Here is a 57671-nt window from a genome sequence, read left to right on the forward strand (position 1 = left end):
TGAGGGGCATGCTGGACGAACTCGCGCGCATCGGACGAGACCCCGCGACCAACGGCTACGTGAGAGACGCCTGGTCTCCCGCGGACCTGGAGCTTCGCGAGTGGTTCGGGCAGGAGGCCGTCAGGCGCGGCCTCGACCTGCACGACGACCGCAACGGCAACCTGTGGGCGTGGTGGGGTGACCCGGGGCGCGAGCCAGGCGTGGTCACCGGCAGCCACCTCGACTCCGTACGGCAGGGCGGCGCCTTCGACGGCCCCCTGGGCGTCGTGTCCGCCTTCGCCGCCCTCGACCTGCTCAGGGCGCGCGGGTTCCGCCCCGCCAGGCCCATCGGCGTCGCCTGCTTCACCGACGAGGAGGGCGCCAGGTTCGGCGTGCCGTGCATGGGCTCGCGGCTGCTGACGGGGGTGCTCGACCCGGACAGGGCGAGGGGGCTCACCGACGACGCGGGCGACACGCTCGCCGACGTGCTGCGCAGGGCAGGAAGGAAGCCCTCGGCGCTGGGCAGGGACGACGAGACCCTCGCGCGCGTCGGCGTCTTCGTCGAGCTGCACGTCGAGCAGGGGCGCGGCCTCGTCGACCTGGGCGCGCCCGTCGGCGTGGCCAGCGCCATCTGGCCGCACGGCCGGTGGCGCTTCGACTTCCACGGCGAGGCCAACCACGCGGGCACCACGCGCCTGGAGGACAGGGACGACCCGATGCTCGCCTACGCCCGCGCCGTGCTGGAGGCCAGGGAGGCGGCCGGCCGTCACGGAGTCGTGGCGACGTTCGGCAAGGTCCGCGTGTCGCCGAACAACGCCAACGCGGTGCCCGGGCTGGTCTCGGCCTGGCTGGACGCGCGCGGGGCCACCGAGAAGGACGTGCGGGCGCTGGTGGCCGAGCTGTCGCGGGGGCAGCAGGTCAGTGAGGAGTCGTGGACCCCCGTCGTCGACTTCGACGTGCCGCTGCGCGACCGGCTGGCCGCCGTCGTGGGCGGCGGCAGGCCCGCGCCCGTGCTGCCGACCGGCGCCGGACACGACGCGGGCATCCTCGCCTCCGCCGGTGTCCCCTCCGCGATGCTGTTCGTGCGCAACCCCACGGGCGTCTCCCACTCGCCGAAGGAGCACGCCGAGCCCGACGACTGCGCGCGCGGGGTGGAAGCCCTCGCCGCCGTGCTGGAGGAGCTGACCCGATGACCGTCTACTGGTGCGAGCGCGCCCTGCTGCCCGACGGCGTCGCCGACGGCGTCGTCATCCACGTGGAGGGACGGCGGATCGCCGCCGTCGAGCGGGGCGAGCGGCAGGGCGTCGTCCTGGAGGGCCTGACGATCCCCGGCCTCGCCAACGCCCACTCCCACGCCTTCCACCGGGCCCTGCGCGGCACGACACAGGCGGGCAAGGGCGACTTCTGGACCTGGCGCGACCAGATGTACGACGTGGCGGCCGTCCTGGATCCCGACACCTATCTCCGCCTGGCCAGGGCGGTCTACGCCGAGATGGCGATGGCGGGCGTCACCTGCGTGGGCGAGTTCCACTACCTGCATCACGGGCCGGGCGGCGTGCCGTACGACGACCCGAACGAGATGGGGCACGCGCTGATCCAGGCCGCGCGCGAGGCGGGCCTGCGCATCGCGCTGCTCGACACCTGCTACCTGACCGGCGGCATGGGCACCGCGCTCGTCGGCGCGCAGGAGCGCTTCGGCGACGGGACCGCCCTACGGTGGGCGGCCAGGGCGGAGCAGCTCGCCGCCGCCTACAAGGGCCAGGAGGACGTGGAGACCGGCGCTGCCATCCACTCCGTGCGCGCGGTGCCGCCCGAGCAGATGGGCGTGGTCGCCGATTTCTCCCACCGCCATGCCGTCCCGCTGCACGCGCACGTCTCCGAGCAGCGCGCGGAGAACGCCGCCTGCGTCGAGCGCTACGCCGCCACCCCCGTGCAGTTGCTGCACGAGCACGGCGCCCTCGGCCCCCGCTCGACCGCCGTGCACGCCACCCACCTCACCGACGTGGACATCGAGCTGCTCGGCCATTCGCGCACCCACGTGTGCATGTGCCCCACGACCGAGCGCGACCTGGCCGACGGCATCGGCCCCGCCCGCCCGCTGTTCGACAGGGGCTCGCCGATCACGCTCGGCTCCGACAGCCACGCGGTGATCGACCTGTTCGAGGAGGCGCGAGCGGTCGAGCTGAACGAGCGCCTGGCCAGCGAGAAGCGCGGGCACTGGCGCGCGCACGAGCTGCTGTGCGCCGCCACCGGCGCGGGCCACGCCTCGCTCGGCTTCCCCGACGCGGGCCTGCTGGTCCCAGGGGCGTGGGCCGACCTGGTGTCGGTCCGCCTCGACTCGGTCCGTACGGCAGGCGCGACACGGGAGACGGCCGTGGAGTCCGTCGTGTTCGCCGCGACGGCCGCCGACGTGCACAGTGTGATCTCGGGGGGCCGCAGGATCGTCGAGCGGGGCCGCCACGAGCTGGGAGAGGCCGGGCAGATGCTGAACGAGGCGATGGGAGCCATCAGATGAGCGGGCGGAGCATCCTGATCGACGGGATCGGGTCGCTGTTCGACGGGGACACCGAGCACCACGACGCCGCGCTCGTCATGGAGGGCGACACGATCGCCTGGGTGGGCCCCTCCGGCCAGGCGCCCGACGCCGACGAGCGGGTGGACGCGGACGGGCGTGGCGTCATCCCCGGCTTCGTCGACAGCCACGCCCACCTGGTCTTCGCCGGTGACCGTACCTCAGAGTTCAACGCGCGGATGTCGGGACAGAGCTACACCGCGGGCGGCATCCGCACCACGGTCGCCGCGACCAGGGCGGCGGGCGACGCCGAGCTGGCCACGCGGGCCGCCGCGCTGGTGGCCGAGATGGCGGCGCAGGGCACCACCACCGTCGAGATCAAGAGCGGCTACGGGCTGACGATCGAGGACGAGCGGCGCTCGCTGGAGATCGCCACCTCGCTGACCGACGAGACGACCTACCTGGGCGCCCACGTGGTGCCCGCCAGCACCGACCCCGACTCCTACGTCAGGACCGTGACGGGGGAGATGCTGCGGGCCTGCGCGCCGTACGCCAAGTGGGTGGACGTCTTCTGCGAGCGCGGAGCGTTCGACGGGGACCAGACACGCGAGATCCTGCAGGCCGGCATCAAGGCGGGGCTGCTGCCGCGCGTGCACGCCAACCAGCTCACCGAGGGGCCGGGGGTGCGCATCGCGGTCGAGCTCGACGCGGCCTCCGCCGACCACTGCACGCACCTGTCCGACGCGGACGTGGACGCCCTGGCCGCCTCCCGCACGGTGGCCACGCTGCTGCCCGGCGCGGAGTTCTCCACCCGCTCGCCCTATCCCGACGCGCGCAGGCTGATCGACGCGGGCGTCACCGTGGCGATCGCCACCGACTGCAACCCCGGCTCCTCCTTCACCTCGTCGATGCCGTTCTGCGTCGCGCTGGCCGTGCGGGAGATGCGGATGACCCCGGCGGAGGCGATCAGGGCCGCGACCGCCGGCGGGGCGCGGGCGCTGCGCCGCGACGACATCGGCAGACTGGTCCCGGGCGCGCGGGCAGACGTCGTGCTGCTGGACGCGCCCTCGTTCGTGCACCTGGCCTACCGGCCGGGCGTGCCGCTGGTCCATCGGGTGTGGCGCGGCGGCGAGGAGCCGGCCCCGCGTCATCCCTTGGTCGGAGGCGCGTAAGGCCCTTGGGCTGGGCGGAGCCGGGCGAGAGCGCCGGTGCGGCGAGCGCGGGACGGGCCGGGTCTCCTCCCTGAGGAGGAGGCCCAGAACCGTCCTCTGGTCGTAGTTCTTTGGGGAATCTTTGCCTCGGGCCGGACGTTGGCCGGATATAGAACGCAGCTGCGGGAACGAGGTGCCTGGGGATGGCAAGGCCTACGGGGAATCGCACGGCGGAGGTCACTGATCGTGACCTGCTCGGGACCTATCTGGCGGAGATAGGCAGGGTCCCGCTGCTCACTGCGGAAGAGGAAGTGGAGCTCGCCAAGCGGATCGAGGCGGGGCTGTTCGCGGAGCAGTTGCTCGACAGAGGGGGCTCGGAGCCGCGCATCGGGGACGCGGCGGACGAGGAGCTCGAACGCCTGGCCATTTCCGGGCAGCGGGCCAAGGACGAGTTCATCCAGGCCAACCTGCGCCTGGTCGTCGCCGTGGCCAGGAAGTACTCAGGCAGGGGGATGCCGCTGATCGACCTGGTCCAGGAGGGGAACCTGGGCCTGGTGCGCGCGGTGGAGAAGTTCGACTACCGGCGGGGTTACAAGTTCTCGACCTACGCCACCTGGTGGATCCGCCAGTCGGTCGGCCGCGCCATCCACGAGCAGGCCAGGCCGGTGCGCCTGCCCACGCACGCGGGTGAGCAGATGACCAGGCTGATGCGGGTACGTCGCGACATGCTGGCCGAGTTCGACGTCGAGCCCACCGACGACGACCTCGCCAAGGTGCTCGACCTGCCGATCGAGCGGGTGCGCGAGCTGCGCCGCTGGGCCGCCGACCCCGTGTCGCTGCAGCTTGGCGTCGGCGACGAGGACGAGACCGAGCTGGGCGACATGATCGCCGACGAGACCTGGGCCGACCCCGAGCAGCAGGCGATCGAGATCCTCGAGCGCGAGCGCCTCGACGACTGGCTGACCGGGCTCGAGGGGGTCACGAGCGAGATGCTCCGCTGGCGCTACGGGCTGATCGACGGGCGCGAGCACACGCTCACCGAGGTCGGCGAGCGTTACGGCATCGGCCGCGACCGCGCCCGCCGCATCGAGCGCGACGCGCTGGCCCGCCTGAGGAAGATGGCGACCACGGCGGCCTGACCAGGTCTCAGCACCAGGTCTCAGCACCAGGTCTCAGCGGCGAAGAGGGCGGCCCGCGTAACGGATGCCGGTCGCCCTGATGAGCCCCGCGGCGATCGCGGCCCGCTCGGCCGCGCCGCCGTCCTCCTCGGTGAAGAAGTAGGGGCCGCGCTCGAACCGCAGCGGCTCGAACCAGCGGCCCAGCGCCGCCTCCAGCTCCGCCCCCGTGTGCAGGCCCTCACGGGCGGCCCAGTCGCCGACGTAGGCCGCCCAGGGCTCTCCAGAGGCCGTCCAGCCGTCCCTGTGCCGGTGCAGCCAGGTGTCGTCCCCGTCGTCCGGCAGCCGTGAGAAGCACCAGCGGGCCGTGTCCTCGTCGAACAGCTCCCTGGCCCACTCGACCACCACGAACCCGCCGTCCGGCTTCAGCGCGCCCGCGACCTTGCCGAACACCTCGTCCAGGTCGCGCACGTGGTGCAGCGACGTGCACGCCACGACCGCGTCCGCGGGCGCGTCCGGCTCGTACGCCTCGAACTCCATCCGGTGGTACGGCCTGCCTTCGGGCGCGTCGGGGTCGACACCGGCCGCGTCGTACCCGGCGGAGAGCAGGTCGGGGACGAACCCTCCGAGCGGTCCGCAGCCGATCTCGATCACCCGCGCGGGCGCGGGCGGCAGGTGGCCCCGCACGAAGTTCCAGTTCATGGGACTCAGGATCGGTCGCGGCCCGCCATACGCACAACTGCGAGCCGGACAGCCCTGCCATGCGGGCGATGCATATCAGGCCAGGGGCGTGAGGTACTTGGCCAGGTCGTCGAGGATCTTGCCGGCGGCCGTGACGCCGATGCCGAGCATCCACACCTCGTCGTCGACGTTGTGCGCGGTGCCCTTCTTGACCGCGCCCAGGTTCTTCCACAGCGGCCCGCCGGTCACCTCGGCCTGGCTCTGCGCGGCGGCGTCGCCGTACGCGCTGTAGAACAGGGCGTCGCCGTCGGCCTGGGCGATGTTCTCCTGGCTGAGCTTGCCGAACCGCTTGTCCTCCTGACCGGCCAGCCGTTGGACCTCGGGCCTGGCGATGCCGGCGTCGCCGAGCACGATGCCGCTGAAGGACTCGGGGCCGTACATCCTGATCTCGGTCGGCATGAACCGGACGATGCTCACCTCGAGCTTGGCGAACCGGGCGCCGACCTGCTCGGCGCGGCTCTCGTAGGCCGCCAGCAGCTGCTCGGCCTGGGCCTTCTTGCCCAGCGCGTCGGCGTCGAGGAGGAAGTTCTCCTTCCACGTGACGCCCACCTTCTCGGTGAACACCGTCGGCGCGATCTTGCTGAGCTTGTCGTAGAAGGGCGCCTGGCGGAACTTGCTGCCGAGGATGAGATCGGGCTTCAGCGCCGAGATCGCCTCGAGGTTCGGCTGCTGCAGGGTGCCGACCGATTTCGTCGCCGACAGCGTCGAACCGAGGTAGGCGGGCCACTTCTGGTTCTCGGCCGCCTGGGCGGCGCCGGCGGGGGCCAGCCCGAGCGACACCATCGTGTCGAGCTTGTCGGTGTCGAGCACGACGACCTTCTTGGGGGTTTCAGGCACCTTCGTCTCGCCCATCGCGTGCTTGATCAGCCTCGTCGGGCCGGTCGCGTTCTCCCCGGGGGTGGAGGCGCCGCAGGCGGTGAGGGCGAGGGCGGACAGCAGGACGGCGGCCGTGGCTCTGGCCAGGGGGAAGGTCATCTGAGTTCCTTGATCACTAAGGTTAGGCAAACCTAAGTGTAGTACTGGCTTGTCCGAAACAACCGCGAAACACCCGAGTGACGAGTTTCACGCACGTGAAACATGCGCGGTCAAGTCATGAAACGGCGGAAGTCCACGCTGTGGCAACACGTCAGTGCGCAGCCCGGTCGACGGTGCCCTGGAGGCGTCCACTGCGACACGGAAATACCGGCCACAGCCAATCTGAAGGAGGGTCGCATCGATGATCGATAGCGGCACTACCGCCTGGATGCTGGTATGCACCGCCCTGGTGCTGCTGATGACTCCGGGCCTCGCGCTCTTCTACGGGGGTATGACGAGGGCCAAGAGCGTCCTGAACATGATGATGATGTCGTTCGTCAGCATCGTCGTCGTGACGGTCGCATGGGTTCTCTACGGATACTCGCTGGCGTTCGACCCCTCGAGTAACGGCACTCTCAACTTCATCGTCGGCGGCCTGGACAACCTGGGCCTGAGCGGCGTGTTCAACGCGGTCTACGGGGGATTGATCGTCGAGGGGGGCCAGGTCACCGCCGAGGCCGCCGCGGCCGACAACTTCCCGATGATGGTCTTCTCCGCCTTCCAGCTGACCTTCGCCATCATCACCGTCGCCCTGATCAGCGGCGCGATCGCCGACCGCGCCAAGTTCGGCGCCTGGGTGCTGTTCTCGCTGGTGTGGGCGACCGTTGTGTACTTCCCCGTCGCGCACTGGGTCTGGGGTGGCGGCTGGCTCGGCCAGCTCGGCATCGAGGACTTCGCCGGCGGCACGGTGGTCCACATCAACGCCGGAGCCGCGGCGCTGGCGCTGGCGCTGGTGCTCGGCAAGCGCCAGGGCTGGCGCAAGGAGCCGATGCGCCCGCACAACCTGACCCTGGTCCTGCTCGGCACCGGCCTGCTGTGGTTCGGCTGGTTCGGCTTCAACGCCGGCTCCGAGCTCGCCCCCGACCAGACCGCGGGCCTGGCCTTCATGAACACCCAGATCGCCGCCGCCGTCGCGGCGGGCGCCTGGATGGTGGTGGAGAAGCTGCGCGACGGCCACGCCACGACCCTGGGCGTCGCCTCGGGCGCGGTCGCCGGTCTGGTCGCGATCACCCCCGCCTGCGGCTTCGTCGACCCGTGGGCCGCCGTCGTCATCGGCCTGCTGGCCGGTGTGATCTGCGCCTACGCGGTGGGCCTGAAGTACCGCCGCGGCTTCGACGACTCGCTCGACGTGGTCGGCGTGCACCTGGTCGGCGGTGTCATCGGCGCCGTCTCGCTGGGCTTCTTCGCCGCCTACCCCTTCCTCGAGCAGCAGAACGAGGGACTGTTCTACGGCGGCCCGATCAGCCAGCTCGGCCTGCAGGTGCTCGGTCCCGTCGCCGTCGGCGGCTACTCGTTCGTGATCTCGTGGGTCATCGCCAAGGTGATCGACAAGACTATGGGCTTCAGGCTCGACCCCGACAAGGAGGTGGCCGGGATCGACATCACCACGCACGCCGAGACCGGTTACGACCTGGGTAGCGTGCACGCCTCCGGCGTGTCCGCGAAGTCGCCGCTCGCCACATCCCCGAAGAAGGTGGACGCATGAGGCTCATCACCGCGGTCATCAAGCCCTTCAAGCTCGATGACGTGAAGGCCGCGCTGGAGCAGTTCGGTATCAAGGGCATGACGGTCAGCGAGGCCAGCGGCTACGGCCGCCAGCGCGGGCACACCGAGGTGTACCGCGGCGCCGAGTACCAGGTCGACCTGGTGCCCAAGGTGCGCCTCGAGGTCCTGGCCGAGGAGGACGACGCCGAGGAAGTCATCGACGTGATCGTCAAGGCCGCCCAGACCGGGAAGATCGGCGACGGCAAGGTGTGGTCGGTCCCCGTGGACACAGTGATCCGGGTCCGCACCGGGGAGCGCGGTCCAGAGGCCCTCTGATGGATCCGCAGCGCAGCGAGGACGTCCATCAGAGGGAGGCGTCCGAGCGGAGCTCGGCCATGGGCACAGCGCTGGATTCGAGGCGTCGGGGCGGAGCTCGGCCATGGGCACTGGTGATGGATTCGCGGTGCGGTGAGGAGCTCGTCAGGAGGCCCTGTGATGGATCCGCAGCACAGCGAGGACATCCATCGCAGGGAGGCGTCCGAGCGGCGCTCGGCCAGGGGGCATGGTGAGAGCGGATGCCCGTTCGTTCGCCGCGGCCCGCAAGGAGCGGGTCGCGGACACCGACCGATGGCTGAAGGATCTCCTTCGTACGGCGAGCCCCGGTGGCGAGGGCGTGGCCCTCGTCGCCGTCGGCTCCCTCGGCAGGGGAGAGCTGGCTCCGGGCAGCGACCTCGACCTGGTCCTGCTGCACGAGGGCGGGGACGACATCGCCAGGATCGCCGACCGGGTCTGGTACCCGATCTGGGATTCGGGCGTCGGCCTCGACCACTCCGTCCGCACGGTGGACGAGGCCGTGAAGGTGGCCCGCGAGGACCTCAAGGCCGTGCTGAGCCTCATCCAGGCCAGGCACGTCGCGGGCGATCCCGAGCTGACCAGGAAGGCGCGCGAGGCGGTGCTCGCCGAATGGCGCGCCGACTCCCGTCGCAGGCTCGCCGAGCTGCGCGACGCGGCGGACAAGCGCGCCGAGACCACGGGCGAGCTGGCCTTCCTGCTCGAGCCCGATCTCAAGGACGGGCGTGGCGGGCTCCGCGACGTCCAGGCCATGCAGGCGGTGGCCGCCGCCTGGGTGGCCTCCGCCCCCGGACCGCGCGTCCGCGAGGCCCACGAGCTCATCCTGGACGTGCGCCACGCGCTGCACGTCGTCACCGCCCGCGGCGCCGACCGGCTGGTCCTGCAGGAGCAGGACGCGGTGGCGGGCACGCTCGGCCTGCTCGACGCCGAGGCGCTGATGCGCAGGCTCGCCGAGGCGGGCCGGACGATCTCCCACGCCTTCGACGGCACCTGGCGCACCGTGGACCGGCTGCTGTCGGGCCCGGTGCCGCGTGGGCGCCGGCCGCTGGCCGACGGCGTGGTCGAGCACGCCGGCGAGGTCGTCCTCGCCCGCGGTGTCGACCCCCGCACCGACCCCGTGCTCGTGCTGCGCGCCGCCGCCGCGGCCGCCGAGGCGGGGCTGCCGCTGGCCCCCGCCACCGTGTCGATGCTGGCCGCCCAGTCGCCGCCGATGCCGGTCCCGTGGCCCGACGAGGCCCGCGACGCGCTGGTGGCGCTGCTGGGCGCGGGGCGCGCCGCCGTTCCCGTGTGGGAGGAGCTAGACCAGGCGGGCATCCTGGTCAGGCTGCTGCCCGACTGGGAGCGCGTACGGCACCGCCCGCAGCGCAACCCCATCCACCGCTTCACCGTCGACAGACACCTCATCGAGGCCGCGGCCAACGCCGCCTCCTACACGCGCGAGGTCTCCCGTCCCGACCTGCTGCTGATCGGCGCGCTGCTGCACGACGTGGGCAAGGGCTGGCCCGGCGACCACTCGGCGACGGGCGAGGTGGTCGTGCGCGACATCGGCGCCCGCCTCGGCCTGCCGCCGAACGACGTCGAGGTGCTGGCCACGGTGGTCCGCCACCATCTGCTGCTGCCCGAGACCGCGACCAGGCGCGACCTGGACGACCCGGTGACGATCGAGAAGGTCGCCGGGGCGGTCGGCTCGCGCGAGGTGCTGGAGCTGCTCGCCGCGCTGGCCGTCGCCGACGGCCACGCCACCGGGCCCGCCGCGTGGAACACGTGGAAGGCCTCCCTCGTCGCCGATCTCGTGCGCAGGGTGCGCAGGGCGCTGGCGGGCTCCCCGCTGCCCCCGCCGCCCAGTCTCTCGCCCGCCCAGGCGGCCCTCGCGCGGCACGGCGGAGGGGCCGTCCGGGTGAATGGGACGAACGTCACAGTCGTCGCTCCGGACCGCCCGGGACTGCTCTGGCGCGCGGCCGGTGTACTGGCCGCGCACCGCATGCTTGTCAGGTCGGCCTCGGTCGCTTCGGCGAGCGCCACCGCCGTGATCGAATTCTCCGTCGTGCCCGAGTACGGCACGCCTCCCGACCCCGCCACTCTCGAGGCCGACCTGCGGCTCGTCCTGGCCGGACGGCTCGACATCGAACAGCGGCTGGCCCGCCGTACCCGATCTGTGCGACCCGCGCGGGTGCCCGTCGCCCCGCCCAGGGTCACGCTCCTCGAAGAGGAGTCCGCGACGGCCACCGTCGTGGAGGTCCGGGCGCATGATCGTCCGGGTCTTCTGTGGCGGATTGGTAGATCATTTGGTGAATGTGGGCTTGACGTGAAAGCCGCTCGCGTAGAGACTCTCGGCGCGGAGGCGGTTGACGTCTTCTACGTGGTGGACCGCGCCGGACGCCCCCTCAGCGACGACGCGCAGCGGACTCAAGTCCGCGATCACGTACTCGCGGCACTGCGATAACCAACGGCACACGGTCTGCGGTCACATTTGTAACGATTGTGTCCGTTTTGCCTGGTACGCGAGTTACTGCGGATACGTTGTGGGTCGAATTATGGGTCTTTTCTGATTCCTGTTGCGAAATGGGATGCTTGAGGGGTAACGACGGCTGTGACGACGGGGAATACCGAAGGCGGACGTGCCGCCAGGCGGGACCGCGGAAAGCGGTCGCTGCCACGAATGGGGCTGCGTAACTGGCGCGTGAGATCTCGTCTCACCGCGTTGATCCTTGTGCCGACCATCGCCGGCGTCGTTCTCGGCGGCGCCCGTGTGGTGGAGGCGGTCGGCAGCATCGGGGAGTACGAGCGCACGGTGGTCGTCGCCGAGCAGGCGACCCATCTGCGCGATCTCATCCAGTCGCTCGGAATGGAGCGTGACACCGGCGGCTGGTTCTACGCCACGAAGCAGCGCAGGCAGCTCAAGAAGCCTTACGAGGACAGCAAGGACGCCGTCGACAAGCAGGTGAAGGTCGTCTCGGCCGAACTGGCCGCGATGGACGCCGGCTACGGCCCGCGTGTCGAGCAGGCCGCCAAGCTGGCCGCCGCCCAGCTCAAGTCGCTGTCGGGGATCAGGGCGCAGCAGCGCGTGAGGCCCGACTCGACCGCCTACCGCTACCTGGTCGAGCAGCTCGTGCGCGTGCACGAGGAGCTGAGCCTCCTCAACAACGACCCGCAGATCCTCGGTGACTTCCGCGCCCTGACGGTGCTGGTGAAGGCCAAGGAGGAGATCTCCAGGCAGCGGATCATGCTGCTGGAGTCGTACTACGGCACCTCGAAGGTGGACGCGCAGCGGGTCACCGACTTCATCGCCGCGGGCGCCCAGCAGTGGCAGCTGCTCAACAGCTTCGCCGCGGACGCGGGCACGGTCAGGAGCACCCAGCTCATGATCGGGCTGAAGAACAACAGCGACGTGATCAGGGCCGAGCTGTCCAAGGCCCGCGCCATCCGCCTGACCAACGACGGACCCGCCTTCCAGGCCAGGAACCTGCTGGCCGACCCCAACGAGTGGTTCGAGGACAACGCCAAGGCGATCGCGGTCCTGGAGAAGGCGGAGTCGAACACCGAGCCGGGGAAGACCGGGCTGGCGCAGGCCGTGACCACGCGCGCGCAGGACCTCCAGAGCGCCGAACTGCGCACCGCGCTGCTCGTGGGCGCCGCCATCGTCGGCCTGCTCCTGCTGGTGCTGACCTTCACCGTGCTCATCGCCCGCTCGATGGTCTCCCCGCTGCGCCGTCTGCGCAGCGAGGCCCTGGAGATCGCCGGATTCCGGCTGCCCGACGTGGTGCGCAACCTGCGCGTCTCGGGCAACGCCACCGTGCCCGAGATCGAGCCCATCGACGTCGAGGGCAAGGACGAGATCGGTGAAGTGGCGCAGGCCTTCGACGAGGTCCACCGCCAGGCCGTACGGCTCGCGGCCGAGGAATCGGAGCTGCGCAGCAACATCAGCGCGATGTTCGTCAACCTCTCCCGCCGCACCCAGACACTGGTCGAGCGGCAGATCTCGCTGATCGACGGCCTGGAGAAGGGCGAGCAGGACGGCAGCCGTCTCGCCGACCTGTTCAGCCTCGACCACCTGGCCACCCGCATGCGCCGCAACTCGGAGAACCTCCTGGTCCTCGCCGGCCACGAGCCCACTCGCAGGCGCAGCCAGCCCGCCAAGCTCGTCGACGTCGTGCGCGCCGCCCTGTCGGAGGTCGAGGACTACGACCGCGTGCAGGTCAAGGTGCACCGCGCCACCGCGGTGATCGGCAGCGCCGCCAACGACCTGGTCCACCTGGTCGCGGAGCTGGTCGAGAACGCCATCCAGTTCTCGCCGAAGAACAGCAACGTCATCGTCTCCAGCAGCATCATCGAGGGCGGCGGCGCGCTGCTGTCGGTGAGCGACCAGGGCATCAGCATGACCGACGAGGAGCTCGCCGAGGCCAACAGGCGCCTGGCCGAGCCGCCCGTCGTGGACGTGTCGGTGTCGCGGCGCATGGGCCTGTTCGTGGTCGGCCGCCTGGCCCTGCGCCACGGCATCCGCGTGCAGCTGCGCAATGGCGAGGGCAGCGGCCTCATCGCCATGGTGCTCCTCCCGCCGCCGCTGCTGCCCGACGCGAACCAGCCGCCGCCCCCGCAGCGGCCCGCCTTCGGCGGCAGCGGCAGCCCCGCCCCTGCCTTCGGCGCTCCGGCGCAGAACGGCGCGTTCGCCGCGTTCGACTCCTTCGACTCCAGCGGATGGGGCAACCAGCAGCCGCGGCAGGGTCTCGGCGCCTTCACCGCCGACACCGGCGGCGACAGCGGCTTCTTCCGCCAGCCGCCCCAGCAGGGCGGACCGCACCCGTCGTTCCCGAGCATCGACCTCAGCGCGATGCCCAACCTGGACCAGACGGCGCCGCACCCCGGTGGCTCGCACCCCTCGTTCCCGAGCCTGGAGCAGCCCGGACCGCACCCGTCCTTCCCCAGCTCCGACAACGGACTGCCGCGCCGCGGCCCCCGCGCGGGCGACACCGGAGCGTTCGGGACGCGGCCCAGGGCCGACACCACGGGCGCCTTCGGCGCGCCGGCCCGTCCCGACGGCACCGGCGCCTTCGGGACGCCGGCCAGGGGCGAGGGGGTCTTCGGTCCGCCGTCCCGCGGTGGCGACACGGGCGCCTTCCCGACGCCGCCGCCCCGCGCGGGCGACACCGGCGCCTTCCCGACGCCGCCGCCGATGTCGGCGCCGTCCTACCCGTCGGTCGAGCGGTTCCCCTCGTGGGAGACCAGCACGAGCTCGATGCCCGTGGTGGACAGCTCGCCGATGGAGCAGGAGCAGGAGGAGTTCCTGCCGATCTTCGCCGCGGTGGAGTCGGCCTGGTTCCGCAGGCCCGACGAGAGCGTCGAACCCCCCGCCGCCTCGCCTCAGGCCCGCAGGGAGCCGAAGTACCACATGCCCGAGGCGCAGGCGCCCGCGCAGGCCGTACCCTCTGAGAGTGACCTGTGGCGGACCCCCGCCGACGCGGGGTGGCAGGCGGCGGCCGCGGCCAGTGACCCCAGCCTCGGCGGGATCACCGCCGCCGGGCTCCCCAAGCGCACCCCCAAGGCGAACCTGGTCCCCGGCACGGCGGGCCAGGCGCCCCAGCAGATGAGCCCGATGCCGCCGGTCTCGGCGGACCGGATCAGAAACCGGATGTCCAGCTTCCAGCAGGGCGTCCGCAGGGGGCGTGCGGAACTGAATGATGAGTCCGCCCCTAACGGGCTGGATAAGGAGGACAAGGCGTGAGCGAGCGTCGCGAGCGAACAGATAGCCACAGCACGTTCGTCACGCTTCCGACGAAGGAGGAAGTGTGACGACCTTGAGCCATGAGGCCCACAGGTTCGACTGGCTGATCACTGACTTCGTCAGGAACACCCCAGGGGTGGCCCACGCGGTCGTCGTGTCAGCCGACGGTCTGTGCCTGGCCAGCTCCGAGGGCTTCCCGCCGGACCGGGCCGACCAGTTGGCGGCCGTCTCCGCGGGTCTGCTGAGCCTCACCGTGGGCGCCTCGCGCGTCTTCGAGGGCGGGCCCGTGACCCAGACGGTCGTGGAGATGCAGCGCGGTCTGCTCCTGGTGATGGCCATCAGCGACGGGTCCGTGCTGACCGTGCTGGCCTCGCCCGACTGCGATATGGGTCTGGTGGCCTACCAGATGACTCTGCTGGTGGACCGTGCCGGACAGGCGCTGACCCCGGCACTTCGCGCGGAACTCCAGGCTGCCAGGACCCGGTGATGTGATGGTGTACGGGAGTGACGGGACGGGGGACGAGGAGCCCCTGTTCCGTCCGTACGCAGTCACCGGCGGCCGGTCGGAACCCCGCTACCACTTGGCGATGGAGACGCTGATCTCCTCGATGTCGATCCCGGATGACGAGATGGCCCTGCTCACGCCCGAGCAAGAGGCCATCATGACGCTGTGCAGGTCGTTCCGGTCGGTCGCCGAGATCTCCGCGCTGCTGCGGGTCCCGCTCGGCGTGGCCAGGGTCGTCGTGGCCGACATGGCCGACGAAGGACTCGTTCGCCTGCACCAGCCGCGTCTCAACCAGGGACAGCCAGACATGAACATGCTCGAAAGGGTGCTCAGTGGACTTCGCAGGCTCTAGCGGCGGCGGGCTCACCTCGACGAAGATCGTCGTCGCGGGCGGGTTCGGCGTCGGCAAGACGACGTTCGTGGGTGCGGTGTCCGAGATCCTCCCGTTGACCACGGAAGCGGTCATGACCGACGCCTCCGCGGGCATCGACGACCTCGGCCTGACCCCGAACAAGCAGACGACGACCGTGGCCATGGACTTCGGCCGGTTGTCGCTGGACAGGGACCTGATCCTGTACCTGTTCGGCACCCCCGGTCAGCACCGGTTCTGGTTCATGTGGGACGACCTGGTGCGCGGCGCGATCGGCGCCGTCGTGCTGCTCGACACCCGGCGGCTGGCCGACTCCTTCCCCGCGATCGACTACTTCGAAGAGGCCAAGCTGCCCTTCGTGGTGGGCATCAACGGGTGGGACGGGCAGTTCCCGCATGCGGAGAACGAGGTGCGTGAGGCGCTCGCCCTGGCGCCGCACATCCCGATCGTCAGGACCGACGCCCGCAACAGGGAGTCGGTCAAGGCGACGCTGATCTCGCTCGTCGAGCACGTGGTCAGGGTGAGGGCCTCCTACGGCACCCCTGCCTGACCCGCCTCGCAAGAAGGGGGAGGACCTTCGGGTCCCCCCCTTCTTCGCGTCCGGCGACCACGGCGGTTCAGGACGGGGACCGGCTGGGGGTGGGTCAGCGGGTCTCGATCAGCAGCGAGATGCCGTCGAGGAGGCGCTGCAGGCCGAACTCGAAGGTGTGCTCGGGGCTGTGCGCCGAGCCGTACACCTCGGCGGCGGCCTCGCCGACGCGCGACGCGACGGGGAAGCGCGAGGCGTCCGAGATGCGGTGCAGGAAGGGCGCGTGGGCGGCCCACCACTGCTCGTCGGTCATCCCCGTGTGCTTCTCCGCCTCGAGCGCCTCGACCGCACCCCTGGCCGCGCCGTGGACGAAGCCGGTGACCAGCGTGATGACCGAGTCCATCTCGACGTCGGTCAGGCCGATGCCGTCGATGGCGCGCAGCTCGTACTCGTACTTGGCGGTGGTGCGGGGCCCGAGCACCGGACGGCTGGTGGCCACCTGGAGCAGCCAGGGGTGGCGCAGGTACAGGGCCCAGTTCTCGCGGGCGATCTGCTCCAGGCGCCCGCGCCAGCCGCCGGGGACGTCGTCGGGCCTGGCGGTCTCGCCGTAGACGGTGTCGAGCATGACGTCGAGGAGCTCGGGCTTGCCCGGCACGTAGGTGTAGAGCGACATGGTGCCGACGCCGAGCCTCTCGGCGACCCTGCGCATGGACAGGGCGCCGAGACCCTCGGCGTCGGCGACCTCGATCGCGGCGCGGACGATGCGGTCGACGCTCAGCTCCGGCTTGCCCTTGCGGCTGGGCCGCTCGCTGGTGCGCCACAGCAGCGCGAGGCTGCGCGCGGGGTCACCCTTGCCGGTGTACTCGACGGTCACACTTCGTACGGTACACCGTACGGAGCTCGTCGCGCCGAATCATTTGGGCAGCCAGTCCTTCCACACGATCTTGTTCGCCTCGACCCACTTCTTGGCCGCCGCCTGCGCCGACATGCGGCCGTCGGCCATGTCGCTGGCCACCGCGTTCTGGTGCTCGTTGGTCCAGGTGAAGTTGCGGACCAGCTCGTAGGCCTTGCCGCCGGTGTCGGCGAACTTCCTGCTGACGATCTTGTCAAGCAGGTAGGGCGGGTAGTCGCAGGCCACCTTCGCCGGTACGGCGTCGCAGCCGATGGCGTAGGGCGGAAGGTTGATCTTGACCAGCTTGACCTGCGTGAACAACCACTGCGGCTCGTAGAAGTACATCAGCAGCGGCCGCCGGTTCCTGGTGGCGAACTTCGCCGCGCTGATCAGGGCGTTCTCGCTGCCCGCGTAGACGACCTTGTAGTCGAGCTTCAAGTTCTTGACCAGGGCCTCGTCGGAGGTGACGAACGTCGGGTCACCGTCGAGCACCTGCCCCTTGTCACCGGACTTCGCGGTCTTGAACAGCGGCGCGTACTTGTTGAGGTTGCGCCAGTCGGTGATGTCCGGGTACTCCTCGGCCATCCACTGCGGCACGTACCAGCCGATGATGCCCTTGTTGCCGTTCAGCCCCGCCGAGACCGCGACCTTCTTGTCCTGGATGAACTCCTTCTTCTCCTTCTCGCGGCCCCAGTTCTCGACGATGACGTCGACGTCGCCGCTCTCGAAGCCCTTCCAGGACTCGTCCTCCGTCAGCTTCTTCGTCTCCACCCGGTAGCCGAGCTCGCGTTCCAGGAGGTAGGCCAGGACGGCGGCGCTGGCCTCGTAGCCGACCCAGGGGTTGACGGCGAGCCGTACGGTGCCCGTCTCCCTGGCCTGCGGAGGTGCTTCGGCCGTACAGCCGGCGAGGATCAGGACGAGGGCGAGGGCCCCCGCCAGACCCCGGCCGCGGACCGCTACTTGGGAAGCCATGCCTGCCACTTGGCCTGGTTGGCCGCCACCCACTTCTTGGCCGCCTCCTCGGCGGACATGCCGTTGTTCTGGATGTCGTTGGCGACCGCGTTCTGGTCCTCGTTGGTCCAGCTGAAGTTCTTGACCAGCTCGTAGGCCTTGCCGCCGGTGTCGGCGAACTTCTTGCTCACGATCTTGTCGAGGTCGAGCTCGCCGTAGTCGCAGGCGACCTTCTTCGGGTCGGCGTCGCAGCCGGTGGTGTACGGCGGCAGCTTCACCCTGGCCAGCTTGACCTTGTCGAAGAGCCAGTGCGGGGTCCAGAAGTAGAACAGCAGCGGCTTCTGCTGCTCCTGCGCCTGCACCGCGGACTCCAGCAGCGCCGCCTCGCTGCCGCCCGTCACGACCTTGAAGTCCAGCTTCAGGTTCTTGACCAGGGCCTCGTCGTTGGTGACGTAGGAGGGGTCGCCGTCGAGGAGCTGGCCCTTGTCGCCGGACTCAGAGGTCTTGAACAGGTCGGCGTACTTGTTGAGGTTCTTGTAGTCGGTGATGTCGGGGTACTTGTCGGCCATCCACTGCGGGACGTACCAGCCGATGACGCCCTTGTTGCCGGTCGAGCCGGCGGAGAGGGCGACCTTCTTCTCGTCGATGTACTTCTTCTTGAGGTCGTCGTGGCCCCAGTTCTCGACGATGACGTCGACCTCGCCGGTCTCGAAGCCGGCCCAGGCGACCTCCTCCTTGAGCTCCTTCTTCTGCACCGTGTAGCCGAGCTTGTCGGTCAGCAGGTGGGCGATGACGGCGGCGGTGGCCTCGTAGCCGACCCACGGGTTGATGGCGATGTTGACGGTTCCCGCCGCCGGGGCGCTGCCCGAGCCGCTGGGCTGGGCGGCGGCTGTCGCTGTGGCGCCGGTGTCGACTCTGGCGCCACCGCCGCAGCCCGCGACGGCCAGGCCAAGGGCGACGACCCCGGCCATGAGGCGAATCTTCATGCGGTGTTCATCCTCTTACTTTGGGGGGAGGAGCGCCTGTCGGCGCCCTGCGTGATGCGGTCGAGCATGATGCCCAGCAGCACCGTGGCGACTCCTGCGACGAAGCCCATGCCGAAGTCGGAGTGCTGGGAGAAACCGGTGACGACGTCGTAGCCGAGCCCGCCGGCCCCGACCATGCCGCCCACCACGACCATGGCCAGCGTCATCACGATTCCCTGGTTGGCGGCCAGCAGGATGGCGCCGCGGGCCATCGGCAGCTGCACCTTCCACAGCAGCTGCCATCGCGTCGAGCCCGCCGACAGCGCGGCCTCGACGGTGGTCGGGGAGACGCCGCGGATGCCGTCCTCGACCAGGCGGACCACCGGCGGCACCGCGTAGATGACCGAGGCGAAGATGGCGGTGAACCTGGTCGCGCCGAACAGCGCGAGCGCGGGCAGCAGGTAGACGATCGACGGCATCGTCTGCGCGGCGTCCAGCAGCGGCCGCTGGACGGCGGAGAAGCCGCGCGACCGCGCGGCGGTCACCCCGAGCAGCAGGCCGAGCACCAGGGCGACGGAGACGGCGACCAGCACGGTGGTGAGCGTGGCCATGCTGTGCTCCCACAGGCCGAGCAGCGCGAGCGCCAGCAGGCAGGCCAGCGCGGTCAGCGCGGGCCGCGGCCCGCTCGCCCACCAGGCCAGAGCCAGGAGGGCGGCGGCCACCAGCCACCACGGCGTGGAGGTCAGCATCTCCTGCAGCGGGTTCAGCAGGACGGTGGAGGTGACGTCCTTGATGGCCGTGGTGACGTCGTACCAGCTGGACTTGGCCCAGGTCACCGCCTCGTTGACGGGCCGGCCGATACGCAGGACCCACGCCTCGGGGAAGGCGGCGGGCAGGAGCCCGGCGGCCACCAGTCCGGCGACGGCGATCGCGCCCGCGGGGACGTAGCGGCCCCAGGCGGGGGAGGATCCCGCCGCCCTGTCGCGCCGCGCGGCGGCCATGGTGACCCGGTCCAGGACGATCGCCATGATGACGATGGCGATGCCCGCGGGCAGCATGAAGCCCACGTTCGCCCTGGACAGGCCCCTGATGATGTCGGAGCCCAGCCCGGGGGCGGAGATGAGGGCGGCGATCACGACCATCGACAGCGCCATCATGATGGCCTGGTTGATCGCCAGCGCGATGGTCTCGCGGGCCATCGGCAGCTGCACCTTGCGCAGCGTCTGCCAGCGCGTCGCGCCCAGCGAGGACGACGCCTCGATCGCGGTGGGCGAGACCCGCTGGACGGCCAGCGCGGTGATCCTGATCGCCACGGGCATCGCGTAGATGAGGGTGGCGACGGTCGCGGAGGAGGGGCCGATGCCGAAGAAGAGCACCATCGGCGTCAGGTAGGCGAACGTCGGCATGATCTGCATGACGTCGAGCACCGGGGTCAGCGCCCTGCGCAGCCGGGCCGAGCGGCCCGCCCACACCCCCAGCGGCAGCCCGACGGCCAGCGCCACCAGCACCGAGGTGAGCACCAGGGCGAGGGTGCGGACGCTCGCCTCCCACACCCCGAGGACGCCGAGGGTGGTGAACCCGCCGACGCCCAGCAGCGCGATCCGCCAGCCGCCCGCGAGCCAGCCCAGCCCGACGAGCACGCCGACGAGCCCTGGCCAGCCGAGCGCGAACAGGACGGCCTCGAAGGCGGCGTAGAGCTCGCCGAGGTAGACGCGGATGTAGTTGACGCCGTACAGGAACAGGGGGTTGTCGTTCCTGTTGGCGTCGACCCAGTCGCGGGCGTCGTTGACGGCGAGGAAGGGGGCGGCCGCGTCGTCGTGCGGGAGCGAGGCGGTGCCGCGCAGCGTCAGGTAGCCGGTGACGAAGACCAGCCCGACGGCCACCGGCACGACCCATCGGGGCGGACGGCGGAGGGCGGGGGTGTCGACGGTCGCGACGGCCTCGCTCACGACCTGGCCTCTCGCACCCGCGCCGCCTCGGTCGCGCTGTCTTCGGTCGTGCTGCTCTTGGTCGCGATGTCTCCCGCCGCGATGTCTCCCGCCGCGCGGTCTTCGGTCACGCTGTCCTCGGTCGACTTGTCCTTGGGCGTGTCGTCTCCGGCCGGGCCGGCAGCGGTTGCCCGCTGCGCGTCGGCGGTGACGGGAGCGAGCGGGGCCTCCGGGCTGGGGGAGGGCGCGGAGACGTGGTCGGACAGGCGCACCGCGGCCGGCGGCTGCGCCATGGCCGACAGGATGTCCACCCGGTCGACCACTCCGACCAGCCGGTCCCCGTCCACCACGCGGATGGTCCGTCCCGAGCCGGTGACCGCGGGGATGGCGTCCCTGATGACGGTGCCCGCGGGCAGCGCCGGCCCGTCGAGCCGCTCGCCCGGCTCGGGATCCCGGCAGATCCACCGCAGCGACAGCACGTGGCTGCGGGGCACGTCGCGCACGAAGTCGGCCACGTAGTCGTCGGCGGGCGCGCCCACCACCTCCTCGGGCGTCCCGAGCTGCACGATGGCGCCCGCCCGCATGATCGCGATGCGCTCGCCCAGCTTGAGCGCCTCCGACAGGTCGTGGGTGATGAAGACCATGGTCTTGCCCACCTCGCGGTGCATCCTGATGACCTCGGTCTGCATGTCCCTGCGGATCAGCGGGTCGAGCGCGCTGAACGGTTCGTCGAACAGCATCACCTGGGGCTCGACCGCCAGCGCCCTGGCCAGGCCGACGCGTTGCTGCATGCCGCCGGAGAGCTGGTCGGGGTAGGAGTCGGCGTGGCCGTCCAGCCCGACGAGGGAGAGGATCTCGCCGGCCCGCGCGTGGCGGTCCCGGCGGGAGGCACCCTGGATCTCCAGGCCGTAGGCGACGTTGTCGATGACCTTGCGGTGCGGCAGCAGGCCGAAGTGCTGGAAGACCATGCTGACGCGGTGGCGGCGCAGGTCGCGGAGCTTGGCGGGGGAGGCGGCGCGCACGTCCTCGCCGCCGATGCTGATCTGTCCCGCCGTCGGTTCGACGAGGCGGGTGAGGCAGCGCACGAGGGTGGATTTGCCGCTTCCCGACAGGCCCATCACCACGAACATCTCGCCTGGTCGCACGGTGAACGTGACGTCTCTGACGGCGGCCGTGCAGCCGGTCTTCTCGCGGAGTTCGGACGGGTCGAGGTCCTTGTCAGGGCTATTCAGGACACGGTCGGCCCGCGGTCCGAAGATCTTCCACAGACCGCCGACCTCGATGGCCGCACTGTCCTGCCCGGCTGCCACTTTCTGCCTCCAGAAGCTCGCGGCCCCCGCCGCTTGGCGCGGTCCGAGTTGTCGAGGGTAGGCGCGACGGGGCTCAACATAGGGCTTAAAGACCACGAATCACAGCGTCGTGACCATCCAGAGACGGGGGCGTTACTGGAGTCGTTCGGAGTGGAACGCGCCAAACACACATAACCGGACACAGTTTGTTATATGACGATATTTCTGGCGAGGTGATCTTTTACCGGCCGGCCGGAAATGGGGGCTCCAGCTTCTCTTTGCTTCTGTCACACAAGATTGGTTTTGTCGCGTTATGTTCTGCTAGCCGTTCTTATAATGATGTGCTCGAATAACCCGCAGTTGTTGGATTTTCCCAGGAGCCTCATCAGGAGGCCCTCCCCTTACTGAGGTTGCGTTCGGTGAGCAGAAGAACCAGGGCCGACGACGGCGGGTGGCGGTTGCGCAACTGGCGCGTGCGCGCGCGCCTGGTCGCGCTGATCCTCGTGCCGACCGCCGCCGCCGTGCTGCTGGGCGGCCTGCAGGTCGTCGCCTCCACCGGCGCGGCGGCCGACTACGACCGCGCCAACCAGCTGGCCCAGCTCGCCGAACGGGTCGGCGCCCTGAGCCACGAGCTCGGCGCCGAACGCGCCCGCACCTCCTGGTACATCGCGCTCGGCAGGCCCGAACGCGGCCTGGACGAGGTGCGCAAGCAGATGAGCAGGACCGACACCGAGGTCGAGAAGGTACGGCAGAGCGCCGTCGTCTTCGGCGCCGACCTCACGGGCCGCACCGGCGACGAGGTCGAGGCCGTGCTGGCCCGCCTCGAGGACCTCGCCGCGCTGCGCGACCAGGCACTCGAGTCCGACCTGCTGCCCGGCGCCGCGCTCGGCTCCTACACCGCCGTCATCTCCGACCTGCTCGCCCTCAACGACGAGCTCGGCAAGGGCACCGACGACGAGGAGCTGGCCCGCCAGTCGGCCACGCTCGACGCCCTGGCTCGCGCCAAGGAGAGCGCCTCGATGCAGCAGGCCCTGCTCACCACCGTGCTGGTGGCCGGCAGGTTCGAGCAGGAACAGCTCAAGGCCTTCCTCGGCGAGCAGGCCAGTGAGGCCAACGAGCGCAAGGCCTTCGCCGAGGAGGCCACCTCCGACGAGCGCCGCCGGTTCGACGAGGCGGTCAACGGGCGCCGCGCCGACCGGGCGCGCTTCCTGCGTGAGCTGGTCCTCGACCGGGCCAACGCGGGAGCCCCGCTCAAGGGGCTCGACCTGAGCAAGCCCGACGACGCGCGCGAATGGTTCGAGGCCGCAGCCGTCGTGGTCGACTCCCTCCGCACCGTCGAGGAACGCCACGCGGCGGGCATCGTCTCCCGCAGCGGCCTGCTGGCCGCCGAGGAGTCGCAGCGCGCCTACCTCGTCGCGGGAGCGGTGATCGCGCTGCTGCTGGCCATCCTGCTGATCACCACGGGCGTGGCCCGCTCGCTGGTACGCCCGCTGCGGCGGCTGCGCAGCGAGGCGCTCGAGATCGCGGGGGATCGGTTGCCCGCCTTCGTCCAGCGGCTGCGCGAGGCCCGCGACGGCGGCCCGCCCGCCGAGGTCGCGCCCATCGGGGTGTTCTCCAGGGACGAGGTCGGCGAGGTCGCGAGGGCCTTCGACGAGGTGCACCGCGAGGCCGTACGGCTGGCCGGCGACGAGGCCAAGCTGCGCGCCAACGTCAACGCGATGTTCGTCAACCTCTCGCGCCGCAGCCAGACCCTCGTCGAGCGCCAGCTGTCCCTGATCGAGCGCCTCGAGCGCGGCGAACGCGACGACAACCGCCTCGGCGACCTGTTCAGGCTCGACCACCTGGCCACCCGCATGCGCCGCAACAGCGAGAACCTCCTGGTCCTCGCCGGCCAGGAGGCGGCCCGCAAGTGGACCCAGCCGGTCGAGCTCATGGACATCGTGCGGGCCGCGCTGGGCGAGGTGGAGAGCTACGACCGCGTCGTGAACCAGATGCAGTCGGAGGTCGCGATCGCGGGACAGGCCGTCAACGACACCGTCCACCTGCTGGCCGAGCTGGTGGAGAACGCGGTGTCGTTCTCCTCCAGCGACACCAAGGTGGCCATCTCCAGCAACCGCATCGACGGCGGCGGGGTCATGATCGCTGTGACCGACAGCGGCATCGGGATGAGCCAGGAGGAGATCGCGCAGGCGAACTGGCGCCTGGCCAACCCGCCGGTGGTGGACGTGTCGGTGTCGCGGCGCATGGGCCTGTTCGTGGTCGGCAGGCTGGCGCTCAGGCACGACATCCGCGTCCAGCTCCGCCGCCAGGACGCCGGGGGGCTCACGGCGATGGTGCTGATCCCCGAGGCGCTGCTCACCGCGATCCCCGGCCAGCTGCCGGGCCCCGGTCAGCCCGCGCACGGGCCACACGGGCCACACGGTCAGCCCGCGCACGGCCCGCATGGTCAGCCCGCGCTTGGCCTTCCTGGGCAGCCCGGGCACGGGCCGCACGGTCAGGCCGCGCACGGCGCTCCCGGGCACGGGCCGCTCGCCACTCATGGCCGGCCGCCCGCTCATGGTCAGCCGCTGGCGCCTGGGCACGCCTTCGCGCCCGGGCAGCCTCCCGGCGGCCCGGTGGTGCCCGCTCAGGCGGGGCCCATGGCCTACGAGCACCCGTCGCTGGACAACCTGCGGCCCACGCCCATGGGCGCGCCGGTGCGCGACAGCCCATCCGGGTTCGACGGCCCACCGGCGTTCGACGGGCCCTCGACCTTCGACAGCGCCGCGCTCTTCGACGGCCCCGGCACGTACGACAGCCCGCCGGTCGACTGGTTCGCCACCAACGACGCGCCGTCCACGGACCTGTCCGACCGCACCGCGAACGGCCTGCCCCGGCGCGGCGGCCAGGGTGAGGGGCTCGGCTTCCGGCAGATGCCGGGGCTGGGCGGCTCGCCAGGCCCCTACTCGGGCCAGGCCGACGCCACCAGACCGCTGCCCCGGGTGGAGAGCTCGTCGCTGGAGACGGGGGACGAGGAGTTCCTGCCGATCTTCGCCGCGGTGGAGTCCAACTGGTTCAAGCGCCCCGACACCACCCTCGAACGTCCCAAGCCCACGGACGGCGGCCGCCCCCACGAAGGACGGCACGCGCAGGCGGCACCCCCCAGCGGGTCCCCCCAGTCGCCCCAGCAGCCCGACGACGTGTGGTCCTCGCCCGCCGACGCGGGATGGCAGGCCGCCCGATCGGCAAGCGAGCCGAACAGCGGCGGCCTCACCTCCTCCGGCCTGCCCAAACGCAAGCCGAGGGCGAACCTGGTGCCGGGTTCGGCCCTCCCGCAGGCGCAGAGTCCCGCGCCGCCCCTGCCACCCGTTTCACCCGACAGGATCCGCAGCAGGCTGGCGAGCTACCAGCAGGGCGTGCGCAAGGGCCGCGCCGAGATCGAGGGCGCGCGCGAGGAGGAGGAACAGCGGTGAACGAGTTGAGCCAGGCGGCCAGGGATGTCAACTGGCTGGTCAGCGGCTTCGTCGAGGAGGTGCCAGGCGTCGCGCACGCCGTGGTGGTCTCCGCCGACGGGTTGCCGATGGCGTTCTCGAGGGGCTTCCCCAAGGACCGGGCCGACCAGCTCGCCGCCGTGGCCGCAGGACTGGTCAGCCTGGTGCAGGGCGCCGCGCGGGTCTTCGAGGCCGGCGGCGTCACCCAGACGGTCGTGGAGATGCAACGAGGGCTGATGCTGGTCATGAACATCAGCGACGGGTCGTGCCTGGCCGTGCTGGCCGCGCCCGACTGCGACATGGGCCTGGTCGCCTATCAGATGACGGTTCTGGTCGAGCGGGCGGGCCAGGTGCTCACGCCCGCCGTGCGGGCGGAACTGTCCTCAGCGCGTCCCTGGTGATGGGAGAGCATCGTGGCCACGTGGAATGACGGCCCCCCTTACGGGCACGGGGCGCCGCCCTCTCCGAACTACGGGGCGCCGCCGTCCCCGAACTACGGGGAGCCGCCCTCTCCGAACTACGGGGCGCCGCCGTCCCCGAACTACGGGGAGCCCCCGCAGGAGGAGCGCAGCTCCCTGGTGCGGATGTACTCCCTCACCGGCGGGCGTACCGCGCCGCGCACGAACCTGGCCATGGAGGCGCTGGTCTCCTCGGCGACCTCGGCCCAGCTCGGCCTGAACCACACCCGCGAATACCGGGCCATCAGCGAGCTGTGCCGGCAGGTCAGGTCCGTCGCGGAGGTGTCGGCGCTGCTGGCCATCCCCCTCGGGGTGGCCAGGGTGCTGATCGCGGACATGGAGGCGGAAGGGCTCGTCCGGATCTACCAGCCCCAGCTGGACGCCGGCATGCCGAACAGGAACCTGCTGGAAAGGGTGCTCAGTGGACTTCGCAGGCTCTAGCCACAGGAAACATGCAAAATTGACCGCCATCGCCTGCCTCAGCGGTCACGAACCTCACATGGTGGTCTGATGAGCATGCTTCCTGTGGAAGGTGGGCTCACCTCGACGAAGATCGTGGTGGCGGGCGGTTTCGGCGTCGGCAAGACGACGTTCGTGGGCGCGGTGTCGGAGATCCTGCCACTGACCACCGAGGCGGTCATGACGAACGCCTCGGCGGGGGTGGACGATCTCAGCCTCACCCCCGACAAGACGACCACCACGGTGGCCATGGACTTCGGCAGGGTCTCGCTCGACCGCGACCTGATCCTCTATCTGTTCGGCACGCCGGGCCAGCACCGGTTCTGGTTCATGTGGGACGACCTGGTGCGCGGCGCGATCGGGGCGATCGTGCTGGTCGACACCCGCAGGCTGGCCGACAGCTTCCCCGCCATCGACTACTTCGAGGAGGCGAAGCTGCCGTTCGTGATCGGGCTCAACGGGTGGAACGGGAAGTTCCAGCACGCCGAGAACGAGGTGCGCGACGCGCTCACGCTGCCCTCGCCGGTGCCGATCGTGCGCACCGACGCCCGCTCCCGCGAGGCGGTCAAGAGCACGCTCATCACGCTGGTCGAGCATGCCCTGACCGTCCGCTCCGCCTACGGCCCCGCCTACTGAGCCGACGTCAGGCGGCGCGCCACCAGTGGGCCGCGACCAGCTCGGCGACGAGGGTCTCGGTCAGCAGGGCGACGTCGGGGTCCTGGTCGTGCCGGTAGCGGACCGAGCCGCGCTCGCCCTCCACGTGGCCGCCGACCGTGAGGACGGTGGAGCCCCGCTGCGTGATCCAGTCCATGGCCTGCGCGTCGTAGGCCGAGCCGGGGAACAGCAGCGCCCGGTAGGAGAGGGTCTTGGTGAGGTAGACGTCCACGTGCGACCAGTCCCCGCTCTCGCAGGCGTCGGCGGGGCGGCGCGGACCCTCGCGGACCATCAGCGCCGACTGCTCGGCCGACGACAACCGCTCGGCCGGGGCGACTGCGTAGACGCCGTGCGGCCCTTCGAGCAGCTCGAGGGCCCGCGGCAGCCACTCATCGCGCCGGTCGAGCAGGTCCGAGGTGGCCTCCGCGGCCAGCCGTACCAGCGCGGGGAGGTCGCGCCCCGCACCGGTGAGGTCCGACTCCATCGCCAGCAGGTGGACCAGCGTGTGCTGGAAGGTACGGCAGGCCACGCCGCCGCGCTCCTCTCCCGCCAGCATCGGGACGACCTGATCGGCCCCCTCGGTGATCGCCGAGCCTGGCACGTTGGTGAGGGCCACGACGGGGGAAGGCCCACCGGCGTAGCGGGCGAGGGCGTCGAGCGTCTCCCTGCTCCCGCCGGTCGCCGAGATCGGCACGACGAGCGTCTCGGGGCCGGCCGGGAAGGTGGCGGCCGCCGAGCCGTACTCGGCGTAGGCGTCGAAGCCTCTGGCGCGCAGGCGCAGGGCGGCCACGCCCGCGGCGTAGCGGGAGCTGCCCATGCCGAGGAAGACCACCCGCCTGACGCTCTCGGGCAGCGGCGGGCGCTCCTTCTCCAGCCAGGCGGCCAGCTCGGTGAGGGCGGCGGGCTTGGCCTCCAGGTCCGCCTGGAAGAGTTCGGGGTTCACGTGGTCTCCTCGGTGAAGCGGGTGCGCAGCACGCCCATCGGGGCGTAGCGCCAGCGGGGCAGATGGCGGGCGGAGTAGATCAGCTCGCGGCACTCCTGCTCGATCTCGAACGGGCCGATCAGCCGCTCGTCCAGCAGCTCCGGCCGGCCGCCCGCGCGCAGGCCCGCACGGTAGGCGGTCAGCAGCGTCTCGCGGGCGGTCGCGGCCCACGTGGCGGCGGCCGAGGGGGCGGCGCCCCTGCGCTTGATCGCCACCTGGGCCACGTGCTCGAGGCTGGTGGTGAGCTGGGCGACGTCACGGGCGGCAGGCTGGTACGGCTCGGCCTCGGCGACCGTGGGGTTGCCGTCGAAGTCGATCACGGCGTAGCCGTCGCGCCACCGCAGGATCTGTCCCACGTGGAGGTCGCCGTGGATACGGATCGTGGTGTGGTCGGCGGCCGCGGCCAGCGGCTTCAGTTCCGCCTCGAGAGCGCCGGCGTGCGCCCGCAGCCACGCTCCGTCCGCCCCGTCGGTGAGCTCGAGCGCCTCCCCGAGCGCGCCGACCGCCCTGCCGAAGAGAGCCGCGGCGGAGAGAGCGGCGGTGGAAGGACCGGTGCTGGAAGGGCCGACGGTGGAGGGGAGGGTGGCGAGAGCGAGATGCAGGTCGGCGGCGAGCCGCCCCAGCGTGGTGGCGAAGGCGGTGCGGCCGGCCTCGGCCTCGTCCACGCACCACTCCCATCCGTCCCGCGCCTCCGGGAGGTATCCGGTGACCAGGGCGAGCAGCCGCTCCGTCCCCGAGGGGCCGGCCACGGTGAGAGCCGCGTACGGCGGCGCCGTGTGCCGGAAGCCGACCTCGGTGAGATGCGCGAAGGCGGCGAGCGTCGGATGGGGGAGCGGCGCGGGAACGGTCAGCCACTTCACCACCACCCGCTCGCCCACGACCACCGAGTGGTTGGTCTGGTCGGCGTCGATCCCGCGCTCCTGCCAGGCGGGTTCCCCCTGGTGAGGGCCGTCGGGCAGCGGGAGGTAGCGGCGCAGGGAGAATGGCGGGGGCACGGGAGAGCGCAGGGCGGCGAGGAACGCCGACGTGCGGCCGTCTCCCGCGCGGGGGACGGCGGTGTCCTCCCGATCGGTGACGGGCGTCTCACCCAGCGAGAGCAATTGCTCCCAAATTGAATCGCGATTCAACAACGGGATCAAACTTCCTGGTGACAATGTCCGCAAAAGTCTTGCTCATGTTGATGTTGGCTGCAACACTCCTGCTTTGGTCTGCAGTGCCCGGTTGGTCGCGAGACCCCTCGTACATCTGAATCTAGAAGGAGTAGCGGCCGTGTCCCGTATCCGGTACACCCGTCGTCTTCCGGTCGTCGTGGTGGCGGCCGGACTCGCGCTCGCCGTCGCGGCGTGTGGCGGCGAGTCGTCGACCGACAGCGCCAAACCAGCACCGAGCGCTGCGGCGCAGCTGGACGCCAAGGCCGACCTGTCCAAGCAGAGTCTCACGGTGACGGTCTGGCCGGGCTACACGCCCAAGGAGCTGGCCGACAAGGCCAAGGCCAAGCTCGGCATCAGCAAGGTCGACATCACCGAGCACGACACCAACGAGACCGCGATGACGAAGCTGACCACCCAGGGCGGCGAGAGCATCGACGTGGCGTTCGTCTCGGGACAGTATGCCCAGGCGCTCAACGAGCAGGGGCTGCTGGAGCCGATCCACGCCGAGCTGATCCCGAACCTCAGCAACCTCTACCCCGAGGCCACGCAGCTCTCCTACGACAAGGGCAACAAGTTCTCGGTGCCCTACACCTGGGGCACCACCGGCATCTGCTACCGCAGCGACCTGGTCAAGGCCGAGCCGAAGAGCTGGAAGGACATCCTGACCCCGCCGGAGTGGGCCGACAAGAAGGTCTCGATGATGACCACCGAGCGCTGGCTGGCCCTGCCCGCGCTCAAGGTGCTGCGCTACTCGGTCAACACCGACAAGGACGAGGAACTCGCCAAGGCCAAGGAGCTGCTGCTCGCGGCCAAGCCGCACGTGATCTACGACGACGTCACCTTCGGACAGAAGCTGCAGTCGGGCGAGACCGTGATGGCCGAGGCGTGGGACGGCTGGTGCCCGACCACGGACCCGAAGAAGAACATCAAGTTCGTCGTCCCGAGCGAGGGCAGCGACCTCTGGGTGGACACCATGGTGATCATGAAGTCCTCCAAGAACAAGGAGGCCGCGCACGCTCTGATCAACTACATCCTCGATCCCGAGATCCACAGCTGGGCGGCCACGAACATCAACTACAAGGTGCCCAACAAGGCGGCCATGGACAAGGTCGAGAAGCCCGAGGGTTCACTGCTCGGCATCTCCCCCGCCGAGTTGCTGCAGGGTGAGTCGATCATCGACCTGGGTGAGGCGTCGGCCAAGTACACCCGCCTGTCGACCGAGGTCGCGGCCAAGTAGCGGTGAAAGTCCTCGGCAAGCCCCGGCCGGTGTCCCCCCGCTGGGGGCGCCGGCTGGGCGCGTTCGTGTTCCTGGGCCCGGGCGTCGCCTACCTGGCGGTGCTGCTGCTGGTGCCCCTCGCGCTGATCCTCAGCTACACCGTCTTCAGGCGCGGCCGCTTCGGCGGGATCGTCTACGAGTTCACGACGGAGAACTTCAGCCGGCTGTTCGACCCGCTCTACCTGGACGTCGTGCTGGCGTCGGTCAAGCTGGCCACGCTGACCACCGTGTTCGCCCTCCTGCTCGGCTACCCCACGGCGTACCTGATCGCCCGGCTGCCGCGCACGTGGAAGACGGTCGCGCTGGTCGCGATCGTGCTGCCGTTCTGGACGAACTTCATCATCAGGGTCTACGCGTGGACGATCCTGCTCAGCGGGCCCGGCCTGATCAACTCGGCGCTGGGCACGCAGCTGGAGCTTCTCTACAACCACGGGGCGATCGTCACCGGGCTGCTCTACTCCTACCTGCCGCTGATGGTGCTGCCGTTGTACGCGGCGATCGAGAGGCTCGATCCGCAGCTGCGGGAGGCCTCGGCCAACCTGGGCGCCTCGGCCTTCACAACCTTCCGCAGGGTCACGCTGCCGCTCACGCTGCCCGGCGTGGCGACCGGCTGCCTGTTCGTCTTCGTGCCGAGCTTCGGCAATTTCGTCATCCCCGAGATCCTCGGCGGAGGGCGCACGGCCACGGTCGGCACGCTGATCCGCGCGGAGTTCCTCAAGTCGCGTGACTGGCCCTTCGGCTCCACGCTGGCGCTGGCCGTCATCGTGGTCCTGATCGTGCTGCTGGTGATCCAGTCGTGGGTGAGCCGCCGTGGGTAAGCCGCGCTTCCTCTACGTGCCGTTCTGGCTGACCTACGTCTTCCTCTACGCGCCGATCATCGTGCTCGTCGTGATGTCCTTCAACGCCGGCAAGTCGCCCTACCTCTACGAGGGCTTCAGCCTCAAGTGGTACGGCGTGCTCGCCGAGGACGACAAGGTCATGGAGGGCCTGGTCAACACGCTGATCGTGGCGGCCGGATCGACCGTGCTCGCCACGGTGCTCGGCACCCTGCTGGCGGTGGGCCTGGCGAGGTACACGCGCTCCAAGCTGCTCGACGCGCTCGGCCTGATGCCGGCGATCCTGCCCGACCTGGTGCTGGCGATCGGCCTGCTGGTCTTCTACGACCTGGTGAACTTCAGCCTCGGCCTGCACTCGGTGGTCCTGTCGCACGCGCTGTTCGGCATGGCCTTCGTCGCGGCCGTCGTGCGCACCAGGCTCGCCCACGCGGACTCCTCGCTGGAGGAGGCCTCACGCGACCTCGGGGCCGGGCCCGTCACCACCTTCGTCAGGGTGACCCTGCCGCAGCTCACGCCCGGCATCGTGGCGGGCGCGCTGCTGGCCTTCACCCTGTCGATCGACGAGTTCGTCATCGCGTTCTTCACGGCGGCGCCGACCGAGCCGACGCTGCCCATCGTCATCTACTCAATGATCAGGTTCGGGGTGACCCCGGAGATCAACGCGCTCGCGACGATCCTGCTGCTGGTGAGCTTCACCGTGGTGATCGCCGCCCAGCGCATGACGAAGATCGGGGAGATTCGTGCTCAAGATTGACGGCGTCACCCGCAGGTTCGGTGACGTCACCGCGCTCGACAACGTCTCGCTGGAGATCGAGCAGGGCGAGTTCTTCGCCCTGCTCGGCCCTTCGGGCTGCGGGAAGACCACGCTGCTGCGCATCCTGGCCGGGTTCGAGACCCCGGACGACGGCACGGTCACGCTCGACGGCGACGACCTGCTGTCGATGCCGCCGAACCGCCGGCCGATCAACCTGATGTTCCAGTCGTACGCGCTGTTCCCGCACATGAGCGTGGCCAAGAACATCGCCTACGGCCTGCAGCAGGACAAGCTCGGCAGGGCCGAGATCAAGCAGCGGGTCGACGAGGTGCTCGAGACCGTCGGCCTGGCCGAGATGGCCGGGCGCAAGCCGTCCCAGCTGTCGGGCGGCCAGCGCCAGCGTGTCGCACTGGCCCGCGCGATCGTCAAGCGCCCGCGGCTGCTGCTGCTCGACGAGCCGCTGTCGGCGCTGGACAAGAAGGTCAGGGCGGGCATGCAGCTGGAGCTCAAGCGGCTGCAGCACGAGGTCGGCATCACCTTCGTCGTGGTCACCCACGACCAGGAGGAGGCCATGTCGCTGGCCGACCGCATCGCCGTCTTCGAAAAGGGGCGGGTGCGGCAGGTGGACGAGCCCGTCACGCTGTACGAGCGGCCCCGCACGCCGTTCGTGGCCGACTTCGTCGGCGCCAACAACCTCTTCGAGGGAACGGCGGTGCCCGGCGGCCTCGACGTGCCCCAGCTCGGCGTCCTGCCGGGTGAGGGGACCGAGCTGGCGGGCGTCACGGCGCTGCTGGCCATCAGGCCGGAGAACGTCAGGCTCGCCGACCGCGGCCTGCTGGGCACCGTGATGGACGTCAGCTTCTACGGCGGCATCTCGCACATCGCGGTCACCGTGGAGGGCAGGGACAAACCCGTCCTGGTCGCCCAGCAGGGGGCCGCGAAGGTGGAGGTGGGCGCCCAGGTCAGGCTCGGCTGGGACCGCGAGGACGCGGTGCTGATCCAGTGAGGGCCGGCTCAGTGGGACAGGTCGCAGCCGGTGGCCGTGCGGGCGTAGTCGAGGATGAGCTCGACGGCCTCCTCGGGGCCGATGAGCGGATGCCTGGCGGTGATGCGGTAGCCGTAGGCGTCCTCCAGCGCCACCAGGTTGCGCGAGATCGTCAGCGACTCGCTCGACAGGTCGAAGACGCCCAGCGCCTGCCCGGTGTCCAGGATGGCCTGGTACATCGAGACCTGGCGGTCGTAGAGGGTGGTCAGCAGCAGGCCGTAGATCCGGTTGCGGCCCGCCGCTCCGCCCAGCTCGTTGAGCAGGCGCACGTCGGGATCGAGCGGCCCGGTGGGCACGCCGGAGCGGATGGTCGTGACCAGCTTGCGGGCGGGGTCGCTGATCGTCGAGATCTGGCGCATGCGGTGCTCGTAGAAGCGCTCGACGCTGGCGTGGTGCGCCTCGACCAGGAGCTCGCTGAGGTCGGGGTAGTGGTAGAGCACCGCGCCGGAGGTCAGCCCGGCCTCCTCGGCCACGTGCGCCAGGTGCACCCCGTCGATGCCGTGACGGACGATGGCTCGGCGGGCCGCCTCGATGAGGTCGATCCGCCGGTCCGAGCGGCTCTTGCGCGCGGTCACCAGCACCCCCGTTTCTATCGCGCCATTAAGGTCAACCGGGCACATACTGCCTTGAAGTTGACCTTCACGCTAGACCAGTATTTGAATCGCAATTCAATTGAGTGTCCCCCTCGGAGTTGATCATGTCTCTCACCATCCTGTTCATGCCCGAGAGCGCCTACGGGCCGACGAACAACAGCATCGGCATCGGCGACATCCTGCGCCGCCGCGGCCACCGCGTGGTCTTCGCGGCCGAGGCGTCGTGGAAGGGCAAGCTCGAGGCGCTGGGCTTCGAGGAGGACCTGGTCGACCTCGCCCCGCCGCCCGAGGACGCCGAGGAGCAGGACCCGGGTCAGTTCTGGAAGGACTTCATCCGCGAGACCGCGCCTGAGTACCGCAAGAGCACCAGGGAGCAGCTCGAGACCGTCACCAAGCCCATCTGGGACGCGCTCATCGACGGCGTGAAGTACTGCGAGCCGCAGCTGAAGGCGATCATCGACAGGGTGCAGCCGGACATCATCGTCGAGGACAACGTCATCACCTTCCCCGCGCTGCTCACCGCGGGCAAGAAGTTCGTCCGTATCGTCTCCTGCAACCCGCTGGAGGTGCGCGGCCCCCAGGTGGCGCCGGTCTTCTCGGGTCTGCCCGCCGACGACCCCTCCGAGTGGGAGGACTTCCGCGCGGAGTACGACCGTACCCACCGCGAGATGTGGACCGCCTTCAACGAGTGGTGCGTCGAGCAGGGCACCGCGCCGCTGCCCGACCTCGACTTCATCCACGAGGGCGACCTGAACCTCTACGTCTACCCCGAGCTGCTCGACTACACCGACGCCCGTCCGCTCGGCCCGAGCTGGCACCGCCTCGACTCCTCCGTCCGCGAGACCGACGAGGACTTCGAGCTGCCGTTCGCCAAGGGCGAGGGCGCGCTGGTCTACTTCTCGCTCGGCTCGCTCGGCTCGGCCGACGTCGAGCTGATGCAGCGCGTGATCGACGTGCTGGCCACCACCCCGCACCGCTACATCGTCTCCAAGGGCCCGCTGCACGAGGAGATCAAGCTCGCCGACAACATGTGGGGCGCGGAGTTCGTGCCGCAGACGAAGATCATCCCGCAGGTCGACCTGGTCATCACCCACGGCGGCAACAACACCACCACCGAGGCGATGCACTTCGGCAAGCCGATGATCGTGCTGCCGCTGTTCTGGGACCAGTACGACAACGCCCAGCGCGTCGCCGAGCTCGGGTACGGCGTGCGCCTGTCCACCTACTCCTTCACCGATGAGGAGCTCACCGGCGCCCTCGACCGCCTGCTCGGCGACACCGAGCTGCGCGGGAAGCTGGCCGAGGCAGGCGAGGAGATCCGCCGTCGCGACGGCCTGCGCAAGGCCGCCGACCTGATCGAGCAGCTCGGCCAGTAGGCCCGCCCCGGAGGGGAACGTCCCGCGCGTTCCCCTCCGGCCTGGTGCCCGCCGTCACGGCAGGCGACCGACCCGATCGTTTCCGAGGAAAGACACGATGCGCCAACTGATCAACCCGGCCACCGGCCGGCCGTTCGCCGAGGTGCCCGACACTCCCGTCGCCGAGGTGGCGGCCGCCGTACGGCGGGCCAGGCGAGCCTTCGAGGAGTGGTCGCAGACCACGCCCGCCGACCGGGCCAGGATGCTGCTGCGCCTGGCCGACCTGGTGGAGGCCGACGCCGAGGAGCTGACCAGGCTCGAGGTGGAGGAGACGGGCAAGCCCGCCGCCGTCTTCAGGGACGGCGAGCTGCCCTTCGCCGCCGACAACCTGCGCTTCTTCGCCGGGGCGGCCCGCTCGCTCGAAGGCAGCGGGGCGGGGGTGTTCAGCGCGGGCTACACCTCCGTGCTGCTGCGCCGTCCCGTCGGGGTCGTGGGGTCGATCGCGCCGTGGAACTTCCCCTTCGTGATGGCGGTGTGGAAGCTCGGCCCCGCGCTGGCGGCGGGCAACGCGGTGGTCATCAAGCCGGCCCCGCAGACCCCGCGCACGACCATGCGCCTGGCCGAGCTGATCGCCAAGGCGGGCGCGCCCGAGGGGCTCGTGCAGGTGGTGACGGGCGACGCCGAGGTCGGCGAGGCGCTGGTCACCGATCCTGGCGTGGACATGGTGAGCGTGACGGGCTCCACGGAGACGGGACGGGCGGTGATGTCGGGGGCCGCGAAGACGCTCAAGCGCGTGCACCTGGAGCTCGGCGGCAAGGCCCCCGCGCTGGTGTTCGAGGACGCCGACCTGGCCGAGACGGCGCGCGGCGTGGCCATGGGGGCCACCTACAACACCGGCCAGGACTGCACCGCCGCCACCCGCGTCTACGTCGCCAGGCAGGTGTACGCGGACGCCGTGGAGGCGATCCGCGCTACGCTGGCAGAGATCACGATCGGCGATCCGTGGGACCCCACAACGGACATCGGGCCGCTGATCTCGGCCGCCCACCGCGACAGGGTGCACGGTTTCGTGACCCGGTCCGACGCGGAGGTGCTCTTCGGCGGTGCTCCCGTCGACGCGCCCGGCTTCTTCTACCCGCCCACCCTCATCGCGGGTCCCTCGCAGGACAGCGAGATCGTCCAAGGCGAACTTTTCGGTCCGGTTCTTGTCGTGCTGCCCTTCGACGGCGAGGACGAGGCTGTCAGGTTGGCCAACGACACCCGTTACGGCCTGGCCTCCTCGGTGTGGTCGCGCGACGTGGCCAGGGCCATGCGCGTCTCGCACCGCCTGGACGTCGGGGTGACGTGGGTGAACGATCATCTGCCGATCGCCAGCGAGGCTCCGCACGGCGGCGTGAAGGGCAGCGGCTTCGGCAAGGACATGAGCCAGGAGGCGGTCCAGGAGTACTCCGTGACCCGTCACCTCATGATCAAGCACGCGGCTCCGGCCGAGCGGGACTCGTTCCGGCCGGCCTAAACAGCATGTGGCGTTATGGGCGAAAAAGCTAGGTTTGTGGGCGTTTGGCGGAATATGTCTCGTTCGCTGATCTGGTCAGGTTGTGTTCCAATTACGATCGCTCCTGGAATCCCATGCGCCACATGCGTGTCAGAGATTGTCGAGCACGTATGGCGAGAGGTTGCGAGACTCTGTGAGGACGGAAAACCCCCGGCACGCCGCCCCGGGGGAGGACACAGGAAAGAAGCCCGGGTCGGGCAGTCGTTTCCAGCTAGGTAACTGGCGGGTGCGATCGCGCCTCATCCTGCTCATCCTGATCCCCACCATCGTGGGCGTCCTCCTCGCCGGGATCCAGCTGGCCAACTCCATCGGCACCGCCGCCGAGTACCGCCGCCTGACCCAGGTGGCCGAGCTCGTGCAGCGGCTCGGCGCGCTCTCCCACGAGCTGGGCAAGGAACGCGCGCTCACCGCCTGGTACATCGCCGACCACCGAAGGGCGCGCCGCCTGGCGATGCTGCGCAACCAGCGGGACGTGGTCGACGCGGCGAAGAAGAAGGTGCTCGCCAGCACCACGGGCATCGACGACGCCCACTCCGCCCGCGTGCGCCAGGAGGTCGACGAGGCCACCCGCTGGCTGAACGGCATCGACGGCCTCCGCGAGTCGATCCTCGGTGACAGCGTCCCCGCCCGAGCGGCGGTCAAGACCTTCACCTCGATGATCGACGTCATGGAGGGCCTGCAGAGCGAGCTGATCGCCTCCGGCAACAACGACCGCCTGCTCGGTGACTCCACCGCCCTCGGCGCGCTGGAGCGCGCCAAGGAGGAGGTCTCCCGGCAGCAGGTCATCCTCGTCGTCGCGCAGATCGAGCGCAGCCTCGACTACGACGACCTCTCCGACTTCCTCGGTTCGTGGAACGCCCAGCAGACCGAGCTGGCCGTCTACGAGGCCGAGGCCTCGGTCGACGACCTGGCCTTCTACCGCAAGACGATCAGGGGTCAGGAGATCGACCGCGCCGACGCCATGCGCCAGCGCGCGCTGGCCCAGATGCGCGAGTACAAGGAGATCCGCGACCTCGACATCACCTCGCTGCGCGACCTCACGCTCTGGTACGACAGCACCGAGAAGACCGTCGACGCCATGCGCAAGGTCGAGGACCAGCTGGCCACCTCGATCGTGGCCCAGACCAAGGTGCTGGCCGGCGACGAGCAGCGCGACGCCATCATCTCGGGCGCGACCATCCTCGTCCTGCTGGTGCTGGTGCTGCTGATCACCACCAGCGTCGCGGGCTCGCTGGTCCGCCCGCTGCGCAGGCTGCGGGCCGAGGCCCTGGAGGTGGCCGGCAGCCGCCTGCCCGACACGGTCCGCGCGCTGCGCGAGTCGGGCGACGGCGCGGTCATCCCCGAGGTCCCCTCCATCGGCGTGCTCACCCGCGACGAGATCGGGGAAGTCGCGAGGGCCTTCGACGAGGTGCACCGCGAGGCCGTACGCCTCGCCGGCGACGAGGCCAAGCTGCGCGCCAACGTCAACGCGATGTTCGTCAACCTCTCCCGCCGCAGCCAGACCCTCGTCGAGCGCCAGCTGTCGCTCATCGAGGGCCTGGAGAACGGCGAAGAGGACGAGCAGCGTCTGGCCAACCTCTTCAGGCTCGACCACCTGGCCACCCGCATGCGGCGCAACAGCGAGAACCTCCTGGTCCTCGCCGGCCAGGAGGCCGCCCGCAAGTGGACGGAGCCGGTCGAGCTGGTCGACATCGCCCGCGCCTCCCTGTCGGAGGTCGAGGGGTACGAGCGGGTCAACATCCAGGTGCCGACCGGCACCATGGTGGCCGGGCCCGCCGTCACCGACGTCGTCCACCTGCTCGCCGAGCTGATCGAGAACTCGATCTCCTTCTCCCCGCGCGAGACCAAGGTCAGTGTCACCAGCAGCCGCGCCGACGGCGGCGTCATGGTCGCCGTCGTCGACCTCGGCATCGGCATGACCGCCGACGAGGTCGCGCAGGCCAACTGGCGCCTGGCCAACCCGCCGGTCGTGGACGTCTCGGTCTCGCGGCGCATGGGCCTGTTCGTGGTCGGCCGCCTGGCCCTGCGCCACGGCATCACCGTGCAGCTGCGCTCGCAGCCGACCGGCGGCGTCACCGCCCTGGTCGTCCTGCCCGACACCCTGCTGGTCTCCGCGTCGGCTCCCGCCCAGACCGGTTTCCCGTACCAGCAGACGCAGAGCTCCTACAGCCCGTTCGACGCGCCCGTGCTGGCGGCGCCGGTGGCGCAGGTCGGCAGGGAGACCCCCGACGTGCGGCCCTTCGAGGAGCCGATGCACACGCCGTGGCCCGGCGTGCTGCCGCCTCCCGGCGGCGACTCGGCCTGGCCCCCGCTGGGCGAGGAGCGCGCGTTCGGCACCCCGGCGGGCAACCCGGCCGGCAACGGCGGGCCGGCCGCAGGCGTGCCGTCCGTCAACGGGTTCGCCGGCGCCCCCGGCAGCGGGTTCGCCGACAGGTTCTCGGACACGGGCTTCCCCGACAGCGGTTTCCCTGACAGCGGCTACTCCGACGGCGGGTACCCCACGGACAGAGGGGCCCCCTCCACCGGCGCCTTCGCCGACAGCGGGTTCTCCAACAGCGGGTTCTCCGACAGCGGGTTCTCTGAGGACACGTTCTCTGACAGCGGGTTCTCCGACAGGGGCTTCGCCGACAGCGGCTGGCCCTCGGCCGCGCCGAGTAAGGCCGAGCCGACGTTCGACCCGTTCGCCAGGAGCCTGCCCGAGCCCGAGCCCAGGCCGATGGACGCCTTCGGCCGTCCGCCCGAGTTCGGGTCCAGGCAGGAGCCCGACACTACGCGCAGGGAGAGCCAGGACTCCCTCGGCTTCCCGTCCCAGGACTCCACGGCCACGTTCGGCCGGGTGGGCCAGGAGCCGCAGGGCGGCTTCATGGGGCTGCCCGAGCCTGACATGACCGGCCCGCTCCCCGTCGTCCGCACCTCCCCCATGGACGAGGACGGCGAGGAGTTCCTGCCCATCTTCTCCTCCGTCGGCTCCGACTGGTTCCGCAGGCCGGACCCCGAGGAGCTGAAGGCCGCCAGGGACGACGCCGCGCCCGGCCAGCTGCCCGCCCGCCGTCCGGCGCAGGCGGAGGAGCAGGCCGAGCAGGCGCCGCGCGGTCAGCAGCAGGCGCAGAGCATGCGTGAGTCGCGGCCCCAGGGCCTGCCGCAGCGCAGGCCCGGCCAGAGCGCGCCGACCCCGCCCTCGTGGTCCTCTCCCGCCGACAGCGGCTTCCAGGCGGCCCGCGCCGCGGCCGAGCCCGCCCAGGGCGGCACCACGGCCTCCGGACTGCCACGAAGGGTTCCGAAGGCCAATCTGGTCCCCGGTTCGGCGAGCGCGGCGGAGAGCGCCGCCCCCGAACCGGCGGCGCCAATCTCGCCCGACCGGGTGCGCAGCCGCCTGTCCAGCTTCCAGCAGGGAGTACGGCAGGGCCGCGAGTTCACCCGTGAGAACAAGGAGGAGCAATGAGAGAGCTGAGTCAGGGCGCCAGGGGTGTCAACTGGCTGATCACCGACTTCGTGAACAACGTGCCAGGTGTGGCCCACACCGTGGTGGTGTCGTCCGACGGTCTGCCACTGGCCTACTCCGAGGGCTTCCCCAAGGACCGGGCCGACCAGCTCGCCGCGGTGGCCTCCGGTGTGATCAGCTTGACGCAGGGCGCCGCCAGGGTCTTCGAGGGCGGTATGGTCACCCAGACGGTGATCGAGATGCAGCGCGGCCTTTTGATGATCATGTCCATCAGTGACGGCTCGTGCCTGGCGGTCTTGGCCGCCGCCGACTGCGACATGGGTCTGGTGGCTTACCAGATGACGCTGCTCGTGGAGCGCGCGGGACAGGTGCTCACGCCTGCCGTTCGCGCCGAGCTGCAGGCGTCGCGCCCTCGCTAGCCGGGATGTGAGATGGGGGACAGGAGAAGGCTGTGACAGATCAGGGTTGGGCTGGTGATAACAATCAGGGGCGACAACCTGCCCCGCGCCCGCAGGGGTCGAGCTCTCTGGTCAGGCCGTATGCCGTGACCGGAGGGCGCACGGCGCCGCGGGTGAAGTTCGCGATGGAGGCGCTGGTCTCCTCGGCCACCTCCGAACATCGCGACCTCTCTCTCCTCAGTCCGGAGTATCAAGCGATCATCCAGTTGTGCCGGTCGGTCAGGTCGGTCGCGGAAGTCTCCGCCCTTTTACGAGTTCCGCTCGGCATCACCCGGGTGCTGATCGCGGACATGGCGTCCGAGGGCCTGATCCGCGTGCACCAGCCGCAGCTGGAAGCGGGTAAGCCGGATCTCAACCTGCTCGAAAGGGTGCTCAGTGGACTTCGTAGGCTCTAGTGTCAACGGGAAACGTGCGAGATTGACCGCCATCGCCTGCCTCAGCCGGCTCGAACCTCACGTGGCGGTCCGATGAGCACGTTTCCCGTTGAAGGCGGGCTCACCTCGACGAAGATCGTCGTCGCTGGTGGCTTCGGCGTGGGCAAGACCACGTTCGTGGGTGCGGTGTCGGAGATCCTGCCGCTCACCACAGAGGCGGTCATGACCGACGCGTCGGCGCACATCGACGACGTGTCGCTCACGCCGAACAAGACGACCACCACGGTGGCCATGGACTTCGGCAGGGTCTCGCTCGATCGCGACCTGATCCTCTATCTGTTCGGCACGCCGGGCCAGCACCGGTTCTGGTTCATGTGGGACGACCTGGTGCGCGGCGCCATCGGCGCCGTCGTGCTGGTCGACACCCGCAGGCTGGCCGACAGCTTCCCCGCCATCGACTACTTCGAGGAGGCGAAGCTGCCGTTCGTGGTCGGCATCAACGGCTGGGACGGCCAGTACCTCCACGCGGAGGAGGAGATCAGGGAGGCGCTCACGCTCTCGCCGCACATCCCGCTCGTGCGCCTGGACGCCAGGTCGCGCGACTCGGTGAAGAGCACACTGATCACTCTGGTGGAGCACGCGCTCACGAGCCACGTGGGACCGCGCGGCTGACCCCGAGAGAATCGGTGGAGATCCACTCTCCTGGCGGCTATTGTCGGCTCTGATCATGGGGGAGAACCCGCTCAGAGATGAGCCAGACCGGCCGCTGTCGCCGCCGTCGGCCGAGGAACTGGCCGCGACGGCCCACACGCTGCGCTCGCGGTCGGCGGCCTGGCGCGCGGCCGACCGCGGCCGGGCGCTGACCGCCTTCGGCGCGGCTGTCGCGCGTGCCGAGGACCTGCTCGCCGCGCTGGTCGCCGACACGGGCCGGCGCGCGGAGTCCGAGCTCGAACTGCGCGCCGTGGCCGCGACCATCGACAGATGGGTACGGCAGGCGCCCGCCCTCCTGGCCGACCGGCCCGACGAGCCTGCGGAGATCCCGGGCATCGTGGTGGGCGGCGAGGTCGTGCCGTACGAGCTGGTGGGTGTGATCAGCCCGTGGAACTTCCCGCTGCTGCTCGGCCTGATCGACGCGATCCCCGCGCTGGCCGCCGGGTGCGCGGTGCTGGTCAAGCCCAGCGAGCTGACCCCGAGGTTCGTCGAGCCGCTCATGCGGCTGGTCCCGCCCGAGGTGCCGTTGCGGGTGGTCGAGGGGGCGGCCGAGACGGGCAGGGCGCTGGTCGGCCTGGTCGACGCCGTGGTGTTCACCGGCAGCGTCGCCACCGGCAGGCAGGTGGCCGAGGCCGCCGCCCGCGCCTTCATCCCCGCCTTCCTCGAACTGGGCGGCAAGGACCCCGCGATCGTGCTGGCCGGAGCGGACCTCGACCGGGCCGCCTCGGCGATCCTGCGCGGCGGCACCGCCAACGCGGGTCAGGCCTGCCAGTCGATCGAGCGCGTCTACGTGGCCCGCGAGGTCTTCGGCGACTTCCTCGCCCTGCTGGTCGCCAAGGCCGCCGCGGCCCCCGCCGGGCCGCTGGTCAGGACCGGCGTCATCCCCGAGCACCTGGCCGACGCCGTCGCCAGGGGAGCGGTCGTCCGCACGGGCGGCCGGATCGAGCGGCGCGACGGGTGGCACTGGCTGCGCCCGACGGTACTGACCGGCGTCGACCACACGATGCGGGTGATGACGGAGGAGACCTTCGGCCCGATCCTGCCGGTGATGCCGTTCGACGGCGTCGACGAGGCGGTCGAGCTGGCCAACGACTCCGAGTACGGCCTGTCGGCCGCCGTCTTCGCCGCCACCGAGCAGGAGGCGAGGGCGCTGGCCTCGCGGCTCAGGGTGGGCGCGGTCAGCGTCAACGACGCGGCGCTCACCGCCTTCGTCCACGAGGGCGAGAAGCACTCCTTCAACCTCTCCGGCCTCGGCGGCTCGCGGATGGGCCCCGCCTCCATCGGCCGCTTCGTCCGGCGCAGAGCCCACCTGGTGAACAGGTCACCCCGATCCGTCTGGAGCGTGTAGCGATGGGACTTCGCGCGGAGATGCCGCTGCTGGCCAGGCACGAGGGCGAGTGGGAGGGCACCTACCTCCACCTCGGCCGCGACGGCGGCGTGCTCGACAGGCACCGCTCGCGCATCACCTGCTCGATCGTCGCCGACGCCGCCTACCACCAGGTGAACGAGTACACTTGGGAGGACGGCAGGACTGAGGTGCACGAGTTCCCCGGCGCCTACCTCGGCGGCGGGCGCTGCGCCTTCGACACCGAGCGCATCAGCGGCGAGTTCTGGGAGGTCGACGCCTCCACCATCTACCTCACCTGGGTCTACAAGGCGGAGGGCGAGGACCTGAAGCTGTTCGAGCTGATCGTGCTGAGCGACGACGGCCGCAGCCGGAGCAGGGTGTGGCAGTGGATCAGGGCGGGTGAGTGCATCAGGCGCACGCTGATCGACGAGAAGCGGGTCGGATGACCGCCTACCGGGCGCTGGCCCTGCAGGTCAGAACAGAGGCGGTGAACGGCTCGGCCGACCCGCGCGCGCTCATCCGCACGGCGATCGGCTCCATCGCCGCCCAGACGGCGGCCGCGAAGGCGTGGATCGGGCCCGACCTGCGGCTGGTCGTCCTGCCCGAGTACGTGCTCACCGGGTTCCCGTTCGGCGAGAGCGTCGAGGAGTGGCGGGCGAGGGCGGCCATCGCGCCGGGCGGGCCCGAGTACCAGGCGCTGGCCGAGATCGCGCGCGGGCAGGACGTGTACCTGTGCGTCAACGCCTACGAGAGCGACCCGCACTTCCCCGAGCTGTTCTTCCAGGCCACCGTCATCCTCGGCCCGGCGGGCGAGGACGTGCTGCGCTACCGGCGGCTGCACTCGATGTTCTCTCCCACGCCCTACGACGTATGGGAACGCTACCTTGACGTCTACGGGCTCGACGCCGTGCTGCCCGTCGCCCGCACCGAGCTCGGCAACCTCGCGGTGATCGCCTCGGAGGAGATCCTCTTCCCCGAGCTGGCCAGGGCGCTGGCGCTGCGCGGCGCGGAGGTCTTCTGCCACCCGACCTCCGAGGCGTCCGCTCCCTCGCTCACGCCGAAGGCGATCGCCAGGCGGGCCAGGGCGATCGAGAACCTCGCCTACGTGGTCTCGGCCAACAGCGGTGGCCTGGCGGGCCTGCCCATTCCCGGCGACTCCACCAGCGGGGGCTCCGAGGTGCTCGACTTCGAGGGCCGCCCGCTGGCGCAGGCGGGCCAGGGCGAGTCGCTGGTGGCCGCCGCCGAGCTCGACCTGACCGCGCTGCGCCGCTTCCGCCGCCGCCCCGGCATGGGCAACCTGCTGTCCAGGGTGAAGCCGGCGCTCTGGGCCGAGGAGTACGGCTGGCACGACGTCGAGCGCCCCGACGGGCTGGCTTCGGCCGTACCGTCGAGGCAGTGGTTCGCCGAGCGGCAGCGGGCCGCGATCAGGCGGCTGTACGGCCCCGATGCCACCTGAGCGCCCTGCGCTCAACCGCCAGGAAGACCCCGTTCAGCACCACGCCCAGCACGCCGAGCAGCACGATCCCGGCCCACATCGCGGGGATGTCGAAGCTGCCCTCCGCCTCCCGCATCCGGTGCCCGATGCCCTCGCTGCTGGCGTACAGCTCCGAGATCACCATCATGATCAGGGCCAGGGCCACGCTGAGCCGCAGTCCCGCGAAGATCTTGGGCGCGGCGGCGGGCAGCACGATCCGCCAGCGGGGCAGGTGGAAGACCTGGGCGGTGTCGAGGTACTGCGTGTCCACGTGGCGGGCGCCGTCCATGGAGTTGACCAGCACCGGCCACAGCACGCCGTAGACGATCGCGGCCAGTTGGATGGGGGTGCCGACCTTGAAGAACACCAGGAACACCGGCAGCAGCGCGGCGGGCGGCACCGACCTGCCGAAGTGGACCAGCGGCTCCACCAGCTTCGCCAGCAGCGCCGAGCGGCCGAGCAGCACCCCGAGCGCGACGCCTGCCGCGGCGGCGAGCGCCCAGCCCACGGCCAGCCTGGCCAGGCTCGGCACCAGGTCGGCGGCCACGTCCTCGGTCACGGCCATCTCGCGCATCCTGGCCAGGATGGCGGACGGCGGAGGGAAGTAGACCGCGCCGGCGGAGCGGGTGACCAGTTCCCAGGCGACCGCCGCGACGGGGATCAGCCAGTACCAGGCCAGGCGCCGGATCACGCGGCCCACCTCCAGCGCAGCAGCCGCTTCTCCGCCGCGGTGAACAGCGCGTTGGCCGCGAGGCCGAGCGCCCCGGCCCAGACGGTGGCGGCGAGCATCCTGTCCACCCTGTTGGCGCTGCCAGCCTGCACCAGATAGGTGCCGATGCCGCCGCCCCCTCCCGAGATGAGCTCCACGCTGACCGCCACGATCAGCGTCACCGACACCGCGATGCGCACGCCCGTCGCGATGAAGGGCGCGGTGCTCGGGAGGGAGACGCGCCACAGGACGGCCATGGGGCCGAAGCCGAAGCCGCGCAGGGTGTCCTTGGCGATCGGGTCGACGTCGGCCAGGCCGTACATCGTGTTGATCAGCAGCGGCCACGAGCAGGTGTAGACGATCAGCGCGATCTTGGCGTCCTGGCTGTCGGTCCACACGAACATCGCCAGCGGGATGAGTGACAGCGAGGGGATCGGCCGCAGGAACTCCACCAGCGGCCGCACGGACCGCTCGACCGCGGGCACCGTGCCGAGCAGCAGGCCCGCGGGCACCGCCGTCAGGATCGCGATCAGCAGCCCCGCGGCGCAGGCGGCCAGCGTGGCGCCGACGTCGGCGAGGAAGGCGCCGTCCGCCGCCAGGCCCGCGGCCGTCACGAGCACCACGGACACCGGGGGCAGCGCCTCGATCAGTCCCAGGCGTCCCGCGGCCTCCAACAGGAGCAGGAAGCCGAGGACCCCCAGCGCCCTGATCATCCGATCTTGGACGGGATCATGGTCGTGACGTCGGGCTTGGCCTTGAGGTAGCCGTAGCCGTGCAGCAGGTCGGCCAGCTTCTGGAAGCCGGCCCTGTCGACCTCGGCGGAGAACTGACCCAGCTTCATCGCGGCCGCCGCCTCCGCGGGGATCTGGGTGTAGGTGGGGATGACGGCGTTGATGGCGTTCCTGTCGGTGCTGGCGATCTGCTGTGCCTTGGCCAGCGCGCGCTGGAAGGCCGCGGCCGTCTTCGGGTTCTTGGCCAGCCACTCCTCCGACACGCCCCACGCGTCGAGCGGCAGGCCGGCCGTCGGCCCCGAGGTGGTGTCGATGATCTCGACCGCGCCGTCCTTCTTGGCGGCGGTCAGGAACGGCTCCACCAGCCAGGCGGCGTCGATCTTCTTGGTCGACAGCGCCGTGAGCTGGTCGGCGAACGGCACCGCGGTGAACTTCACGTCCTCGGGCTTGAGCCCCGCCTGCTGCAGGTGGGCGTTGGTCACCGTCTGGCCGAGCGCCTTGAGCACGTTGACGCCGACGGTCTTGCCCTTGAGGTCGGCCGCCGTCTTGATGGGGGAGTCCTTGGGCACCACGACGCTGGCGATGCCCGGCGCGGCCGTCTGCACGTGCTGGAAGAGCCTCAGCTTGGCGGCGCCCGAGTCGTTGATGGCCAGCAGCGAGACGTAGCTGGTCAGGAAGGCGTCCATGCTGCCGTTGAGGATCTTCGGCATGACCGCCTGAGGCGCCTGGATGATCTCGGTCTTGACCGTCAGGCCCTCGGCCTTGAAGAAGCCGTTCTTCTCGGCGATGAACAGCGGCGCCGACGAGGGCACCGGCACCACGCCGACGGTCAGCGTCGTCTTCTCCTGCGTGGCGCCTTCGTCGCCGCCGCAGGCCGTCAGGCTGCTGACCAGGAGAACGAGTGCCAGGGCGGCTCGCTTCACGCGGGGGTCCTCTCGAGGCCGCGCACGAGGCGTCCGACCTCGGCGCGCAGGTGGACGAAGTCGGGGTGCTCGCGGGTGGTGATCTGGTCGCGCGGCGCGGCCAGCTCGACCTTGAGATCGCCCACGACGTGCGCGGGGGCCTTGGACAGCACCACGACCCTGTCGCCGACGTAGACGCTCTCGTCGATGTCGTGCGTGATCAGCACGATGGTCATCTTGTGGTGTCCGCGCACCTGCAGGACCAGATCCTCCAGGTCCTCCCTGGTCTGCGCGTCGACCGAGCCGAACGGCTCGTCCATGAGCATGAGCGCGGGCCGGTAGGCGAGGGCCCTGGCGATGGCCACGCGCTGCTGCATGCCGCCCGACAGCTGGAAGGGGTACTTCTTGCCGGCCTCGGCCAGCCCCACCGACTCCAGCGCCTCCTGCGCGGCCGCCCTGCGCTGCTGCTTGTCCATCTTCTTGCGGCGCAGCGGCAGGGCCACGTTGTCGGCCACGGACATCCAGGGGAACAGGGAGCGGCTGTAGTCCTGGAAGACGACCGCCAGATTGTCGGGGGTCTGCTTGACCAGCTGACCCTCGATGCGCACCTCGCCGCCGGTCGGCTGGATGAGGCCGGCGATGGAACGCAGCAGCGTGGACTTTCCCGCACCGGAGGGACCGACGATGCACAACAGCTCGCCCTCGGCGACACTCAGATTCAGTCCCTCGATGGCGTGGTGGGCCGTGGGGCCACTGCCGTAGACGTGGGAGAGGTTGGATATCTCAAGCACGCTGAATCCTCAGGCCGCAGGGGGAATCCCGAAAAATGTGATGCAGACTCTATCGGAGCGCCTCGGTTATGGACTATGGCCCTGACCGGTTTACTCCATTTAAGGCGATTTAAGGCGATTTAAGGCGATATGCCGTTTAGACGGGTACGGCTTCGACCAGGCTCGCCCCCGCCGAGAGGTCGATCACCTCGGTCATCCTGAAGCCGGTCTTCTCCAGCAGCACGGAGTACTCCTGCCTGGTGCGCTCCGTTCCTCCGTCGAACAGGGCCAGCATGCGCATGTCCATGTCCTTGCCGACATGGGGCTCGTCCTCGTCGGGCAGCACCATTTCGAGGATGAGCAGCCGCCCGTCCTGGCTGATCGCCTCCCTCACGCGGCGCAGGATGCGCTCGGCGTCCTGGTCGTCCCAGTTGTGCAGGATGCTGGCGAGCAGGTAGGCGTCGAAGCCTTCGGGCACCTTCTCGAAGAAGTCCCCGGCCAGGACCTCGCAGCGGTCCATCAGGCCGTGCGCGGTGAGCGCCGCCGTCGCGCCCGGGACGACGTGCGGGAGGTCGACCAGCACGCCATGGGTCCGCGGGTTGGCGTGCAGCACCGACGCCAGGATGTGGCCCTTGCCGCCTGCCACGTCCACCAGCGTGTCGACCCGCGAGAAGTCATAGCGCCGCGCCACCTGCTCGGCGAAGGGCATCGCGCGCGAGGTCATGTAGGCGTCGAAGATCTCGCCCACCTCGGGGTGCTGCCCGAGGTGCTGGTAGAGCGGGCCGTACCGCTCGACGAACGCGGAGCGGCCCTGGCGCACGGTCGCGGGGAGGCTGCCGAGGGCGTACCAGAAACCCTCCTCGGCGATCATCCGTACGGCGGGCAACGTCGAGTCGGGCGCGTCGGAGCGTAGCGACGCACCGTCCTCGGTCAGCTCGTACCTGTCCTGCCCGACGGAGCGCACGATTCCCATGCCGGCCAGCTCACGCAGGACCCGTCGCAGGGAGGGCGCGTGCGCGCCGCACCTGCCGGCGAGTTCCTCGGCGTTCAGCGGGCCGTCGGCCAGGTGGTCCGCGCATCCGAGTTCCGCCATCGTGGCCAGTGCGGCGAACCTGGAGATGCCGGAGATGGACTCCCAAATGGGACCGGCAGGATGGGACATGTCTTCCTCCACGCGAGATCTAAAGTGTGCGCCTGGCATGGTGGTGCCACACCAGCAGTCGTCGCTCGGCCACCGTGAACAGCGCGTTCACCAGGTAGCCGAGGAGGCCGAGTAGCGCGATCGCACCCCAGACGGCAGGGGTGTCGAAGCCGCGCTGCGCCTGCAGCAGCTGGTACCCGATGCCGTCGGAACTGCCGAACAGCTCGGAGATGACCATCAGGATGAGGGCGAGCGACAGGCTGAGCCGCAGTCCGGCGAAGATCTTCGGCGCCGCCGCCGGGATGACGACCTTGCGGAGCTGCTGCGCCCTTGTCAGGCCGAAGACGATCGCGGTCTCGGTGTAGGTCCTGTCCACGCCCTTGGCGCCGTCGATGGAGTTGAGCAGCACCGGCCACACGACGCCGAAGACGATGGCGGCGACCTGCATCGCGAGGCCCGCGTGCAGGAGCGCCAGGAACAGCGGCAGGAGCAGCGGCGGCGGGATGACCCTGCCGAACTGGATGAGCGGTTCGACGTAGTCGGCCGCGGTGCGGGACCTGCCGAGGATCACGCCGAGGACCACGCCCAGCACGGCGGCGAGGATCCAGCCGGTGAACATGCGGCCCAGGCTGGGCAGGATGTTCTCGATCGCGTCATCGGTCAGGAAGAGCCTGGTGGCCGGCCCGGAGAACCACAGCTCGTGCATCCTGAGCACGATCGTGGACGGCGGCGGGAAGTCGGTGTCCTGCAGGAGCCGGGTCGTCAGCTCCCACACGGCCACGACCAGCGGGACCAGCCAGATGCGCTTGAGAGAGGTCACGTCGTCGCTCCGGTTCTGGCCTGGTGCCAGTGGAAGAGCCGCCGTTCGGCGGCGACCAGCAGGACGTTGGCCACCATGCCGATGATGCCCGCCCAGAACGTGGCGGCCAGGATGAGGTCGGTACGGTTACCGCTGCCCGCCTGGAGCACGAAGACGCCGATACCTCCCGTGCCGCCCGCCAGCAACTCCGCGCTGACCGCGAGGATCAGCGCGATGCCGGCGGCGATGCGCACGCCGGTGAGCATGAACGGCGCCGCGCTCGGCAGGCTGACCCTGCGCAGCACGTCGAGGGTGCCGAAGCCGAAGCTGCGCAGCGACTCCTTGGCGAGGGGGTCGACGTCGTGCATGCCATAGAGCGTGTTGATCAGCACCGGCCACAGCGAGGCGTAGACGATGACGGACACCTTCATCATCGAGTCCACCGGGATCAGCAGGATCGCCAGCGGGATGATCGCCACCGACGGGATCGGCCGCAGGAACTCCAGGAGTGGCCGGGTGGCACGCTCCACAGGCGGCACGCTTCCCAGCAGCACGCCGAGCGGAACCGCGATCACCACCGACGCGAGCAGGCCCAGCGCCCAGTTGGTGAGGGTGATCGCGACTCCGGACAGGAAGACGGGGTCGGCGAGCAGGGCCGCCGCCTCCCACAGCACGAGCGAGGGGGGCGGGAAGACCACGTCATCGGTGAGCCCGAACCTGATGGTGAGCTCACCGAGGATGAGGAACCCCACGACGCCCGCGGCGCCGCGGAGGATTCGCGCCTTGATCATCCGGTGGCGCCGACCAGAATGTTCTTCACGTCGAGCGGGCTCTGGATGTACTTGTACTCGAGCATGAGGTCGGCGACGCGCTGCAGCCGGGTCGCGTTGAGCGTGGTCGGGAAAGCGCCGAGGGTGATCACCGAGGCCGTCTTGGCGTCGATCTTGGTGTAGGTGGGCAGAACGGCCTCGACCTCCTTGCGGTCACTGGCCACGAGCTGCTGGGCCTTGGCGATGGCGCGATTGAAGGCGGCCAGCGTCTTCGGGTATTTCTGCACCCATTCGTCCGTCGCCATCCAGGCGGCGATCGGCAGGTCGGCGGTCTGTCCTGACATCGTGTCGGCCAGCTTGCGGAACCCGGACTGGCTCTGGGTGGCGGTGATGAACGGCTCGGTCATCCACGCCGCGTCGCCCTGCCCGGTGCTGAGCGCGTTGGCCATGTCGGGGAAGGGCTTCTCGACGAACTTGACGTCGTCCTTCGTCAGGCCGGCGACCTTCATGGTCGCCTCCACCGTCAGGGTGCCGATGTTGTTGAGGGTGTTGACCAGGACGGTCTTGCCCTTCAGGTCGGCGACCGAGTTCAGCGGGGAGTCCTTGGGGACCATGAGGTTGAAGGTGTTCGGCGCGGCCTGGTAGACGTCGCCGACGACCCTGATCTTCTCGCCCTTGCTGGCGGCGAGGAAGGTCGAGACGTAGTTGGTGTGCGAGATGTCCAGCGCGCCGCTCTTGATCTGCGGAAGCGCGGCGGCGCCGCCCTGGATGATCACCGGCTCGACGGTCAGCCCCTCGGCCTTGAAGAAGCCCTTGGCGTTGGCGATGTAGAGGGCGGCGGGGTCGGGGATGGGAAGGGCGCCGACCTTGATGGTGGTCTTCTCCAGCCCCTTTCCCCCGGCGGGGGTGGCGGCCGTGTCCGACCCACCACCGCAGGCGGCAAGGGTCAGCGCGGTCGCGATGCCTAGAACGAGCGCACGCGCGCGGACTGTGCGAGTCATCGAGGAGCTCCTGGGGGGAAGCGTAAATGTCCGTTTGACGGGCGTGAAGCGTACAGGAGCGGGATCTTTCCTGGAAGACAAGTGCCCTGTATATGGGTACATGCGCGAAAAGGAAGATTATGACATGTCGCCAATATGCGGATTGATGGCTATATGTCTGGTTTATGACAGATGGATGGGATGTGTCTCGGGACCGCAATGGCAATAAAAGCCGATCACCCTGGAACGTTCCATAAGTTGCATTGCATTGGCTGGAGATAGAAGGTTGTGCTCCAATTGCCCCGATACTTGCCTGCAACCACTCGTCCCACTGGCGAATCGGTTCACTCCGCACATGCGCAGGCATCCCCGAGAGGTTACGACTTGTGAGGACAGCAACGGCCGGTTCCGGTCGTGGCATCGCGCCGGAACCCCCGGGCCCACCAGAGGCTCGTGAGCCGATGCCCGAGCCAGGTGAGGACGCCGGCAGCAAGATCGCGCTGCGTAACTGGCGAGTACGCACCAGACTGGTGGCGCTCATCGCCGTCCCGACTCTCGTGGCCGTTCTCCTCGGCGCGCTCCGCGTGACCACGTCGATCAGCAGCGCGGAGGAGTACGGGCGAGTCGCCGACGGGGCGGAGCTGGTGGTCGCGCTGGGCGCGCTCGGTCACGAACTCGCTCTCGAACGCGACCTGTCCGCACGGTATGCCGCCGCGAACAGGAGCGGCGACGACATCCAGGCTCTGAAGAGCCAGTACCAGGCGGTCGACGGCGCCGTCACCAAGGTCAGGTCCGCGGTGCGTGCCGCGGAGGAGTCCATGTCCGAGCTCGGGCGGCGTCAGCTGGCGCAGGTCCGGGTCCGGCTCGACCAGCTGCCCCTCCTGCGCGCCACGGTCTCCGGCGACGACAGCCAGCTTCCGCCGCTTCCCGTCATGGAGAAGTACTCCGAAGTCATCTCGGACCTTCACCCCCTCTATGACGAGACCGTGCAGGGTATTTCGGACGACGAGCTCGTCGTCACCAACACGGCGCTCGGCGCCGTCGCCAGGACCAAGGACGAGGTCTCCAAGCAACGGGCGCTCCTGACGATCGCCCTGGTCCGCGGCAGGTTCGACGGCACGGAGTTCGACGCGTTCCTGTCCGCCCGGTCGAGCCGCGAGAGCGAGCGCAACGCCTTCCGCGCCGCGGCCACCCCAACGCAGCGGCAGTTCTTCGACGACACGGTGACCGGCCAGGAGATCGGCCGCGCCGAGCTGTACGTCGCCAGGGCGATCTACCTGCACAACCAGCGCACGTCGCTGCGCGCGCTCGACACCTCCACCACCCAGGACGCGGAGCGCTGGTTCGAGGCGATCACCAAGACCGCGGACCGGCTCTACACCGTGGAGAAGAGCCTGTCCGGCTCCATCAGCATGAAGGCAGCCGAGCTCAGAGCCGCCGAGCAGCAGGTCGCCATCATCAACGTGGTGCTCGTGCTCGTGCTCCTCGTCATCGTCCTGATCATCACCGCGATCATGGCGCGCTCGCTGGTCCTTCCCCTGCGGCGGCTGCGCGGTGACGCGCTGGACGTCGCCGGCCGGACGCTGCCCGGCATCGTCCAGCGGCTTCGCGAGGAGGGGCACACCGCGGAGAACGTGGAGGTCCCGCCGATCGGGGTCTCGTCCAAGGACGAGATCGGTGAAGTCGCGCGGGCCTTCGACGAGGTCCACCGCGAGGCCGTACGGCTGGCGGGTGAGGAGTCCAAGCTCCGCGCCAACGTCAACGCCATGTTCGTCAACCTCTCCCGCCGCAGCCAGACCCTCGTCGAGCGGCAGATCACCCTCATCGACGGCCTGGAACAGGGCGAGCAGGACGAGCAGCGGCTCGCCAACCTGTTCAAGCTCGACCACCTGGCCACCCGCATGCGCCGCAACTCCGAGAACCTCCTGGTCCTCGCGGGCCAGGACCCGCCGCGGCGCTGGAGCCAGCCGGTGCAGCTGGTCGACGTGGCCCGCGCCTCGCTCTCGGAGGTCGAGAACTACGACCGGGTGACCCTCCAGGTGCCCGGCGGCGCGGCCGTCGCGGGACAGGCCGTCAACGACGTCATCCACCTGCTCGCCGAGCTGGTCGAGAACGCGCTGGCCTTCTCTCCCCGCGAGACCCACGTCATCGTCTCGGGCAACAGGATCGACGGCGGCGGCGTGATGGTCTCCATCACCGACTCCGGCATCGGCATGACGCAGGAGGAGATCGTCCAGGCCAACGAACGCCTGGCCGTCGCTCCGAGCGTGGACGTGTCGGTGTCGCGCCGCATGGGCCTGTTCGTGGTCGCGAGGCTGGCGCACCGGCACGGCATCAGGGTGCAGCTGCGCCCGCACGGCTCCGGTGGCCTGACCGCGATGGTGCTGCTGCCCGAGTCGCTGCTGGGTGGTGCGCCGACGCCCGCCATGGCCGGATCGGGCATGGCCGGATCCGGGATCGCCGGGATGGCCGGATCGGGTATGGCTGGATCGGGTATGGCCGGGCCGGGCGCCATGCCGGGGCTCAGAGGCGGGGCCGCCCAGTCGCCGATGGGCTGGGACAGCGAGCCGCAGCGGCCCGCGCCCTTCACCGCCGACACCGGTCCCGCGTGGGCCTCCGACCCCGGACCCATGGGCGGGCCCGGCGGCTGGCCCTCCGAGTCGGGCCCCGCGCCTGGCTGGGCCGGCGCCGACACCGCCGCAGGCGGCTCCTGGCCCTCCGCGCCGCAGTGGCCCTCCGACCCCGGCGCGTGGTCTTCCGGCCCGCGCCAGGCGCCGAGCACCTTCGACAGCGGCGAGGCCGACGTGTGGGCGCCCAGCAAGGGCGGCGCGGGCTGGCAGGACACCGCACCCCCCGACCCCGCCGCCTCCTGGTCCTTCCAGGACAGGACGCCCGCGGTCGAGCGGCCGGGCAGATACGACTTCCCCTCGGTCGAGTCGAACCCGACGGGTCCGATCCCGGCCGTGAAGCCCACGGGAGACGAGTTCCTGCCGATCTTCGCCTCGGTGGAGTCCGCCTGGTTCGACAAGGGCGACGAGAGCGCGTCGTGGGGATCGTCCAGGGCGGACGCGGGCTGGAGCGCCGCCGAGGCCGTGCGGGAACCGGTCAAGGACGGTTCCACCGCCGCGGGGCTGCCCAAGCGGGTGCCCAAGGCCAACCTCGTGCCCGGCTCCGCCGACACCTCGGCGCCCAAGGGCGTCGCGCCCATGCCGGAGATCTCGCCGGAGCGGGTGCGCAACAGGTTCTCGAGCTTCCAGCAGGGGCTCAGGGCCGCACGCGACGACATCGGTGAGGGCCGCTACCAGGGCGGCCCGAGGACCGTTGACAACAGGGAGGAGGACGAGTGAACGACCTGAGCCACGCGGCCCGCGGGGTCGACTGGTTGATCACCGACTTCGTGAGCAATGTTCCCGGCGTCGCTCACGCGGTGGTGGTCTCTTCGGACGGGCTGCCGCTGGCCGCCTCCGCCGGCTTTCCCGCCGATCGGGCCGACCAGCTGGCCGCCATCGCCTCGGGCCTGATCAGCCTCACACAGGGGGCGGCGCGGGTCTTCGAGGGTGGTCCCGTCACCCAGACGATCGTCGAGATGCAGCGCGGGCTGATGTTGATCATGTCGATCAGCGACGGCTCGTGCTTGGCGGTGCTGGCAGCGCCCGACTGTGACATGGGGCTGGTGGCGTATCAGATGACACTGATGGTGGAGCGGGCCGGGCAGGTACTCACGCCTGCCGTACGCGCCGAGCTCCGCGCGACCCAGACCAGGTGATGTAGGTGTCGGACCCCAGATGGAACACCGGCGGCGACTGGCAGCCGCAGCCGCACGCGGAGCCCGCCTCGCCGGTCCGCCCGTACGCGGTGACGGGCGGGCGCACGGCGCCGCGGGTGAAGTTCGCGATGGAGGCGCTGGTCTCCTCGGCCACGGTCGAACCCCGCGACCTGTCGCACATGCCGGAGTACGCGGCGATCAGTCAGCTGTGCCGCAGCGTCAGGTCGGTGGCGGAGATCTCGGCCCTCCTGCGGATCCCGCTCGGCGTGGTCAGGGTGCTGATCTCGGACATGGCGACGGAGGGACTGGTACGGGTGCACCAGCCACAGCTCGACGCTGGCAAGCCCGACATCAACTTGCTCGAAAGGGTGCTCAGTGGACTTCGCAGGCTCTAGCCGCGGACTGACCTCGACGAAGATCGTCGTGGCCGGCGGCTTCGGCGTGGGCAAGACGACGTTCGTGGGTGCGGTGTCGGAGATCCTGCCGCTCACCACCGAGGCGGTCATGACCAACGCCTCGGCGGGGGTGGACGACGTCTCGCTCACCCCGAACAAGACGACCACGACCGTGGCCATGGACTTCGGCAGGGTGTCGCTGGACCAGGACCTGATCCTGTATCTGTTCGGCACGCCGGGCCAGCACCGGTTCTGGTTCATGTGGGACGACCTGGTGCGCGGCGCCATCGGCGCCGTCGTGCTGGTCGACACCAGGCGCCTGGCCGACAGCTTCCCCGCGGTCGACTACTTCGAGGAGGCGAAGCTGCCGTTCGTGGTCGGCCTGAACGGGTGGGACGGGCAGCAGCTCCACACCGAGGAGGAGGTGCGCGACGCCCTCACGCTGTCGGCGCACGTCCCGATCGTCCGGCTGGACGCGCGTTCCCGCGACTCGGTCAAAAGCGCGTTGATCACCCTGGTGGAGCACGCGTTGACGGTGCGCATGGCCGTACCCGGTCTCCAGTAGCGGTTAGGCTGAGTCGCAAGACCACGCATATTCGCTTCGAGGACTGGCCAACCACGTGTTCGAGACGCTTTCCGACCGGCTGACATCGGTCTTCTCCTCCCTCCGATCCAAGGGTCGGCTGTCCGACGCCGACATCGACGCCACGTGCCGCGAGATCCGCATCGCGTTGCTCGAGGCCGACGTCGCGCTGCCTGTGGTCAAGGCGTTCGTCGCCCAGGTCAAGGAGCGGGCGCGCGGCGTCGAGGTCTCCCAGGCGCTCAACCCCGCCCAGCAGGTCGTCAAGATCGTCAATGACGAGCTGATCGGCATCCTGGGCGGGGAGACCCGCAGGCTCCGCTACGCCAAGACCCCGCCCACGGTCATCATGCTGGCCGGTCTGCAGGGCGCGGGTAAGACAACTCTGGCGGGCAAGCTGGCCAAGTGGCTGCGCGACCAGGGCCACGCGCCCATGCTGGTCGCCGCCGACCTGCAGCGTCCCAACGCGGTGACGCAGCTTCAGGTCGTGGGCGAGCGCGCCCAGGTCGCGGTGTTCGCCCCGTCGCCCGGCAACGGCGTCGGCGACCCCGTGGAGGTCGCGCGCGAGTCGATCGAGCAGGCCAGGCGCCAGCAGCACGACATCGTCATCATCGACACCGCGGGCCGCCTGGGCATCGACCAGGAGCTGATGAAGCAGGCCGCCGACATCCGCGACGCGGTCTCGCCCGACGAGGTCCTGTTCGTCGTCGACGCCATGATCGGTCAGGACGCGGTCACCACGGCACAGGCCTTCATGGAGGGCGTCGGCTTCGACGGGGTCGTGCTCACCAAGCTCGACGGCGACGCCAGGGGCGGCGCCGCGCTGTCGGTGCGGCACATCACCGGCCGGCCGATCATGTTCGCCTCCACGGGTGAGAAGCTCGAGGACTTCGACGCCTTCCACCCCGACCGGATGGCCTCCCGCATCCTCGACATGGGTGACATCCTCACCCTGATCGAGCAGGCGCAGAAGACCTTCGACGAGGACCAGGCCGCCAAGATGGCGGGCAAGCTCACCTCGGGCGAGAACTTCACGCTTGAAGACTTCCTCGAGCAGATGCAGATGGTCCAGAAGATGGGGCCCATCAAGAACCTGCTCGGCATGATGCCCGGCATGGGGCAGATGCGCGACCAGATCAACTCCATCGACGACCGCGACCTCGACCGAATCGCGGCGATCATCCGCTCGATGACGCCGGCCGAGCGGCAGGACCCGAAGATCATCAACGGGTCGCGGCGCTCCCGCATCGCCAACGGCTCCGGCGTGTCGGTCACCGCGGTCAACAACCTGGTCACCCGCTTCTTCGAGGCGCAGAAGATGATGAAGCGGATGGCGGGCGGCATGGGCATCCCCGGGATGCCGGGTGGCAGGAAGGCCGCCAAGGCCGCGCAGAAGAAGACCAAGAAGGGGCGGCGCGTGAGCGGCGACCCGCGCAAGGCGGCGCTCGGCAAGGGGCCCGCCGTGCCTGACGAGGCGGCTCCCGCCAAGGGTGGCGCGCTGGGCAACCTGGGCGGGCTCGGCGGCAAGCTGCCCAAGGGCATGGAGCTGCCGCCCGGCTTCGACCCGTCCAAGCTGAAGCTCCCCGGCCAGCAGTGATGTCCGGCAAGCGGACCCGGCTGATCATCGCGATCCTGGTGCTCGCGATCGCCGCACTGACGGCGATGCAGGCGCTGGGCATCGGACCGCGGACCTGAGACGGCCGTGCGGCGGGCTCTCCCGCCGCACGGCCGTCGGTCTTCCCCGCCGTTCCGGTGCGGTCTTTCCCGACCTTCCGGTACGGCGGGCCGGTCAGTTGCGTCTGACGACCAGGAACGTTCCAAGGCCGAGCAACGCGAAGGCCAGCCCCAGCGGCAGGTGGAGCGGCACGCCGGTGAACGGCAGGACCTCTCCCTCCTCCACCAGGACCTCTTCCTCCACACCGTGGTCATGGCACGGCACGCCGTGATCGCAATCTTCAGGGAAGAACACGTCCAGCTTCTTCGTCACGGTCTTCGGCGGCGTGGGCGAGAGCGTCCTGCTGGGTGTCGGCGTCGCGGTCGGTGTCACCGTAGGCGTCGCCGTCGGGGTCGCCGTCGGGGTCGACGTCGGTGTGCTCGTCGGCGTCGAGGTCGGGGTCGACGTGGGTCTGTACGTGGGCGTCGACGTGGGTGTCGTGGTCGGCTTCATCGTGGGCGTC

At 70.3% G+C, this 57671-nt stretch carries 52 protein-coding genes (1 of these 52 only partly in view); 33 read left to right on the plus strand and 19 right to left on the minus strand.

Annotation, left to right across the window (positions count from 1 at the left end; genetic code table 11):
- Positions 1 to 8: 8 nt before the first annotated feature.
- The 4 genes from H4W81_RS45055 (at position 9) to H4W81_RS45070 (ending at position 4781) form a co-directional block, all read left to right on the plus strand.
- Positions 9 to 1172, plus strand: a complete 1164-nt coding sequence (locus tag H4W81_RS45055; RefSeq protein ID WP_192780394.1) for an allantoate amidohydrolase — start codon at positions 9 to 11, stop codon at positions 1170 to 1172.
- Positions 1169 to 2494: a formimidoylglutamate deiminase gene (locus tag H4W81_RS45060; protein WP_192780395.1), complete on the plus strand. Its 1326-nt coding sequence runs from the start codon at positions 1169 to 1171 to the stop codon at positions 2492 to 2494. The genes H4W81_RS45055 and H4W81_RS45060 overlap by 4 nt, the downstream gene beginning before the upstream one ends.
- A complete protein-coding gene (gene hutI / locus H4W81_RS45065) occupies positions 2491 to 3663 on the plus strand; it encodes an imidazolonepropionase (RefSeq protein ID WP_192780396.1) in 1173 nt (390 codons plus the stop codon). The genes H4W81_RS45060 and hutI overlap by 4 nt, the downstream gene beginning before the upstream one ends.
- A 182-nt stretch (positions 3664 to 3845) precedes the next feature.
- Complete coding sequence (locus H4W81_RS45070) at positions 3846 to 4781, plus strand: sigma-70 family RNA polymerase sigma factor (RefSeq protein WP_192780397.1); 936 nt, start codon at positions 3846 to 3848, stop codon at positions 4779 to 4781.
- Positions 4782 to 4814: 33 nt separating this feature from the next.
- Here the strand turns inward: H4W81_RS45070 and H4W81_RS45075 are convergent, their stop codons facing one another.
- Positions 4815 to 5459 (minus strand): class I SAM-dependent methyltransferase, encoded by a 645-nt coding sequence (locus tag H4W81_RS45075; RefSeq protein ID WP_192780398.1) that lies wholly within the window; start codon positions 5457 to 5459, stop codon positions 4815 to 4817.
- A gap of 75 nt (positions 5460 to 5534) precedes the next feature.
- Positions 5535 to 6473, minus strand: coding sequence for an ABC transporter substrate-binding protein (locus H4W81_RS45080; protein WP_192780399.1), 939 nt, complete (start codon positions 6471 to 6473; stop codon positions 5535 to 5537).
- A 241-nt stretch (positions 6474 to 6714) separates the two neighbouring features.
- Here H4W81_RS45080 and H4W81_RS45085 point away from each other — a divergent pair, with 241 nt between their 5' ends.
- The 7 genes from H4W81_RS45085 to H4W81_RS45115 all read left to right on the plus strand — a co-directional run bounded on the left by H4W81_RS45085 (position 6715) and on the right by H4W81_RS45115 (position 15552).
- Entirely contained in the window at positions 6715 to 8058 is a 1344-nt protein-coding gene (locus H4W81_RS45085) for an ammonium transporter (RefSeq protein WP_192780400.1), read from the plus strand.
- Entirely contained in the window at positions 8055 to 8393 is a 339-nt protein-coding gene (locus H4W81_RS45090; protein ID WP_183648817.1) for a P-II family nitrogen regulator, read from the plus strand. The genes H4W81_RS45085 and H4W81_RS45090 overlap by 4 nt, the downstream gene beginning before the upstream one ends.
- 226 nt (positions 8394 to 8619) lie before the next feature.
- On the plus strand, positions 8620 to 10851 hold the full coding sequence (locus H4W81_RS45095) for a [protein-PII] uridylyltransferase (protein ID WP_225959091.1): 2232 nt from the start codon (positions 8620 to 8622) through the stop codon (positions 10849 to 10851).
- A gap of 237 nt (positions 10852 to 11088) precedes the next feature.
- Positions 11089 to 14127, plus strand: coding sequence for a sensor histidine kinase (locus H4W81_RS45100; RefSeq protein WP_318782468.1), 3039 nt, complete (start codon positions 11089 to 11091; stop codon positions 14125 to 14127).
- A 64-nt stretch (positions 14128 to 14191) separates the two neighbouring features.
- Positions 14192 to 14614 carry a roadblock/LC7 domain-containing protein gene (locus H4W81_RS45105; protein WP_183648813.1) on the plus strand — a complete coding sequence of 141 codons (423 nt, stop codon included), beginning with the start codon at positions 14192 to 14194 and terminating at the stop codon, positions 14612 to 14614.
- Positions 14615 to 14621: 7 nt separating this feature from the next.
- Entirely contained in the window at positions 14622 to 14984 is a 363-nt protein-coding gene (locus H4W81_RS45110) for a DUF742 domain-containing protein (RefSeq protein WP_425574694.1), read from the plus strand.
- Positions 14965 to 15552 (plus strand): GTP-binding protein, encoded by a 588-nt coding sequence (locus tag H4W81_RS45115; protein ID WP_192780403.1) that lies wholly within the window; start codon positions 14965 to 14967, stop codon positions 15550 to 15552. The genes H4W81_RS45110 and H4W81_RS45115 overlap by 20 nt, the downstream gene beginning before the upstream one ends.
- 94 nt (positions 15553 to 15646) lie before the next feature.
- On the opposite strand, the gene H4W81_RS45120 is transcribed toward H4W81_RS45115, so the two are convergent.
- From H4W81_RS45120 to H4W81_RS45140, 5 genes are read right to left on the minus strand one after another with little or no spacing between them, the layout of a single operon-like run.
- Positions 15647 to 16405: a TetR/AcrR family transcriptional regulator gene (locus H4W81_RS45120; RefSeq protein ID WP_192780404.1), complete on the minus strand. Its 759-nt coding sequence runs from the start codon at positions 16403 to 16405 to the stop codon at positions 15647 to 15649.
- A gap of 39 nt (positions 16406 to 16444) precedes the next feature.
- A complete protein-coding gene (locus H4W81_RS45125) occupies positions 16445 to 17395 on the minus strand; it encodes an ABC transporter substrate-binding protein (protein ID WP_192780405.1) in 951 nt (316 codons plus the stop codon).
- Positions 17380 to 18360 (minus strand): ABC transporter substrate-binding protein, encoded by a 981-nt coding sequence (locus H4W81_RS45130; protein WP_192780406.1) that lies wholly within the window; start codon positions 18358 to 18360, stop codon positions 17380 to 17382. The genes H4W81_RS45125 and H4W81_RS45130 overlap by 16 nt, the downstream gene beginning before the upstream one ends.
- Positions 18357 to 20288, minus strand: coding sequence for an ABC transporter permease (locus H4W81_RS45135; protein ID WP_192780407.1), 1932 nt, complete (start codon positions 20286 to 20288; stop codon positions 18357 to 18359). The genes H4W81_RS45130 and H4W81_RS45135 overlap by 4 nt, the downstream gene beginning before the upstream one ends.
- Positions 20285 to 21577: a betaine/proline/choline family ABC transporter ATP-binding protein gene (locus tag H4W81_RS45140; protein WP_318782469.1), complete on the minus strand. Its 1293-nt coding sequence runs from the start codon at positions 21575 to 21577 to the stop codon at positions 20285 to 20287. The genes H4W81_RS45135 and H4W81_RS45140 overlap by 4 nt, the downstream gene beginning before the upstream one ends.
- A 398-nt stretch (positions 21578 to 21975) precedes the next feature.
- Between H4W81_RS45140 and H4W81_RS48225 the strand changes: the two genes are divergently transcribed.
- The 4 genes from H4W81_RS48225 to H4W81_RS45160 all read left to right on the plus strand — a co-directional run bounded on the left by H4W81_RS48225 (position 21976) and on the right by H4W81_RS45160 (position 26579).
- A complete protein-coding gene (locus H4W81_RS48225) occupies positions 21976 to 25008 on the plus strand; it encodes a sensor histidine kinase (RefSeq protein ID WP_318782470.1) in 3033 nt (1010 codons plus the stop codon).
- Entirely contained in the window at positions 25005 to 25427 is a 423-nt protein-coding gene (locus H4W81_RS45150; RefSeq protein WP_192780408.1) for a roadblock/LC7 domain-containing protein, read from the plus strand. Before H4W81_RS48225 ends, H4W81_RS45150 begins: the two co-directional genes overlap by 4 nt.
- A gap of 12 nt (positions 25428 to 25439) precedes the next feature.
- Positions 25440 to 25925: a DUF742 domain-containing protein gene (locus tag H4W81_RS45155; RefSeq protein WP_318782471.1), complete on the plus strand. Its 486-nt coding sequence runs from the start codon at positions 25440 to 25442 to the stop codon at positions 25923 to 25925.
- 69 nt (positions 25926 to 25994) lie between these two features.
- Positions 25995 to 26579 carry a GTP-binding protein gene (locus H4W81_RS45160; RefSeq protein ID WP_225959093.1) on the plus strand — a complete coding sequence of 195 codons (585 nt, stop codon included), beginning with the start codon at positions 25995 to 25997 and terminating at the stop codon, positions 26577 to 26579.
- A gap of 7 nt (positions 26580 to 26586) precedes the next feature.
- Here H4W81_RS45160 and H4W81_RS45165 read toward each other — a convergent pair whose 3' ends face one another.
- A complete protein-coding gene (locus H4W81_RS45165) occupies positions 26587 to 27540 on the minus strand; it encodes an SIS domain-containing protein (protein WP_192780409.1) in 954 nt (317 codons plus the stop codon).
- Positions 27537 to 28679 (minus strand): aminoglycoside phosphotransferase, encoded by a 1143-nt coding sequence (locus tag H4W81_RS45170; RefSeq protein ID WP_192780410.1) that lies wholly within the window; start codon positions 28677 to 28679, stop codon positions 27537 to 27539. The genes H4W81_RS45165 and H4W81_RS45170 overlap by 4 nt, the downstream gene beginning before the upstream one ends.
- A gap of 169 nt (positions 28680 to 28848) precedes the next feature.
- Between H4W81_RS45170 and H4W81_RS45175 the strand changes: the two genes are divergently transcribed.
- The 4 genes from H4W81_RS45175 to H4W81_RS45190 are packed head-to-tail and all read left to right on the plus strand — an operon-like array spanning position 28849 to position 32602.
- Positions 28849 to 29967: a polyamine ABC transporter substrate-binding protein gene (locus H4W81_RS45175; protein ID WP_192780411.1), complete on the plus strand. Its 1119-nt coding sequence runs from the start codon at positions 28849 to 28851 to the stop codon at positions 29965 to 29967.
- Positions 29968 to 29996: 29 nt separating this feature from the next.
- Entirely contained in the window at positions 29997 to 30824 is an 828-nt protein-coding gene (locus tag H4W81_RS45180) for an ABC transporter permease (RefSeq protein ID WP_318782472.1), read from the plus strand.
- The gene (locus H4W81_RS45185; RefSeq protein WP_318782473.1) at positions 30817 to 31596 is read left to right on the plus strand and encodes an ABC transporter permease; all 780 of its coding nucleotides are present in this window, start codon (positions 30817 to 30819) and stop codon (positions 31594 to 31596) included. Before H4W81_RS45180 ends, H4W81_RS45185 begins: the two co-directional genes overlap by 8 nt.
- Positions 31583 to 32602 (plus strand): ABC transporter ATP-binding protein, encoded by a 1020-nt coding sequence (locus H4W81_RS45190; protein ID WP_192780412.1) that lies wholly within the window; start codon positions 31583 to 31585, stop codon positions 32600 to 32602. Before H4W81_RS45185 ends, H4W81_RS45190 begins: the two co-directional genes overlap by 14 nt.
- Before the next feature lie 8 nt (positions 32603 to 32610).
- Here H4W81_RS45190 and H4W81_RS45195 read toward each other — a convergent pair whose 3' ends face one another.
- Positions 32611 to 33216, minus strand: coding sequence for a TetR/AcrR family transcriptional regulator (locus H4W81_RS45195; RefSeq protein WP_318782474.1), 606 nt, complete (start codon positions 33214 to 33216; stop codon positions 32611 to 32613).
- A gap of 122 nt (positions 33217 to 33338) precedes the next feature.
- Between H4W81_RS45195 and H4W81_RS45200 the strand changes: the two genes are divergently transcribed.
- The 9 genes from H4W81_RS45200 to H4W81_RS45240 all read left to right on the plus strand — a co-directional run bounded on the left by H4W81_RS45200 (position 33339) and on the right by H4W81_RS45240 (position 43933).
- Entirely contained in the window at positions 33339 to 34610 is a 1272-nt protein-coding gene (locus H4W81_RS45200) for a glycosyltransferase (protein WP_192780414.1), read from the plus strand.
- Positions 34611 to 34707: 97 nt separating this feature from the next.
- Positions 34708 to 36105, plus strand: a complete 1398-nt coding sequence (locus H4W81_RS45205) for an aminobutyraldehyde dehydrogenase (protein ID WP_192780415.1) — start codon at positions 34708 to 34710, stop codon at positions 36103 to 36105.
- Between the two features lie 265 nt (positions 36106 to 36370).
- On the plus strand, positions 36371 to 39586 hold the full coding sequence (locus tag H4W81_RS45210; RefSeq protein ID WP_192780416.1) for a sensor histidine kinase: 3216 nt from the start codon (positions 36371 to 36373) through the stop codon (positions 39584 to 39586).
- Positions 39583 to 40005: a roadblock/LC7 domain-containing protein gene (locus H4W81_RS45215; RefSeq protein ID WP_192780417.1), complete on the plus strand. Its 423-nt coding sequence runs from the start codon at positions 39583 to 39585 to the stop codon at positions 40003 to 40005. Before H4W81_RS45210 ends, H4W81_RS45215 begins: the two co-directional genes overlap by 4 nt.
- A 107-nt stretch (positions 40006 to 40112) precedes the next feature.
- The gene (locus H4W81_RS45220; protein WP_221241885.1) at positions 40113 to 40439 is read left to right on the plus strand and encodes a DUF742 domain-containing protein; all 327 of its coding nucleotides are present in this window, start codon (positions 40113 to 40115) and stop codon (positions 40437 to 40439) included.
- Between the two features lie 72 nt (positions 40440 to 40511).
- The gene (locus tag H4W81_RS45225) at positions 40512 to 41090 is read left to right on the plus strand and encodes a GTP-binding protein (RefSeq protein WP_192780418.1); all 579 of its coding nucleotides are present in this window, start codon (positions 40512 to 40514) and stop codon (positions 41088 to 41090) included.
- A gap of 55 nt (positions 41091 to 41145) precedes the next feature.
- Positions 41146 to 42477, plus strand: coding sequence for an aldehyde dehydrogenase family protein (locus H4W81_RS45230; protein WP_192780419.1), 1332 nt, complete (start codon positions 41146 to 41148; stop codon positions 42475 to 42477).
- Positions 42478 to 42479: 2 nt separating this feature from the next.
- Positions 42480 to 42923 carry a DUF3598 domain-containing protein gene (locus H4W81_RS45235; protein ID WP_192780420.1) on the plus strand — a complete coding sequence of 148 codons (444 nt, stop codon included), beginning with the start codon at positions 42480 to 42482 and terminating at the stop codon, positions 42921 to 42923.
- Positions 42920 to 43933, plus strand: a complete 1014-nt coding sequence (locus H4W81_RS45240; protein ID WP_192780421.1) for a nitrilase-related carbon-nitrogen hydrolase — start codon at positions 42920 to 42922, stop codon at positions 43931 to 43933. Before H4W81_RS45235 ends, H4W81_RS45240 begins: the two co-directional genes overlap by 4 nt.
- Here H4W81_RS45240 and H4W81_RS45245 read toward each other — a convergent pair.
- From H4W81_RS45245 to H4W81_RS45280, 8 genes are all read right to left on the minus strand, one after another.
- Positions 43902 to 44642, minus strand: coding sequence for an ABC transporter permease (locus H4W81_RS45245; protein ID WP_318782475.1), 741 nt, complete (start codon positions 44640 to 44642; stop codon positions 43902 to 43904). The genes H4W81_RS45240 and H4W81_RS45245 overlap by 32 nt on opposite strands.
- On the minus strand, positions 44639 to 45373 hold the full coding sequence (locus H4W81_RS45250; protein ID WP_192780422.1) for an ABC transporter permease: 735 nt from the start codon (positions 45371 to 45373) through the stop codon (positions 44639 to 44641). Before H4W81_RS45250 ends, H4W81_RS45245 begins: the two co-directional genes overlap by 4 nt.
- Entirely contained in the window at positions 45370 to 46314 is a 945-nt protein-coding gene (locus H4W81_RS45255; RefSeq protein ID WP_192780423.1) for an ABC transporter substrate-binding protein, read from the minus strand. The genes H4W81_RS45250 and H4W81_RS45255 overlap by 4 nt, the downstream gene beginning before the upstream one ends.
- Positions 46311 to 47084, minus strand: a complete 774-nt coding sequence (locus tag H4W81_RS45260) for an ABC transporter ATP-binding protein (protein WP_192780424.1) — start codon at positions 47082 to 47084, stop codon at positions 46311 to 46313. Before H4W81_RS45260 ends, H4W81_RS45255 begins: the two co-directional genes overlap by 4 nt.
- Positions 47085 to 47220: 136 nt before the next feature.
- Positions 47221 to 48225 carry a methyltransferase gene (locus tag H4W81_RS45265; RefSeq protein WP_192780425.1) on the minus strand — a complete coding sequence of 335 codons (1005 nt, stop codon included), beginning with the start codon at positions 48223 to 48225 and terminating at the stop codon, positions 47221 to 47223.
- Between the two features lie 19 nt (positions 48226 to 48244).
- Entirely contained in the window at positions 48245 to 49024 is a 780-nt protein-coding gene (locus H4W81_RS45270; protein WP_192780426.1) for an ABC transporter permease, read from the minus strand.
- Positions 49021 to 49794 carry an ABC transporter permease gene (locus H4W81_RS45275; RefSeq protein WP_192780427.1) on the minus strand — a complete coding sequence of 258 codons (774 nt, stop codon included), beginning with the start codon at positions 49792 to 49794 and terminating at the stop codon, positions 49021 to 49023. The genes H4W81_RS45270 and H4W81_RS45275 overlap by 4 nt, the downstream gene beginning before the upstream one ends.
- Positions 49791 to 50774 (minus strand): ABC transporter substrate-binding protein, encoded by a 984-nt coding sequence (locus H4W81_RS45280; RefSeq protein WP_225959095.1) that lies wholly within the window; start codon positions 50772 to 50774, stop codon positions 49791 to 49793. Before H4W81_RS45280 ends, H4W81_RS45275 begins: the two co-directional genes overlap by 4 nt.
- 440 nt (positions 50775 to 51214) lie before the next feature.
- Here H4W81_RS45280 and H4W81_RS45285 point away from each other — a divergent pair, with 440 nt between their 5' ends.
- The 5 genes from H4W81_RS45285 to ffh are packed head-to-tail and all read left to right on the plus strand — an operon-like array spanning position 51215 to position 57091.
- Positions 51215 to 54100: a nitrate- and nitrite sensing domain-containing protein gene (locus tag H4W81_RS45285; RefSeq protein WP_192780428.1), complete on the plus strand. Its 2886-nt coding sequence runs from the start codon at positions 51215 to 51217 to the stop codon at positions 54098 to 54100.
- Positions 54097 to 54519 carry a roadblock/LC7 domain-containing protein gene (locus H4W81_RS45290; protein ID WP_183648729.1) on the plus strand — a complete coding sequence of 141 codons (423 nt, stop codon included), beginning with the start codon at positions 54097 to 54099 and terminating at the stop codon, positions 54517 to 54519. Before H4W81_RS45285 ends, H4W81_RS45290 begins: the two co-directional genes overlap by 4 nt.
- Positions 54520 to 54524: 5 nt before the next feature.
- Positions 54525 to 54914 (plus strand): DUF742 domain-containing protein, encoded by a 390-nt coding sequence (locus H4W81_RS45295; RefSeq protein WP_192780429.1) that lies wholly within the window; start codon positions 54525 to 54527, stop codon positions 54912 to 54914.
- Positions 54915 to 54921: 7 nt separating this feature from the next.
- A complete protein-coding gene (locus H4W81_RS45300) occupies positions 54922 to 55479 on the plus strand; it encodes a GTP-binding protein (protein WP_192781441.1) in 558 nt (185 codons plus the stop codon).
- Between the two features lie 55 nt (positions 55480 to 55534).
- Complete coding sequence (gene ffh / locus H4W81_RS45305) at positions 55535 to 57091, plus strand: signal recognition particle protein (RefSeq protein WP_192780430.1); 1557 nt, start codon at positions 55535 to 55537, stop codon at positions 57089 to 57091.
- A 192-nt stretch (positions 57092 to 57283) separates the two neighbouring features.
- Here ffh and H4W81_RS45310 read toward each other — a convergent pair whose 3' ends face one another.
- On the minus strand, positions 57284 to 57671 hold the end of the coding sequence (locus H4W81_RS45310; protein ID WP_192780431.1) for a hypothetical protein. It continues 782 nt past the right edge of the window; the window shows 388 of its 1170 coding nt (coding positions 783–1170); its start codon lies beyond the right edge, outside the window; the stop codon is at positions 57284 to 57286.

The organism is Nonomuraea africana, from assembly GCF_014873535.1.
Lineage (GTDB): Bacteria > Actinomycetota > Actinomycetes > Streptosporangiales > Streptosporangiaceae > Nonomuraea > Nonomuraea africana.

Bases quoted from the DNA above. Each gene is read 5' to 3' on its own strand.
- H4W81_RS45225 (WP_192780418.1), top strand. From the start codon at position 40,512: ATGAGCACGTTTCCCGTTGAAGGCGGGCTCACCTCGACGAAGATCGTC.
- hutI (WP_192780396.1), top strand. From the start codon at position 2,491: ATGAGCGGGCGGAGCATCCTGATCGACGGGATCGGGTCGCTGTTCGAC.
- H4W81_RS45055 (WP_192780394.1), top strand. From the start codon at position 9: ATGCTGGACGAACTCGCGCGCATCGGACGAGACCCCGCGACCAACGGC.
- H4W81_RS45215 (WP_192780417.1), top strand. From the start codon at position 39,583: ATGAGAGAGCTGAGTCAGGGCGCCAGGGGTGTCAACTGGCTGATCACC.
- H4W81_RS45285 (WP_192780428.1), top strand. From the start codon at position 51,215: ATGCCCGAGCCAGGTGAGGACGCCGGCAGCAAGATCGCGCTGCGTAAC.
- H4W81_RS45095 (WP_225959091.1), top strand. From the start codon at position 8,620: ATGGTGAGAGCGGATGCCCGTTCGTTCGCCGCGGCCCGCAAGGAGCGG.
- H4W81_RS45090 (WP_183648817.1), top strand. From the start codon at position 8,055: ATGAGGCTCATCACCGCGGTCATCAAGCCCTTCAAGCTCGATGACGTG.
- H4W81_RS45250 (WP_192780422.1), bottom strand. From the start codon at position 45,373: ATGATCAGGGCGCTGGGGGTCCTCGGCTTCCTGCTCCTGTTGGAGGCC.
- H4W81_RS45280 (WP_225959095.1), bottom strand. From the start codon at position 50,774: ATGACTCGCACAGTCCGCGCGCGTGCGCTCGTTCTAGGCATCGCGACC.
- H4W81_RS45070 (WP_192780397.1), top strand. From the start codon at position 3,846: ATGGCAAGGCCTACGGGGAATCGCACGGCGGAGGTCACTGATCGTGAC.
- H4W81_RS45235 (WP_192780420.1), top strand. From the start codon at position 42,480: ATGGGACTTCGCGCGGAGATGCCGCTGCTGGCCAGGCACGAGGGCGAG.
- H4W81_RS45160 (WP_225959093.1), top strand. From the start codon at position 25,995: ATGAGCATGCTTCCTGTGGAAGGTGGGCTCACCTCGACGAAGATCGTG.
- H4W81_RS45200 (WP_192780414.1), top strand. From the start codon at position 33,339: ATGTCTCTCACCATCCTGTTCATGCCCGAGAGCGCCTACGGGCCGACG.
- H4W81_RS45085 (WP_192780400.1), top strand. From the start codon at position 6,715: ATGATCGATAGCGGCACTACCGCCTGGATGCTGGTATGCACCGCCCTG.
- H4W81_RS45275 (WP_192780427.1), bottom strand. From the start codon at position 49,794: ATGATCAAGGCGCGAATCCTCCGCGGCGCCGCGGGCGTCGTGGGGTTC.
- H4W81_RS45230 (WP_192780419.1), top strand. From the start codon at position 41,146: ATGGGGGAGAACCCGCTCAGAGATGAGCCAGACCGGCCGCTGTCGCCG.
- H4W81_RS45125 (WP_192780405.1), bottom strand. From the start codon at position 17,395: ATGGCTTCCCAAGTAGCGGTCCGCGGCCGGGGTCTGGCGGGGGCCCTC.
- H4W81_RS45265 (WP_192780425.1), bottom strand. From the start codon at position 48,225: ATGTCCCATCCTGCCGGTCCCATTTGGGAGTCCATCTCCGGCATCTCC.
- H4W81_RS45075 (WP_192780398.1), bottom strand. From the start codon at position 5,459: ATGAACTGGAACTTCGTGCGGGGCCACCTGCCGCCCGCGCCCGCGCGG.
- H4W81_RS45130 (WP_192780406.1), bottom strand. From the start codon at position 18,360: ATGAAGATTCGCCTCATGGCCGGGGTCGTCGCCCTTGGCCTGGCCGTC.
- H4W81_RS45060 (WP_192780395.1), top strand. From the start codon at position 1,169: ATGACCGTCTACTGGTGCGAGCGCGCCCTGCTGCCCGACGGCGTCGCC.
- H4W81_RS45240 (WP_192780421.1), top strand. From the start codon at position 42,920: ATGACCGCCTACCGGGCGCTGGCCCTGCAGGTCAGAACAGAGGCGGTG.
- H4W81_RS45205 (WP_192780415.1), top strand. From the start codon at position 34,708: ATGCGCCAACTGATCAACCCGGCCACCGGCCGGCCGTTCGCCGAGGTG.
- H4W81_RS45080 (WP_192780399.1), bottom strand. From the start codon at position 6,473: ATGACCTTCCCCCTGGCCAGAGCCACGGCCGCCGTCCTGCTGTCCGCC.